This is a genomic window from Fluviicola sp. (assembly GCF_039596355.1).
Taxonomy (GTDB): Bacteria; Bacteroidota; Bacteroidia; order Flavobacteriales_D; family Crocinitomicaceae; genus Fluviicola.
Genome location: NZ_JBCNJW010000018.1, coordinates 1 through 55,186 on the forward strand (window position 1 = coordinate 1; position 55,186 = coordinate 55,186).

A 55,186-nucleotide genomic window follows, 5' to 3' on the forward strand; every position below is an offset into this window, starting at 1 on the left:
CAGTCGGAGCCCTACCAGTTTACCATCTTCGAACCCAAAGAACCTACTCCTAACTTCTACCCCGTAGCCTTCAAAAATGACGGGCAGATGTTCTCCCTTGTTCATCATAAAGTTGGATTGGTAACAGACGAAATCGGGAAACTCGATTTGAAAGTAACGCTTTCCAGCAAAGGGAAAACAGTAAAATCCTGCTACCTCAACGAGTTATTGAACAGTGAGGAAAAAACAGATCAAACCAGCGAGTATAAAGGAGTAAAACGCTTTTTCATACTCAACCTGGAGGAACTGGATTTACCGAAGGGAGCTTACAAAGTCTCCTGGACGCTCAAAACCAAAAAGCAATACACGTTTAATTTCACTATTGACTAGATAACACTGACCTTGAATCTCACGAAACTATGAACAAGAAGCAAACATCACATGGAACCAGAAGCATTTCCTGGTTTTTACTGCTCGTTTTTACCTGGTCTACCTTCCAACCGGCACTGACTTACGCCGGTGGTCCGACGCAACCCGAAGCGAGCGCTTTTACACCGATTGGTGTTTCGGATATGGTAGATCCTTTCACAGGTGATTTTACCTACAATATTCCCCTGATGGAAATCGAAGGTTATCCGATCAACATTGCCTACAATTCAGGTGTTACGATGGACCAGGAAGCATCCTGGGTTGGTTTGGGATGGAACCTGAATGCCGGGGCAATCACGAGAGCTCTAAGAGGAATTCCGGACGACTTTAATGGCGACAAGGTAGAAAAAACCCTTAGTACCAAACCGAATTTCAACATCAATATTGATGCAGGATTAACAGCTGAAATAGCCGGGTTTAACCTATCAAGTGTCGGTGGAAGCGGTGGTGGAGGCCTGAGTGTAGGTGTAGGTTTGGGCTTCAACAATTACACCGGGTACAATTCATCCGTGAGCATCGGGCCTTCTTTCGATTTCGGAAAGTTCCTGGGAGGAAACCTGACTGCCGGGTTCTCCCTTTCCGGAAGCAGTGAAAACGGCGCCTCTTTTGCCCCGAACGTGAGTTTGAGCTACAAGGAAAAAGTGAGCGAAGCACAGGATATCAAACGAACCGGAACAATCGGAACGGCATTTAACTCGCGGGCCGGTTTGCAACAAGTCAGCTACGGTTTCAGTGTTAGTAAGATCAATTACAACACCCTTGCAAAAGCCATTAAATTCAATGCTTTGGGAATGAACATCGATCTGCCTGCGGGAATGAGAACAACTCCTGCAGGGAGTACTTCTGCCAGCGCGGGAGGAGCATTCAGTTTTGGTTTGGCAGAGTACATGCCAACACCTCAACACAGCAAATTTGCAGCATCCGCAAGTTTCAAGATGAATGTTTCCGGATCTTTATTTGCGTTTGACGGACAAGGGAATATTGGTGTCTCCTTATCCCGTTCCTGGATTCCGGATGGAAACAAGGTGATGCAAGTTCCTTCTTTCGGATACATGTTCTCCGAGAGCGGACAAACATCCACCAGCAACCAGTTGGATTTTAACCGCGACAACGATCAGCCGTTCTCCAAATACAGTGTGAACCTGCCTTCTGCGTTTCAAACGTATGATATTTTCAGTGTTCAGGCTCAGGGAACCGGGGGAAGTTTCCGGGCAAGCCGCAACGATGTGGGGTATGTTTTCGACCCCGTTAGTACAACCTGGGATATTGGAGCTGACGTGGGACTGGAGTTGGGATTTGGAAACTTAACGGATATCGGTGTGGACATCGAGATTCCGATTACCAATGTAACTAACGGTCCATGGACAAGTAACAACGCTGCTACTTCCGGGCTGGCATTCAGAGGTTCGGGCTTAGGCAGAATTGTTCCCGGTTTCGGAATGATCGAAGCAAGTGAAAGTTCCGTATCACGTGACGATTTGATGACCAGCCAGTTTTACGGAGCAGAACCGGAACGACTGGTTTTGGCAGGAAGCGCAATGATGCCGCGATTGAATAATTCATTGAACCAAGCCGGGACTATTAAGGGAATTTCCCGAAATCAACGAAATGTACGGGATTATTCCAATAATCAATTGTACTTCCTGAGTCGGGGCGAAGTGGAAGCAGGAATGGGAGTCATTCCATACGACAACACGCTTCTTTACTCCGGAGCCAAACCCTATCATATCGGGGAAATCACACAATTGGGACAAGACGGAAGACGATATGTCTTTGCTCTTCCTGCATACAACCAGTTCCAGGAAGATGTCACTTTTGCAACCGGAAACGGACTCTACAATAACAGTGGGATTGATTACCTCAACGATCAAAGTGGTTTGCTGAACGGAATCAGTTCCAACGATGCATCATTAAGCAATGACCGTGGGATTGATCATTATTACAGTGCTACAAAAACTCCTGCATATGCTCACTCGTTCATGTTATCCGCCGTATTGAGTGATGATTACGTGGATTCGGATGCAACTCCGGGGCCTTCACAAAACGATTTGGGATCCTACGTGAAATTCTCCTACAAATCCGTCAAGAATTTTGAGTGGAGAAACCCCATTCAGGCAAACACGGCCTACTACAACGAAGGAATGCGATCTGATAAAACGGATGACAAAGCCAGCTTTGTATATGGGAAGAAAGACCTGCATTACGTAGAAAAAATTGAGACGAAGAACTACATCGCTATTTTCACTTTCGAAGCTCGTAAAGACGGACGAAGCGCAAACGGAAGATACGGCGGAATCAACGCTTCAGATGCGCAAAGTATGGTATTGTTGCGCAAGATCACTCTTTATTCGAAACCGGATTACAACGCCCACATTTCGAACCTGGCTCAGGCGACTCCAATCCAGGAAGTCACGCTGAACTACGACTACAGCTTGTGCCGAAAATATCCCGGAAACAATGAAAATACTTCGTCGGATCTGACCAAAGGAGGAAAACTGACATTGAAGGAAATCCAGTTTACGTACCAGAACTCCAAAAAAATGAAGTACCGCAGCTACAAATTCAGCTATGGAAATGCTGGTACGCGCTCCAACCCGGATTATCATATCAAGGGCTCTGACCGCTGGGGAACATACAAGGAACCCATCAGTTCAAGCATGTCGGAATCCTCTATGGCGACACCATTGAACAATTCGGATTATCCGTATGCAGAACAAGACCCTACCAAAGCCAATGAAAATGCCAATGCATGGAACCTGGTAAAAATCGACCTTCCGTCCGGAGGACAGATCAATGTCACTTACGAGTCAGATGATTATGGATTCGTGCAACATAAAAAAGCAGGACAGATGTTTCAGATTGTCGGAATCTACTACAGCAACGGTTCATCAACCAGTGTTATGAGCGGAACGAATGCAGCATATGGCTCCCTGGTTTCAGGAAGTGACAAAAACGGTGGACTACTATTCAATCTTGTAAACCAGACCGACGATATCTCCAAATACGGAAGAAAAGGACAGCAATTGTATTTCAGGGTGTTATCCGAATTGGATCCCAGCGGCGGAAGCTTCAAAAGCCAAACGGAATTTGTTTCGGGATATGGAATCATTCAGGAAATCACCACCGTTACCATCTCGGGAACCAAGTACGGATTGGTGCGCTTAGAGCCTGAAAAGATGAAAGATTCTGACTTCACGGAAGAATACAGCCCGATTATCAAACAGGCAGTGTTGTTCGGAAGAGCACAGCTGTCGCGAACGATTAACAACAACTTCACCCCTAGCGATGAAGCCGGAGGCAGCGAGCAAGCTGTTATGAGTTTTGTAAATGCAACGATCAATATGCTTTCCAGCTTCCAGGAATTAGTTACCGGGCCGAACATGGCAGTATATAATCAAGGAAAAGGAAAACGAATCGTGATGAACCGGTCCTGGATGCGTTTGGAGTGTCCTTCCGGAAGAAAAATGGGTGGCGGAAGCCGCGTAAAAGAAATCCGCATCAAAGACAACTGGAACCTGATGGACGGTGGTACTGCCAGCGAATACGGACAAACTTTCAAATATGTGTTGGAAGACGGCGTGACTTCTTCGGGAGTGGCTTCCTATGAACCGCAATTGGGTGGAGACGAAAGCCCGTGGCATACTGCTTACATCGTAAACAAAAAAAGGCGTTTGGCGATGGATGATAAGATGTACATCGACGACCCGATTATGGAATCGCAATTCCCTACACCTTCCGTTGGATATTCCCGCGTGGTGATCGAGGATTTGAAATATACCGGGGTTACACGTACTGCAACCGGAAAAGTAGTCAAGGAATTTTACACGGCGAAGGATTTCCCAACGATTGTCAAAAGAACCAATGTCGACATGTTGACGGATCACAGCTTACTCCCACTGCTTCCGAAATACCAGTACCTCACTGCGAATCAGGGATTCAGCATCGAGTCAAACAATATGCACGGAAAGCAAAAGAAAGAAAGTATCTATGGAGAAGGACAAACATCCCCGCTTTCCGAGGTAGAATATTTTTATAAGAGTACACCGCTGAACCTGGATGGAGTTGTTAACCAACGCCTGTCTAATACGATTCAGGTGATCAATGACCAGGGACAGCTTTCAAATGCAACGGTGGGTGTTCGTTATGATGCAGTAGCCGATTTCAGAGAAAGTTCTACCAGAACTATTGTTCCGAAAATCCACATCAATACCAACAGTTTCATTCTCGCAATGCTGGTTATTGCCATCCCTCCTGTTTACCCGGGATACGATCAGACTACTAACCGCTTCCGGAGTGCAACCATGAATAAAGCCGTTGAACGCTTCGCAATCCTGGAAAAAACCGTTGCAAACCAGGACGGAAGTATTGTAGAAACCAACAACCTTGCTTATGATGCAAATACCGGAGAAGTTTTGGTGACACAAACAACAACGAACTTTAATGATAAAGTTTATTCTTTAAACTATCCGGCTTACTGGAATTATCCTTCTTTCGGACAGGCATCCAAGAACATTTTGTATTCCTATAAGGCTGCAACTGTTACCAATAACGGGTTTGCAGCGATTCCGGGTCAGTATAATTATTTTGCGGAAGGAGATGAAGTTGCTGTTACCATCGGGTCAACCATCAAAAAAGGATGGGTTGTGGATGTCAATACAAGCGGAATTCGCATTGTAGATAAAACAGGGGCACCGTTTAGCGGAAACAACGCCACGATTAAAGTCATCCGATCCGGTTATAAAAACAAGCAGACAACTTCCATGGCGAGTATGACTTCGTTCTCTAATCCTGTCAATGGAATCGGAACGAATCAGTTCACCAATGTACTCAATGCCGGAGCTGTTGAATTCGGCCAGGACTGGAGAACCTATTGTGATTGTTTCGGTGGCACTTCCAATCCGTATGTTCAGGGAATAAAAGGAAACTGGCGACCAATCAAATCCTATACCTATCTGACAGATCGTATTCAATCCAACTACGATGGCAATACCAATATTCGCAAAGATGGAGTTTTCAGAGCCTTTGCACCATTCTACCGACTAGGAAATGGCAAATGGGAGAAAAATGGTCAGAACTGGACCTTCGTATCGGAAGTAACGGAGTTCTCTCCAAACGGAATGACACTGGAAACACGTGATGCTTTGGGGCGTTACTCTTCCAGTCAATTCGGATATAACAACACACTGACAACAGCTGTCTCTGCCAATTCCAAAGCACAGCAAATGTCGGCGGGAAGCTTTGAAGATCTGGGATATACCAATTGCATGGATCAGAACTTCTTCTCCCGGGCAAGTGTCAACGGAGGAAGTATCAGTTCCATTCCGGCATCTTCTATTTCGACAACCAATTCCCATACCGGAAAAAACAGTATTAAAGTAACCAGCACTGCACCGGTTTCCTTCCAAAACATTCTGTCCACCTGTACAACCAAACCAAGTTGTGGTTTATCACTGACATGCTCCACGAAAGCTTGTACAATTATGAATGTTTCCGGTGGTGTGGCACCATACACCATGGAATATGAAGCAGTCGGAAACGCCAGCGCAGAACAAACAGGCCCTGCTTCTTTCAGCGTATCTATCGCAACTGCAGTAAATACGAGTTTGACCATAATCGTTACCGATTCAAAAGGCTGTAAGGTCGGAATCAGAATTATCCGAGCGGAATCAGGTCTCGAATCAGAAACCATTCAATTTTAATCGAACCAGTATGAGAATTATCATTATCATCGCACTACTAGTTTGTTCCTCAAGCGTTCAGGCTCAAATTCCTGATTCACTGAGAAACACTTCTCCCAATAAAGCACTCATGATGTGCGCCGACCCTTCAAAAGCCATGTTCAATGCAGCTAGCGGGTTTGTTTGCCAGGGAGGGTTTTCAAAATTGTACTACATTCTAAAGCCAGCTTCGGACGTATCCCTGGGAACAACCAACCTGGTCAAATTCCGCGGATATGCGGATGCAGGAACAACCCTTCCTCTTTCAACCTCTTTCCGCTTGTTCGGAGGATTTAATACCAATGACGATTATCCGACCTGGGTTGAAAACAATACCGTTTCTCCTATCCTGACCGGTGCTGCTACGACAGCTCAACAAAGTCTTACGGTCAACCTAAGCGCAAACAAATGCTATTTGCTGGAAGTAACGGTTCAATCCTGTTACGGAAGAGTTGATTTTGCCTTCACCGGATATGAACTTACCTGCAGACAACAAGTTGATTGTGAAAACTGTATTCCGAAATTTCAGCCGGTATCGGGAGATTACCTGGTCACAGCTTGGGTGAAAGAAGAAAACGGGAACAATAAAATCACCTATTCGAACTGCCAATTGAGGGTAACCACGAATAGTGTACTCACCAATGTACCGGTTAGCGGACAAATCGTAGACGGCTGGCAGCGCATGGAACAAATCGTGACTACCGGACCAACCGGAGATTTTAAAATTGACCTGATCGCGTTGTCTCCTTCCATTACCTGCTACTTTGACGATATCCGGGTGATTCCCAATGACGGGAGTATGATCAGCTATGTTTATGACCCGATAACCCTCCGACTGGTAGCTGAACTCGATGAACGGAACTATGCCAAGATCTACGAATATGACGAGGAGGGCAAACTTATCCGTGTGAAGAAAGAAACCGAGAAAGGAATCTTCACCATTGAAGAACACAATTCTAACTCATCAGTACCCGGAGGATATTAAGACTATGAAAACATTATTATTTATCTGTTGTTCACTTTCCTGCCTGGTTGGAATCAGCCAGGAAAGAAAAACGCTGGATGCCAAATCCTTTAATAATGAAATGGCATTACTGGGCAAGAAAATGAATGCAGAACTGGTATCGTGCCGGTTCAAAAAAGAGATTTTTAAAGACATCCGCTCTTCGGAGATCATCGAATCCAGTTCCGGAGAAGTTATTCGTGGAAAAGGCTTCGAGTTCAAAATGAGTAGCCCGGGAATAATCAATATGCAGAAGAACAACTTGCAGGTGCTGATTGATTCATCGGAACGAATCGTTTACATCAGCAACATCGATTCTTCTATGCGCCAGATTGCCCAATTGCAGCAAATCCCGTTGGATGCCCTGAAAGATTACAAACTGGAAAAAATCAGTTTCCCGACTTATTACATTCTACGAGCTGAACCGCAAAACGCTTCGATCGGAACGATGGAATTATATGTACACAATAACACGACCGAACTGTATAAGTTAAACATCTTTTATCCTCCCGGGAACTATTTTTCGGAATCCATGGAAGATGAAAGTGTTGAATCGCCTTATCTGACGATCATCTTTGAGCCGATGAAGAAACTCAAAGGAACAGATGAACTGATTTCTTTAAAGAACATCCTGGAAATCAATGCAGCGGGAGATTATATCCTTGCTCCTGCAATGAGCGGTTTTCAATTGAAAGATACACGATACAAACCAACTAAATAAACGAGTCTATGTCACGTTTAAAATTCATACCACTACTCATCATCATTTTCCTGGTTTCATTCAGGGGAAATGCCACTTTATTGCCACACAATACGGTGGTGATAACCGGATCAACTACCTGGGGTAGTACAGCAATAACACCTCCGGGATGGTCTTTGAGCTACACTGACCTGAACCGCAAGGGAGTCATTACACTGGGAATAGACCAGCATTATCCGCTGTTTGTCAATCAATCGGTTACGGAGGTGACGGTTTACCTTGAAAAATACGCCAGTTATTCATCGGGGACGCCTACTTCCACAGAGACAAAAGTCCTGAAGGTTTCCTACTACCCGATTGATTCTGCCACCTATGTTGATAAGAACACGGTCACATTTGATAATGTGGAGAAAGTCAATATGACGATTACGCAAATCAAGGTGAATGGCGTTGTTCAAAGTACGCTTCCCGGAAACGTTTATTTACAGGGCGACGTCTTTGTAGACCGGGTATATGACTTTTTACCACAGGTCAATTTCAGTGCTTACAACTTATCGGTAGGAACTCCGGTTGATCTCGATTGTGATAATACCGATGATGAACTGGTGATTTCCTGGAACGCCGTTCCGGGAGCAGAGGAATATCAGCTCGAATGGACTTTCATCAATACGATTGACGTGACAGCAGGAAATATTCCGAATCTCCAGGTCGATTTTCACACGAATTCTACCCGCATCACAACCACCGATTTAAGCTACAAAGTCAGCCTGTTATTTGACAAGGGGGTTCTTGCGTTCAGAGTCCGGGCCGTCGGAAGATCTTATACCGACCCAAGTAAATTCTTGTTTTCCAGTTGGTCAAGTAGTGACGGATTGATCGCTCTCAGTACCATTCCGGCCGCTGCCAAGTACCAGGTAACCGTTCCTTACGATGTAAAAAAGAACTGGCAGCACAGCACTACTTACGCGGAAGAAGGAAAGAAAAAAGAAGTCGTTTCATTCTACGACGGTTCATTGCGAAACCGCCAAATGGTGACCAAAATCAATACCGATCATAATACCATTGTCGGAGAATCAATTTACGATCACCAGGGACGTCCGGTCATCCAGGTGCTACCTGTACCTGTTGCTTCTCCTGATTGCCCTTCGGAAGATGCGGAGAACTCGCTGAAATACTATAAGAGCTTCAACAAGAATAACAGCGACGCAGCCTATTCAAAATCAGATTTCGATGTTACAAACCCGGCTGACTCCTGCAACATGAGTCTTACCGGAGGTATGAATACCAATTCCGGTGCATCCAATTATTATTCAAGCAGCAACCCGAATACTGCCGGAAGCCAGGCATATATACCAAACGCGGAACAATACCCGTTCAGCCAGGTCGAATACATGCCTGACAATACAGGACGGATTCGCCGTCAGGGAGGAGTTGGTCAGGACTTTCAATTGGGAAGCAACCATGAAACCAAGTACTTCTATGCGCATCCGTTCCAGGAACAACTGGATCGTTTGTTTGGTTCTGAAGTCGGCGATGCAGCTCATTACCAGAAAAACATGGTGATTGACCCCAACGGACAAGTGAGTGTTTCCTATCTCGACCAGGAAGGAAGAGTAGTCGCAACTTCACTTGCAGGACAGGCGCCAAATAACCTGAGCGCCCTTCCTTCTGCAGATGAAATTGCTCCGTTATCCGTGGACTTGTTTGCAAAAGATGCCCAGGGGAATTCAAGCTCCAACAAGCTCAATTCGGATGGCGTTTCCAAAGTTTTCAATCAAACCATTTCACTAAGCTCCGTATCGGATGTAACCATTGCATACGATATTGCGGTTGGGCCTTACACAAATCCATGTTTGGGAAGCCTGTGTTTCAACTGTGTATACGATCTGCAGATCGAGGTGCGTGATTTATGCGGACAGTTAGTCAGCCCGATAGAATTATCAAACAAGTTATCCGGTCGTTTTACCGTAGGAGCAGATGACCAGGTCACTTTCCAGACAGATTGCGGAAATTATTCATCAAGCAGTTCTTTCATCATGGAAGACCTGCCCGTGGGAACCTACCAGATCACGAAGCGTCTGACAGTCAACCAGGCAGCATTGGATGCATACATGGCCATGTATACAGATCCGGAATCTGGCGTGAATACCTGTATCGAGGATTACCAAACCATTTTGGAACAGGTGGGTGAGAATTCCAATATCAGTGATTGTGAGGATGATTTCAGCTGTGCGGAATGTGCCGCAAACCTCGGAAGCTTACTACAATATATTCAAGCCGGGGGAACTGAAGAACAATACAACGAAGAGCTTGCTGCTTGTAATGCTCCCTGTAAAGCTGCTTCCTATTATGAAAACATGCGCAACATGTTATTAATGGATATGCGCCCTAACGGACAATACGGAGAATATTTGAATAACCTGAACCAGATAGATGAAACACTCTATCCGCTTTCTGTTCTCAATCAGGGCAACAGCCTTCCGAAATCACCGAATGCGCATTGGCGTAATCCGCGTTATGATGTAGAATCCGCGATTCAGAACTATTACTTTGATTCGGACGGTGTAACACGCTCCCGGATTACTTTGGACAATGTAACCATTGTATCGAATGTAATCACTGCGTCCACACCTGCAGTTCAATCTTCCCTTACACTGGGTAGCCAGGTTTTCCTGGATCCGGTTACCGGAAATTACTATACCTATCCGCAATACCTTGCCAATCTGAGTGATTTTGTGAATTACTACAGTGCAAATCCGTATTGGGCAAACTCATTGGTTTACTATCACCCGGAATACCCGATGTTGATGACCTACAAAAGTTTCTATGTGAAAGTAAACAACACCGATCCGTATACTTCCGAATCTTTTGATCAGAAAATGATGAGCGTGAATACCTGGGCAGATGCCGTTACTGCAGGTTTCATCAACCCAAATTATGCTTCTGTAGCAGTTAACAGCCGTTTGAATAACATCCTGACAATCAACGGAAGTTATCCGTGGGATCCTTTCTCCAACTATGTGAACACGTCCGGGATGAACGCAAAAGTGTTCAACTACACAACGATCAATAGTGTCAGCTATTCCATGATGCAGGTAGCAGCTATGATGAACCGCGGGGGAAATAACCTGATCGGTACAACACCGAGCCCCACGGATCTCGAGTGGGGAAAAGACGTTGTAGGCTATACCTCCACTCAAAACACACAATTACGCGACGATGAATGGATGACTTTCCGCGGGCTTTACCTGGCGGCTAAGCAAGGCTTGCAGCACGATCTTGCTCAGGCAGATGCGCTGGGAACCATCAATCCGGGCTATAACGGATGTATCGGAAATCAATCGTTTAACCCGTTTGAAAACAATTTCTTACAGATCACTCCATTCTCTTCTCCGTTTATCGCCGGAGGGTATATTAACCCGGCTCAGCCTTGTGCGGCCTACACTTATTCCTTGTATAAATACAAGCAAGTCCGCTTCGGAAATACTTTGGCAAACGTCAACACCGATCCGAGTCAAATTGCTTATCAGCAATACATTCTGACAGGTCAGTGTCCGATCGCAACAACCTTTGAACGCATTTTGTCTGAGGCTGCTTCAACAGGAGTTTTAGATGATAATAACTTTACAATCGCCCTGAATTCACTTTCAGGACTGATTTTATCCATGCAGGATTTCGAAACGCCGGTTTCCATTCCTACGTTAACCTGGTATCAATCCAGTATGAGCGGTTCCACATTACAGGTAGAATGGCAGGAAGGATCCAGTTACTTCGGAGAATTTACACTGGTGCAGGATCCTGGAAGCATGGCCTACAGCTGGTCAGATATCATCGGTTTCGGAAATCTTCACTTCACACATGTAAGCGGAGGTTTATACGAATTTACCGTTACGGCGCAAGTAAGCATCAGCGGTGTTTTGTATACGCAGACGCTTACCGGATCAACTTCATTCAAAATCGGGAATTGTACGTTCCCGGATGTTTGTAAACTGAATGATTTCGGAAAAGCCCTGGAAAGTATTACTAATACACTGGCTCAGATGGGAACCTTATCCAGCACGACCAATGTGAGCCTGATGGCAACCCCGTATGTGACATTCGTCAACAATGCTGTAAAGTACACGATCAATCCGGCCTATACCAGCGGTACGATCAACTGGAAATACAACAGTGCAATCCCGGGGTTTCAGCTTACAGATGGTTCGTCAACGGTTCAAATCAAAATCCTGAACCAAACTCCGTCTGCATTCAGCATCGCTTCTATCGGTTCAATCGCGGAAATCATCCCATGCCACAACAACACCCTGAAATTTGTCTGCAACAACGCTTCGGGCGCTTACCTGGGTGAACTCTACTGTGACCTCATCCGGTCTGACGATAAAATCATGACGGTCGGTGATTGCGGACTGGACAATGCAATCTTATGTACCGGAGTGGAATACGATACCTATGACGATCTGATGGCCGTTCTGGAATTCTCATTGGTAAACCAGGATGCTCCATTCAGTTTGTACAATACTCCCTTGTGGACATCCACACTGAACAGCCAGCTACCGGCTACACCGACTTCCATCCCTGGAATTGTTTCGGGAGACAAACTGACATACGACCTTCCGGGTTCTTGTGATCTGTTGCTGAGCTATAGCGGATCAAGTCCGAACTTCAATTACAACAACATTCTTTCGGTAGATGATGTCCGTCTGCTGGAATCCAATTATTATGGTTCCTACAATACGTTCCGTTTGTACATCACTTACGCTTATGGCGGAGCTACTTACCAGGATTCCATTGATGGTTCTTCCTGTTTCAACCTGAAGGTTTGTTCCGGATGTACGCAAACTCCGAATGAAGATGAAATCGGGCCGGCAAGTGCCGAACAAACGGACGGTGAAATCGACTTCGATGCACTGAATGATGAGTTCCCGACTACCATTACGAACAATTCGGAGCTTTACTGCCTGGATATGTACGAAGATTATCAGAGTGCATACAACCTGGCTATTACCCACTTGAAGGCGATCGGTTGTATCAATCCGGAGGCGACCTTGTCCATGATCTCATACGAGGAATTTGTAGCTTCCAATTTATGCTGCGCATCCGGTTTTATGGATTTGTCCAGCTTGATCGGACAATTTATTGCCATTCTTGGAACAGACGACTGCAGTTCAACTGTTTACATTCCAACTCCTGATTGCGGGGCGTTTAACAGCAGTAACGTTCCGCTATGTACGAAAGTCTATTCGGAATACACCCGTGTAGTTGGTTATTTCAACAACTGGGCTCCATGGCCGAAAGCCAACGATATTTCATTGTCTGTAGCGACCCAGACATCGTATAGCTGTGAATGTTTTGCGAACTACATTACCTATTTGTTCGAATACATCACTGCGGCTCCAACTGAAAATCTGACACATCCGTTGAGTATCGGAGATTACTGTGCACAAATGACATCCGGAGAGCAGAGTAATTGTACCTCATCTTACGATTTATATGTTCTTGCCATAAAACAGTTCAACAAGCTAAAAGGCCCCGGAGCACCGTTACCGACCATCGATTACGATGTATTTGTTGAAAACGGTTTGTGCAACTGCGTAGATGAGTATGTTTCCGAATTGAACCTTGCAGTAAACGGATACAACTCCGGCGACATGACGGATCTTTACCAATTCTGCTTATCCGGTCAGGAAGTTCCTTGTGTGATCGATACGCCGACTGTTCATTTTGAAACATTCGACGTAACCCTGACGGATCCTTGTACGGAGTTCTACCAGAGCAACAATGAGGTTAATGCCCAAATTGCTTACAACGAGCAAGTTCAATTACTCCAAACGCAGCTGGGTACGGAGTATATTGCACATTGTATGAAGGCAGTTGAAAACCTGTCTTTGACATACAATGAGATTGAACATCACTTTACGCTTTACTACTACGACCAGGCAGGAAACCTGGTGAAAACGGTTCCGCCGGAAGGAGTTGAACTGATTGATATCAGTAATACCACTACGAAAAATGCCATTAAGGCCGATCGTCAGAATAATACACACCAGGTGATCACCAATCACCGCATGGCAACCACTTATTTGTATAACTCCCTGAACCAGCTGGTGGCACAAAACATGCCGGATCAGGATGCAATGGAGGTCTTTGATTTAACACTACCGAACGGCCTTCCGATTGCCCTGAGTACAACTGCCATTCAAATGCTGGATGCAAACCAGGGATACCTGAGCGGTTACATGAACGTTACAGGCGTACCAATGCTGAGCCGCGGATACCTGTTCAAAACAACCAACGGCGGTTTGAACTGGGTGCGCGTTACAAACACACTCGGTTCAGAGTTGAAAGAAGTAAAAATGGCTTCTGCAACTGTCGGGTATGCAATCGGTACCGGAGGAATTATCCTGATCACCGCTGATGGCGGTCAAAACTGGGATCTGGTAAATACGACTTTCTCTGCTGAATTTTCAGCGATCGAAGTGGTCGGTACGGATGCCTATGTACTTGAAAGAGTAAGCGGTCGCATTCAAAAGATCACTTCTGCCGGAGTGATGACCTTATACGCAGCACCTCCGACGGGAACTTACAGCGTTGTCGAATGGAAAGATTTCACCCTGCAAGGGAATGTTTCCTCTCTGACAGGAATCCTTTACCTCGTTACTCTGACAGAATCTTCTGTGAATTATGATGCGGTAGTGATTACCAATTCAAGCTCAGGATATGTGGTTGACAAAACCCTGGTCGGAAACTTAGGTGCTATTTCATTCATTAACGGAACCGACGGAATCATTGCCGGAGACGACGGGAATCTTTCCTACCTCAACGGGGCAACATCAACGGCTTACCGCCAGCAATTGAAACTTTCGGGTACAGCAGGATTAATCGATCAGATTTACATGCTCGACGCTTCAGTTGGTATTGCGCGCATCACAGAAAATGGTGTAAAAGTTATCCGCAAGACAACAGACGGTGGATTGACCTGGGGTCCGCTTCAGCAAACTTATACGAATGCAACCCTCAGTTTGATCAGAAGAACTGCCACTACCCTGGAGGTCATGCTTACCGGAAATACGGGAGCTCCGCTGAACACCTGTTACACTAAAAACATCCTGATCAGCTCCGGAGGCACATTCGGAGAAATCGATCAAACACCATCCCTTGCCCAAACATACCAATTCAATGTTACGGCAACTTACAACGACGGAACCAACCTGACGTACTTTGCAATTGGCCTTTCGGGTGGAGATTACAAACTATTCCGTTCGAATACATTTACCGGAATGTCTGCAGATGTAACGTATACACAAATTGCATCCTTTGGGGCAACTATGCCGAAAGAAATGGTAGTCGTGAAATCGGGTACGGGAGTAGCTGTAGAAGTATTGGCTGTAAGCGGTGTCATTTATCGCTCGAAGTCTGTATCTACAATCGGAGGAACATACGATCCTTTTGCAGCAGTTACAGGAACGAATACCAACTTCGTTTCCATGGACAAGATCACGATTTCATCATTGGATTATGTACTGGCATACCGGTCATCAGACAAACAGATTTATGGCAAGGCAGGAACCTCTTCCGGACCATTCTATTTTTATTCTTCGACTTTAAATCCGGGAACATCCACCATTACAAAACTGGCTGTTCACGGCTCCAATGTGACTATTGCCGGTACGAATGGCGGCATTTTCACAACCAGTACCATCTCTGCAATTCCTACATCCAGCGGAGCGCTTTCTCTTACATTTACAGATCGCACGCAACACCGTCTGACAGGAATAACGAGCTTGCGTAAAACAGCTTCCATGATCCTGATTACAGGTCAAAACGGGCAGGTATTTACCCGTCCGGTAAGTGCAACGACCAATACGGTAAGTCTGCGTCCGATCGGTTCTGTTTCCAATATCTCTACAGCAAACGAGTATGTTTCGTCCAGCGTTCCATACTACCTGATTGCAGGAGCAGATGGCTTACTGGCTACGCTGAAATCGACCACCTGGAGTTTGGACGCAACACTCTACACAACTACAGGACTGAGCGTTTCGGAGCACAGTGCTGCAAACGACATCAACGATATCGCGGTAAATGGCCTTTCGGTCTTCCTGGTCGGAGAAAACGGTTCGTCTTACTATACCGCTAACATTACAACGGATTTCTTTACTCCGGGATCCAACCCATCCAATAAAACCTTGTATGGAGTTGATTTCATTACAGGTTCCACCGTGAAAGCAACGGCAGTAGGTTCCGGATCAGAAGTGATCCGCTTCAACAGTAACTTCGGAACACGCATCAACCGGGTATTTGGTCCGAAACTCAACGACGTGCATTTCGAAAACGGTCAGTTCGGAACCATTATCGGAGATTACTACTTTATCCGTTCCACTATTGACGGAGGGTTGAACTGGCGCATGCACGCAGCTCCAACCATTGTGGGAACTACTGGTTTAACAAAGGTTTGGACGAAGTCCGGTTCCGGAGGTCAGCATTTTGCACTCATCGGAGGAGTGAACAGCTTCCTGAAGCTGGATAACGGAACGATCAGTTACTCCGCATTAACAGGAACTGTCAATGACATTCAGTTCTCGAAAAGCAACCCCTTATTCGGTTATGTAGCTTATACCAATAGCCTGGCAAAAATTAACCTCACGGCATCGGGCGGAACTTATTCGTATGTATTGTCCACGGCAAGCTACACAGGAACAAGTGCAATCCGTGCCATTCATGTATTTGAGAACAAATCGGCCATTATGGTCGGTGATGCTGGAAAAATTCACTATTTCCGTTTCGACACCGGAACCAACTATGCACTTGCAACAGTTTCTGGAGCAACATTCAGAGACGTTTACTTCCTGGATAACAAAATTGGGTTGGCTGTCGGAAATGCCGGGATCGTTTACCGATTAAATTCTCCGAATAACGACAACGTAACACATGATATCCTGAGCTCCGGATTCACCGCAACCAATCAATCCTTCACGGATCCACTGGCAATATCTGCTGCTCTGTATAATATCAACGCAATTGCTTTCAGTTCGCAAAACACCGCAATTTATGGAGGAAACTTCCTCACAGATGCAAACGCGAATGCTAACCAGGCAATGGTTCGCAACCTGAAATTCGAAAGCGGCTTGTATACCATGCGTTTCTTCTACGACCGCCTCGGACGCATTGTTGCCAGCCAGAATTCCCGTCAGTTCGGAACCGCATCTAAAAGCGACGATAAATACTCGTATACCTTGTATGATGCATTGGGACGTGTGTATGAAGCCGGCGAGAAAAGTGAGAATGCTTCAGGAGTTCAGTTTGCTTCTATTTTCGGAACGAATGTGGGAGGTATCACTGTTCCGAATGTGATTGATGACACCAAACGGGATAACTGGTTAAACCTGAATGCTGCTACGACCAGAAAAGAAGTCACAAAAATCCATTATGACAAAACCAATACGGTGATCAGCACCGAGGTGACTTCTTTGACCAGCTTAAATACTGCCACGCAACGCAAGCGCATTGTACACATGACCTATTCCGCAGTTTATTCAGCAAATGCCAACGAATACGACCACGCAACACACTACGATTACGACATTCACGGAAATGTGAAGACTTTGTACCAGGATAACCGCCTGATCAAGGACATGGCAGGAATCGGCGATCACCGTTTGAAACGACTGGACTACATTTATGACCTCATCTCTGGAAACGTAAACCGCGTAGATTACCAAACCGGAAACGCCGATCAGTGGCATCATACCTACAATTACGATGCAGACAACCGTATCACGGACGTATATACTACAACAGAAACTCCATTAACCGGAACCAATTCATCCATTGCTTCCATCCAAAACGAACCGGAATTGAATACCATGTGGGAACGTGACACTCGTTACGAATATTATGCACACGGGCCGTTAGCGCGAATCGTATTGGGTGACCACGAAGTACAGGGAGTCGATTATGTGTATACCCTTCAGGGATGGATTAAATCCGTCAACTCCAACACCCTTGATCCGAACCGGGATCCAGGGATGGACGGAGCCGGTTTGAGTAACAATCATGCAGTGGCACAAGATGTTTACGGATATAGTTTACATCATTTTGATGGCGATTATCCAGGTGCAATTGGTGGTAACAATACCTTCGTTGCAGCCCAAACCGGAAGCGACGTACTGAGTTATTCGAGAGACTTGTACAATGGAAATATTGGTCGCATGATTACAGTGATTACCAAACCGGACGATCGCACCATTTTACCGTTGGGAAATGCATACCGATACGACCAGTTGAACCGATTGACCGAAAGTTACAGTTTTGATAACATCAATTTTGGAACGAATAGCTGGGAGTCGGGAAGCAGTCACGACAAAATGTACCGGAACCTCTTCTCCTATGATGCGAACGGAAACATTCTGACACAATCGCGCATTGATGAGAATGAAGACGATATTGATAACCTGACGTATCATTATCCGGCAAACAGCTTCGGAAAAACGCGAAACCGTCTCTTATATGTGGACGACAATGTGAATTCAACTTATTATACGGATGACATTGATGACCAGTCTGCCGGGAACTATACCTACGATGCCGAAGGACGTTTAGTCGGTGATGTCCAGGAGCAAATAGCAAGCATTACCTGGCGCGTAGATGGAAAAGTGAAGAAGATCACCCGGAATTCCGGTTCCGGAAAAGAAAACACTTCCTTTGATTACGATGCCATGGGCCGTCGTATTGCGAAACATGTCTATACAGATGCAGATTTGTTAAAGAACTCGACTTATTACATTCTGGATGGTGCAGGAAACGTAATGAGTGTTTATGAGCGTGAGATCAATGTAAGCGGATCAAGTGTTACCTATGCGCAAACCGAAAAACACTTGTATGGTTCTGCGCGTTTGGGAATGCACACAGAACGCATTCCATTACTAGGCACTCAAAACGACGTGTACTCCATGGGTACCATTCAGCATCACATCGGTGATAAACGCTACGAATTATCCAATCACCTGGGGAACGTGTTAACGGTAATCTCTGATAAAATTGTTCCGGAAGAAGTTCCGGGTGCGGGAACAGTCACGGCATTTGATGATCAGTTTACGGCTAGCGGAAACCTTTTGGGATGGGAACCGGATGATGACGCGATTGTAAGCAGTGACCCACTCAGCGCAGGATTCACATTAACTGCCAGTGGTGGAACCCTGAACATGAATTGTGGAACAAGCTCAAGCTTGAATGGGAAAATGTATAAAGCCTATAACTTTATTGCAGGCGCAACTTATACACTCACATTCAACTATACGAGTTCTACCAGTTCATCTGCTATGATAGGTGCATTTAGCGCAAGTTCCAATATGACCATTGCGCTTGTTAACTCCGGTTCAAACACCGTCACATTTACAGGGAACGGGGAATCAGGTTATATCGGGTTCATTGTACAAGCCCAGGGACTGGCTACATTTGACAATATCAAACTGACTTATGTTGATCCGGGCTCTACGATCTACCTGGCAGATATTCGCCAGTCGACCGATTACAGTCCGTTTGGGGTCATCCTGAAAGGACGTGATTTCAAGCCTGCTCCGCAGACAGAAACCATTCCTGCTCCACAGGTGATTTACAGCTCGAATTTTGAAAGCTCGACAGTAGTTGTTTCAGGTACAACTACCACAGTTGACGGCTGGTACAACTTCAGCGGCTCTACCCTGTCTTTGGATAACACCAGTACGCAGCGTGTAAAGGTAGTCAGTACCAACGCCACTCACGGAGCGAACCAGTTCTTTGCTGTAACACCTGGGGCAAATCATACTTTCAGCGTGAAAATCGACAAAGGCACCACTTCCACTGTGAATATTGTGATTTTCTACAATTGTCCGAGTATGACGAGCAATTCCGGTTCTCCGACTACGATCGTTGCAGCAAGCAGTAATGGTACCTATACGGCGAACTTTACGAGTACGACTGGTTATGTCTTTATCCAGATACGTCAATCCGGAACGTACTACTTTGATGATGTGTCGATTACAAATAACGATGCTGTTACTACAATTACTCGTACATTAGTGCACCGCTATGGATTCCAGGGTCAGGAAATGGATGACGAGGTCAAAGGGTCTGGAAACAGTTATAACTACGAGCACCGTCTGTATGATCCTAGATTAGGAAGATGGTTTTCAAGAGATTTATTGGCAGACTATTATCCAAATATTAGTACTTACGCTTTTTGTGCCAATAACCCCAATTCAATTACAGATATTGATGGTAGAGTATTAAGGGATAAAAATGGAAATATTTTGTATACAAAAGTCCCAAATTCAAAACCTTTTCAAACTAAATGGCCAACGAATTCGGATATTGCAGTTACGGTACAAGAAGTATATATTTACAATGATTGTGGAGAAAAAACCAAGGTGCAACTTATTACAGCCGCGAAAGATACAAAAACAGGAAAATCTATCGATGTATCTGCATACGGTCAGTTTTATAATTGTCATGGTCAAAGCTCACTGGATAAACAGTTCATTGTCGATTCAGACAAGGAAGTATCTAATAACATAATCCTGGATAAGCAAGGCAAATCACATGGAAAAAATATGAAAAGTGGACTAAAATCAGACTTTTCAAAAATCAAAAAAGGAGATATCATTGTTTATTATGATAAAAATGGTGTTGCCATTCATAGCGCCGTTTGGACTGGAAAAAATGCTTCAGAAGATAAAGTTGAATCGAAGAACGGTTATGAGAATTTAGCCACGTATAAAGAAGGTGATGTTTATAATACATACAAAAAACTCGGAGCAGTAGGTCACGGTTTTTTCACTCCAGAACCTGATGACAAAGTAGATATTCAAGGTACGGTGAACTCGAAAAGAAAATTACGAGAAGTAACGGAAGCAGATGTTAAAGCAGCAATTAGAAAGAAAAATGGGACAACTAATTAAATCAATATTTGCAGGTAGTAATTTATTTATTCTACTTGCTACCTCTTTAAGTTTTGGGGGATGCGGAAATAGTCATAAAGAATCTATTCCTATCAATCAAGAGGATGTGTACTTAATGCACATTACCCCAGAGGAATTTATTCAGTTTCTTAAAGCGAAACCGGATGGACTTTATCAATTTGCATTAGATCCTGAAAAGATATCAAGAAAATGGGTCAGAGAAGATCAGGTAAAAGGTCTAAAAAATTACTTATCTGATTCAAATTCTTGTACGGAAGTAGTAAACATAAATCTTTCTAAAAATCTGGCAAACAAGTATAATTCCTCCGTAAGAATTGAAGCCGAGAAATTATTAAAAATATACTCTGAAGGCACATATTTAGATCAAAAAGTAGCTCATTAAGATCAATAAATGGTAACAGTATCAGGATTCATAAGAACGACAACATCCAGGAACAGATGTTGACGAAGACGATGAACCCGAATATATTTATCGAGGAGGATCCAATACAGATAAGACGTATACGATGCGTCCATCAGATCTTGAATCTAAAAAATACCCTATTCCAGGTCTATCTGCTGCTACGACACCAGAACAAGCGGCTGGTGAAGGTGGAGGTAAAGTCCAAAAATTAAGCGTTAAGGATCTTAGAAGAGAAGGTATGACAGTAGTTTTTGATGGAGGCGGGCATGTCACTATTACCACACTAAATACTGAAAACAGAAAAAGATGGGCTGCTTCAAGAGAGAAACTAAAGGATGGTTTATTGAATCAGGAAGGAGTACATTATTTAACTAAAAAAGTTTCAAGGTCCAGAAGAGGAGAAATTAAAGTTCCGGTTCCGGGAAAAAAACCATAATATGAGAGTACCAATTGACAAATTTGATATAGAAGCGTTTGAAAATATCGATAGATCATTTATTATTAATAACCAAAAAAACATACTTATTTGGCTACAGGATATAAACTGGCCTGTAGCTAAAGAAGTAAGTAGGGCTGTGAGACCTTATGTAAACGAATTGGAGAAGGCTTTACTAGAAATTTTGCAAGGCAATGATTATGAATGGAGATTTAATGTTGTAGCAAGTGTACTCTATTTCTGCGATTCGATACCCGATACATTATCTAATCAGCTGATAAAGATATATCATGATCCAAACGAGCTTGAAGATTTGAAAGAAAAATGCTTGGAGGTCTTGGAAGAATTCAACATCAATTTTTAGTTTTGTTTGATGGATTTCACAGTGCATCTGAAAGCAGATTGCTGTAACTAAAAACCTTATCCGGGGAGTGGAGACTACTCTCCGGACATTTAAAACCAAACAATCATGAAATGCTGCGAGTCGATCAGCTACCGGTGGATTTGAAGTATCTGTATGACAAAGAATCAACATTTTCCGTATCTTCCCTTCCATGAAACGATCCATCACCTTAATCGCTTTCCTGGTTATTTTCTTCCAGCTGCATGCGCAAAGCATAGAGAACCAAAACGGATTGCTCATCCTGGGCGGCTACAATGCTTATTTTCTCAGACTTGATCCAACGAATACAATTGTTAATCCGCAAGACCTTGCTCTTCGGATTCAACACGACACCACGTTTGTGATCAGTCAAATTCCCATCCGCCTGCTTGATTCGATCCGGGAAAAATCCTACACCCTGATCGGAGATTGCAAAGACCCGCGCAGAAGCATGTTGTTTTTTCCTTGCACGGTAGAACTTCTCCATTACTCCGTAAGCCGATCCGTAGATACCAATTGTGTGATCCGGATTTGCTCCAAAGACATTTGCGGTCCATTCAAACAGCTTTACCCCATTGAAGAATTTGAAGCAAAACCCTGGTCTTTAAACTTCAACCCCACTTATTTTGTCATTGACCCGGCAATCAATGAAAGCAGGCTCACAAGCTGGACTCCCGGGATGTTTCGCTTCGAAAAAGAGTAATTTCGGCTTCAAATCGTTTGTTACATGAAAAAATCGTTGATCTATTCCGGCTGGTACCTGCTGATTCCGGGAATTACAACGCTCCTGTTGTTTTATTCCCAAAAAGGGAAATCCGGAGGAGATATGGTGTTTCTGCTCTTTGCAATTGCCGGGAGTTTGCTGTATCACGCAATATTGATCGTTACGCTCCGGTTGGAAAAGCGCGTTGTATGTTCCATTTTATCCTTTTCAGCAACCGGGATCAGTTCCTGGTTAATGGCCAATTCCTGAGGAAGAATCGTTTATCAAAACCCCATAAAATACAAACCCCCGGTGAATTTCTCCATCGGGGGGTGTAGCTACCACACGTACTTCACTATCAACCTGTACATGTATACCTCTAAATTAAACCTAAACTGAAACCTAAACTAACCTAATTGTTACCTAACTTATAGCGTTATGATTGATAGCACACTCTTATAATTTTTCTTCGTAATCTCTTTTATCTTTCGCAACAGGTGCCTTAGGAATGTTGTAATTCAAACCCACTATACCATCATTCCTAAGTCTACACTATTGCAAAAATCGTTGGTCGTATCACTTGGCTTGCGTGTGCAGCCGGATCCCGGTTTCGAGACCCTGTGCCGCAACATCAAACGGAAATACTTCCTATTTTTATAACTCAGCTTTTCTTTAACCTTGCTTCACTATCTCTGAAATCGTTTTTTCAAAAGTGATTTTCTGTTTGATCTATTCTAAAGAATGTGCCAAAGCGCCTGAAAAAGAAAAAACCGTTGATTTTCAACGGTTTCAGAAACGGCACGCATTCCATTTATTTTCATTTTGAAAAAAATATTTTCATTTTGAAAAAATCTAATCCTCTTCTTCCTCTTTCAGCATGCGGTAAATGGTCGTTTGACCGATGTCCAGTTTCTCCGCAACCAATTTGGTGTTGTTACTATACTTGTCCAAAAACAACTGTACAATCTTCCGGTTGTACGCTCTCAAACTCATTTCTTCCGCAATAATCCCGGAAAGAATATCGGCACTTGCCACCACAATGTCGTCCGCTTCGATCACATCGTGCATCGACATCACAGCTGCCAGTTCCATCACAGATTTCAATTCGCGGATATTCCCCGGCCAGGGATAAGCCAGCAGTTTGTTTTGTGCAGCAGGACTAATCTTCTTCACTTCCATCCCGTTTTCCTTACAAAAACGCTCTACGAAGCTTTTACTGAGCAATAAGGTATCTTTTTCACGCTCACGCAATGGTGGCAATTCAATCGGAAGACCGAACAAACGATAATACAAGTCTTCGCGGAAATTTCCCGCCTTCACTTCCTGCAACAAGTTTTTGTGTGTTGCAACAATAATCCGGCAATTGAACTTGTAGACTTTGTTTCCTCCTACCCGCGTAATTTCACGTTCCTGCAGGGCACGCAGCAACTTTGCCTGGAACACCGGATCCAACTCCGCGATTTCGTCCAGGAACAATGTTCCGCCGTCCGCTTCTTCAAATTTCCCGATCCGTGTTTGATTTGCACCCGTAAAAGATCCCTTTTCGTGTCCAAACAATTCACTTTCGAACAATTCTTTCGGGATTGCCGCTACGTTGATCGCAACAAAGGGCTTGTCTTTATAGATGGAATTGTAGTGAATTGCTTTCGCGATGACCTCTTTCCCGGTTCCGGTTTCACCCGTGATGGAAACGGTGATGTTGTTTGAAACCGCTTTCTGAAGCAGCATGAAAATGTGCTGCATTTTGCTGCTTTGACCGATGATCGTATCGCTGAAATTGTATTTCGTTTGAACTTCCTGCTCCAGTTTCTCGATTTTCTTCAGGAGTTTCGTCTGGTTCTGTGCATTGGAAAGGGTATTCAGCAAACGGTTGCGGATATCGTTTCCTTTGACGATGTAATCATAAGCTCCCAGTTTCAATAAGCTCACTGCCGTTTCGATTTCTTCCTGCTCCGAAATGACGATCACCTGCGTTCCCGGCGGACTCACGGATTTGATCTTTTCCAGCAGTTCTTCGCCTGAAATATCCGGCAGGCGGTAATCCATCGTAATCAAATCCGGGATTTCGCTGTTCAGACGTGCAAGCAGGTCTTTCCCGGTTGAAAACGCTTCTACTTCGTAATCGGGGTTCAATGAAACCGTGTGTACCAGCAATTTCTGGTACCAATCGTTGTCTTCAACGATGAAAATGCGCTGTGTGATGCCGCTTTCCATATCAATTTTCTGCGTTTAGTTTTTCTTTCACCTGTACAATGATGTGGTTGGCCTGCTCTTCGAACACTTCGATCAATTCTTTGATGGAAGAAGCATCCATGTTGGATTCTTTTCCCATGCGTTCAATCTCCTTAAGCGTCGTGTAGCAGTTGTTTGCTCCGAAGTGTTTGAACGGTGCCGCCAGCTGGTGGGCCAGTTCAGACGTTTCACTCCAGTTTTCCGACTGAATCAAATCCCGGATTTTCAACAAACCGTTTTCGGTAGAACTAACAAAGGTCTGCAACAATTCCTTGTAGAAACTATCGTTGTTATTGGTCAGCTTTTGCAGGCTCTTAAAGTCTGCCTCATCTAATTCAGTTCCCATACTGTGGTCTTTATATATTTGAAATAATATGCGGCGTAATTCTTCCGGGTTCACCGGCTTGGTAAGCACTTCCGTCCAGCCGGAATCGAGCATGTGTTGTCGTTTCCCTTCGTCCAGCGTGGCAGTCAGCCCCACCACCGGAATCCGGTTCAGGGTTTCCATTTCCGCCATTTTCTGACGCAGTTCGTGGCCGTTCATTTCCGGCATACGGACATCCAGCAACACAAAATCGATATCATTATTTTTGAGCGATTCCAATGCTTCCAGACCGTTTACTGCTTCCAGCAATTTCACGTTTACGCCGTGAAACATACTTCGTAAGAGCGTACGATTAAAGGGTTCATCGTCCACGATCAGCACGCATTTGTCTTTCAGGAAAGAAAAATCAGTGCGGGAAGGCGCACGCGGCGCATCGATTTTCTCGTCGGTTATTTCGAACGGAATTTCAATGTAGAAAGTCGTTCCGATTCCTTCTTCACTATTCAGCCGGATGGAGCCATTCTGCTTGTCGATGATTTGTTTCGTAATACTCAAACCCAAACCGGTTCCGCCGTATTTTCGCGTCACGGTGAGGTCTGCCTGCTCAAACGGTTCAAAAATGCGTTCTTTCTGTGCTGCGGACATCCCGATTCCCTGATCCTGCACTTCGATGAGGCAGCGGATGTTTCCGGGAGTCGTTTCTTTGAATTTCAAATCGACCGTGATGAGTCCGTCTTTGGTAAATTTATTCGCGTTGCTGATCAGGTTAATAATGACCTGACGAAAACGCAGCGGATCCCCGAGCACATTCGGGAAGGGTTTTTCATCCAATTCCACCACCAGGCGGTTGTTTCGCTCGCTCACCTGCAGTTCATACTGTTCGCGGAGCATCATGATCTCATTTGCCGGGTTGAATGCTGTTTTCTCCAGTTGAATGTGGTCTTTTTCCAGCTTCGACAAATCAAGAATCTCATTCGTGATCTGGGAAAGGTGTTTGACGGAATTGCGGATAATCTTCACTTTTTTCGCCGCACTCTGATTCAGCGGTTCAAAGAAAAGCTGTTCGGTGAACCCGGAAATGGCATTGAGCGGGGTCCGGATTTCGTGGCTCATCGTTGCCAGGAACCGAGATTTTGCTTCTGTAAGCTGGTCACTTTTATCTTTTGCCAGCTTCAGCTGATAATTCGTTTGCTTCGCTTTGTTGAACAAGGTAATGATCAACACCACGATCATGGCAATGAGCAGGATGGAGATGATACTAAACAGGAAAATAATCTGGTTGGTTTCTGCCGCAACCCGCTTGGCATGACGCGTTTCCTTCAACAATTCTTTTTTATCGGAAAGTTCAATGGCCTGGAAAATCTGCCCGATCTCCTTACTCAACAAATTGTTTTCCTGCTCGAGGCTCAGTTTATAGAGGTTCATCCGGGATTCTTTGGAAACCGCCGCTGTTTTTACCGATTTGATTTTCTGTGCAATCTCATTGGTACTTGCCACTGCAATATCCGAAGCTTTGATCCGGACTCCCGGAGCGGGCTGATGCACCACCGGCTGTGGCTGAGATGGTGTTTGCGGTTGAGACTGTGTTTCTGCTTTTTTCTTCTTCTGGAACCATTTCTTTTTACTCTCTTCCTGAGCAGGCGTGGTCGCTTGAGCCGGAGGAGTTGCTACAGGCTGTTGCTGCGGCGTTTGAAGCGCATTGACCTGGTCCCGGATTTCCATTTTGATTTTCGCCATTTCACTGGCATTTTCCACCTCGTTTTCAACGATTGCCATCGTTTCATTGACCCGGTTCTCGTTTTTGATACTCATGAGTGTATCGAGGTTGAAAAACCGCGCCTGGATGAGTCCGTTCAACGTCCGGATTTGCGCCTGGTAAGTCGAATCGGCTGGTTTGTAGGATTGCAGCAGGGCAATTTTCCGCCTGGTCTGTGATTCCAGGATTTCGAAATCGAGCGGTGCATTCACGTTGTTTTGGTAGAGATAGGAATACGTGAGGTTATCTGCCTTGAGCATGTTGTTGTTCAAATCCCGCACAATGAAGCGGCGATTTTCTTTCAAATCGGTTGGCAAAGGGCTCTCTGAAACCTGCGAAAGCCGGTCGTAGACCCAGTACCCGGTCGTACAAACAAAGATCAGCAGCAGACCGATGACAGCAAAGAGAATGCGTTCAAAAAGAAGATTGTTCCATCTTTTTTTCATATCGACACGAATTTTCAAATTGAAAAATACACTATTTTTTCTATAAAATGCTTTTCAAATTGAATTTTTATGGTGTCCGGATTTCGTGGAACGGGGAATTAGCTGAGTGGAATGGGCATCCGAAAGAACATTTTTCGACTTTAAAACTGTACTCACCATTGATCATATGTAGCAACAAACAGCCAGCTAAACCATGTAAAAATAAAGTATGAAAACGCGTAAATCCCTGATTTTACCTTATCATATTCTGTTCCCAGATTCTTTGCCTGCTTATATAGCAAGATATTATTTAAAATCAACAGTATACAAAAAAACAACACGATCGATAAATTGTAACTTTTAAAAAAAGTCACTACTACCTCCGGCAAAATTTTAATGAAGAACGATTTATTTAAAATAATCAAATTAGACACTGTTATTACGTTCAGTATGTTATGAAAACTAAGCATAAAAACGGAAGCAACTCCATACATTTCAGGAAGTTTTGAATCATGTTTCGTCATTAATATTAAATGAGAAAAATATTTTAGATAAGCTTTTTTCAATGTATCAGACTATAACTAATGACTCTTGTGTTGTCTGTTTGATTCGTTAAACTCTGTATCTGGCGTAAAGGTAACACGAACAAATCTAGCTTTAATCCGAGATGGATTATAAGCAAAAGTGCCCAAACGATCGAAATAACAATTGTATACATGGCGGTATTTTATTGCTTTAGATCATTCGCTTGCAGCTACTCTTCTCTCAGATATTTGTATTTCTTCATATAATACTTGTCAACCACCTTAGCTACAGAATAGTCTTTTAGAGCATACCTGATTAATACGGTATCACCTAATTCCATAAAAGAAAAGCTGCCATCTTCATCAAAAACATACTTTTTATGCTTAATGGTATAGGCTATTTTTGCTGAAGGAGATCCGTGAACGGGTGGAGGATCAATCGATACTATCACTCCAAAAGTTTCATTTCCAATCTTCAACATTTCATTGCGATGATATTCTTCCCAAAAATGATATAAACTCATTATCACTACAAATCCAAGCAAAAAAAGCATTGTCTTTATTTTTTGATTCATCCTTCAGTTATTCATGAGTTGATTCATGGCATCAAAATTAACTGTTAATTACTTAGCCTAAACCGGAATGAAAGTCATAATTATTTCAGTGAGGCTCGATCGATACAATTCCTCTCCTCAAAGACAACTGCTCATTTTACCGGACAACTGCTCCATTGCCTTCTCTGCGCGGTAAGTATCGGCAGGTGTAAACTCTTTCGCACCAACCCATTCTTTTTTAGTTCGGTTGTAATAAGCCCGAATACTTATATGTGATTCCGTGGGGCTATCCGAATCGATCGTGATCATGTAGAGTCTTTTTTGAAGATTCAGGCAGCGATAGGTCAAAAAATCATACCCTCCTTCCTGCCACCAATTAACCGCTGCAGTGTCCTTCGCTTGAATTTGGTACGGAGTTATCTCTGATAAAACATCCAGGCGTTGTTGCACATCATTACCGGAACAATTTAAGTGCGTATCTCCTGCAGAACCAAGTGTCCCGGAGCCAGAATCACAACCCGTGATCCAAAACAGGCTGATTGAAAAAAAAGCAAAAACCCATATTTTCATAATCAATTCCTTTCACTTGTTGAAAATACAAAAACCATTCAACTATTTCACACTACTGAGCATTAATTACAAAAACCAATCTTGTGTTTTCAGATTGGGTTTAAGAATTTATCGGTTTAAATATAACTCAGGCGTGAGTTCAGGTAAACGCTATTGGGCTTGGACAACATCAATCACTCACCACAATAACGAGGACTACCAAAAATTCGGTGCCTGCTTATCTTTGTACAAGCTAATTTTTTGAAGGTAAATGAACTTTTTTGACCTGTTTTGAAAATTTCCAATTGATCATTATTGATTTTATATTGACAAGTATCAAAATCAAAAAAATCAAGGAATACACTATACAAACCGGTTGTTTTAATATTTTCTGAAAAAGACATTCCCCTGGGATCAAAAGATTCCATTACAATTGCATGCTCACGAATAAAACGATAGTTCATATTTCTTGTAGAACCAAATGCCTTGTTATGTTTATTCAAGATCAACGCTTCTACCCTGTTGTTATTAAACTCAAGCAAAAAGCGGATTGAATCTTCTTTCACCGAAGCTGAACTACAGCTTACATACTCATAACCCCCTGTGAGATCATCTCTTTTCTTTGACTGGATGGATGATAATAAAACCAATAATCCGGTACATACTAGTATTAACTTTCTTAATTCCATTTAAAATCAAATGACTAACTCTTAGAAACAGGCTTATCAACACTATTGAAACACTAGCTACACGACCCTATTTCCTAACTAAAAAATCAAAAGTAAATCCATAAAATTGAAAATGATTTATTCTCACTGATACCTCAGAGTAATTATCATTTCCGGTAATTAATGTTACATCACCTAAAGATTCGTTAAACTCATAATTTTTTGATTTTATGGATTCATCTAAAAGCATCCATATTTCTTTATTCAATTTTAAATTTTCACATACTATTTCTAACTCAGAAAATAACATTTTTAAATAAACCTCATCTGATGTCTCAGGGTTCCAACAGTCATGACTTAGGTTCAAAGATGTAAACACCAACTTAAATGATTCTGACTCCGGGTCAAATAATTTCATTGAAAAGATACAATTTCGCTTTTTGAAGTAGCCTTTTACTATTTTATTAGAGGGCTCGGATATAATTATATCAGAATTAGCCGATATTTCGGACAAATTGATTATATCTGATTGAGCTAACAGATTTGAAACAGATAAACCGAAAATAAATAGAATAATAATCTTCATACATTAAAAATTAATTTGTTGGTAACGTTCTTATTGGCTGTTCGAATTGTATTAGCTTGGTCGACCCTTGTTTTCGGGATTCTCATAGTCGAAAGAGTGGGTTCTATGGTCAATTCATCTTTTAAAGATAGGTAAATCAACTATTCGCTTCTCACTTTTGAGCAATTAACTCCAAAAAAATGATAAGTATATTCATGTTGAAAGACGTGCTGACACATATTACAGAAATACCTCTGAATTCTCTTTCTGCTTTTACCATATTTTATCACTTGTTCTGGATGACAATTTTTAAAATTCATTTGAACAACTTTTTGTATACATCACATACCCATTTACGCGATTTTAAGTATTTCTAAGAACGAAAAAAGGTGTTCACAATGGAACACCTTCATTCATTTTTGATTGTTCTTGTATTACAAAGCCAATAATCTACTGAAAAACAACTTGTTGTTGTTTTCATTTTCAAATACCAACTCTTTGAAGACACTACCTATATAACTACTTATTGGTATTACAATAAACTAAAATCAATTTCCATTCACCTCCAGCGGTCTTTCGGAAAACAAAGTCTTTAATTTCTTGTTCATCTTTACAATTTCGATATTCATTTAAGGATTCTTTACCTTGAAAAAAATCCTTATAACTAACAGATAGATCTTTATTATCATCATAAAATCCTCCCGTATTATATATATCAAGCACCTTCATTATTCTGTCTTTTTTTGTTAGATCGAATCTCGGATCACGATCTTCTCTTCCATAAAAAAGCACTGTGTCATCTAAAAGATTATTAAGAGCAATTGTATCACTATTCTCGAGCGACCGGGCAAAAGAAGTCCAAAACTTCTGGAAAGGGGCTTTACACGAATTCGAAACAGAATCTTCTACTTTCTCTTTAACAATTATCTCTTTCACTTCACTATTTGAAGATGAGCAAGAAAACAGTAAAAAGGATAAACTAAACAGACAAACTTTCATAATTGAATTATAATTTAGGAAAACGATACTCTTGTATTTTTTCTGGATATATCGGGTCGTATACACCACTAGATATTTTCACTTTATTAGACCAATTTCCGTGAAGAATTTTTAATGTCCCATCAGCATTAGTCCCCATGTAAAATCCGACGTGTCCACTCTTGAAAACTGCTATTGCCCCATACTTGGGAGTTTCTAATTTAATACCCCAAGTAAGATAATTACGTCCACCCGCTCCTGCTCCTTCAATGCCATTTTGTTTCAAACACCAGTGAACAAAAGAGGCACACCACTCATTTGGAGACGAAGCATTTGCTGATGCAAGATATACATCCACCTTTGGACCAGAATTTGAACCTAATGGTACTTCTTCAACCTTAGCATCTTTTTCTTCAAGAGCAGTTTTCATCCAAGGTGTTCCAACTTTCTCAGGCTTTGCTTTCTTTTGTGCTAGTGCAGCAGCCTTTCCAAGTTTAGAAGCTCCTTCAGACAACGTTTTCTTGGTCATTGAATTCCTAACGATTCTTGGTGCATCAGATGTTTGCAACCACTGAGCAGATCCATTGGATGATTTATGAGCAACCCACTTATAATACCTTGTGACATTTGGATCATTTTCAGATTTATTTGTTGCTTCATACTTTTTCCCTGGTGTAGCTTTATTAGCATCCATACTAGGTTCAAGTCCTTCTATCTCCTTACTCAAAATTACTTGATTACCACCAAATTGGTATGGGGAATAATATGGATAGTCTGAAGTTAATGGGTCAATAGCAAAGAACCTTCCCAATCTCGGATCATGCATACGGTATTCAAAATTCAAGCTATTCCCAGTCTCTTTAATCTCATCATCCGTTTCCTGCCCCTGGAACCCATAACGATAAGGCACATTTCCTGTTCCACTTGTCAAACTCAAATCACGCTTATGCAACGTTACTCCAAATGGGGAGTAATTCCCGACACTTACAGGTCGGGACAGGCACTGTGCATAGCGGATCCCGAATCGTTCCTTTCGGGATGCCAGGTAGATTGAAGAAGTCGGAGCATTGAAAGTTGCTTTCACGTGCTGAAAATACGAAAACCATTCACTTGTTTCACACTAATGAGAATTAATTGCAAAAAACCAATCTGAAAAAACATGTTGAATGCATTTGTAAACTTCCCTAAAAATGTAGCCTTTCCCGTTTTGTATCTGAGACACATTGCCAACGGAGATCAATTAAAAAAAGAATTTCAAAACTGGATGAACGAATACAACTTTGAAAAACCTCATTATGGACTTGGGATTTACACTCCTGCCGAAGTATTGGAGGGTGCTGATTTATTAATTTCTCATAGAGTTTCCTTTCTGGAAGCTGCGAAAAAACGTCGTGAAATCAATAAAAACACCCATTGTACCTTAAAATGTAATTGAAAAGAGAACTTAAACAGGTTGAAGAGTCTAAAACTCGCTATTCATTTACTTACACACAGTATTCAAAAAAACAAAAAACGAGCACTTGCTAAGCACTCGTTTTTAAATCGTTTGTTTTTTAATGAATTACGAAATTTCGTAACGGTTTTCTAAGAATTACTTAGACGTAGCCAAGGTGAGCTTCAAGACTACTTTATTAGAAAAGTGAGTCAGGGAAAGAACAAAATGCTTGTAATTAATGCCATTAGAAACAAATTAATACTCAGAATTTTTGCAGTCGTTAAAAAAGATCAAGCTTATCAAAAAGATTTTTCCTTTTCATTTGGTTAATCCATAGAAATCGGGATGAGACAGCACTACATTACCTAATTTTTGAAATGGTACCGATATACTCCTTTAATGATTTTTTTTCATAGTCCTGCATCAGAGATAAATTCCAGTGAAAAGTATTACTCTTTAAAAAATAATAATTGGAATTATTCACTAGCAATATCTTCGGTTTTTCACTCTTTTCAATATACTCCCACTTTTGCAAATTAATCCTTTGAGGGTCATGACAGATAATGCATGAATTAGAAAATTTTGTTTCACCATACCCAAACATATAATCAGATTCATTTAACCTAGGCAAGTATTTCATTTTATCTGGATAAATTTCCAAGTATTCATCCACTTTAAAAAGTGTTCCCAATTCTTTTTTCTTTCGAAATAAAAAGAGTCTATTGTCATCTGTGTATTTTCTAATCAATAAAGAATCATTAAATCGAACAGTGTCAATCATATGATTTTTCTCAATTTCCGCCATTGCGGTTTCCAAATCTTTTGCGGGGAGCTCGTCAGAACATCCACACAACAAGAATATCATTAATAATAAAAATAATCTAGCCTCCAAATTCAACTTTCATGTCTTTAAGTTTCTCTCCATTAGTACCCTTAAGATCAGGATCAATGCTGATCTTACCAAAAGGGATTTTTTTCGAATTTACCATTTTTTGATACCACTCAGGGTTAATAGGAGAAGTATATCCCGCTACACTCCTTTCTCCCATCAAAATATCATGTCCCGCTCTGGCTCGGATAAGTAATTGAACAGCCAATTGTCTCCTCGTTGCTTCACATAAATTAAAAACATTACCAGCCTTCCCCATTATACCACACCCATTATATGGGCCATCATAGGTATCACCTGCCCCATCTTCATGACCAAGTTCATGTGAAGGAACATTAGATGCTTTTAACTCTTCTCCACTGGATAAAGTTCTATTCGAAGGGGAAATATACTCTTTTTGTACCAATATAGCATCCTTACTTAAGGATAAACCCACTTCTCCCGATCCATGTGATATCTGATCAACAATTCCGATTAAAAGTTCAGACGAATTAATATTAGAAGGATCTTGAGTAGCTTGATATGCTACATTTCCTGCAATAAAATCGACATTAACTTTAAACTCTAGCTTATAATCTTTAGGTATGTGTCCATATTGCTTTCTAATTAAGAAATCTAACATTTCTGTTACTGCAGTTTTTGAATCTATTAAAAACGTAAAATCCGAAGCCGCCCACTTACTTGCAATATCTTGTGCAATTTGTAAGCCCTCTGCATTTGTTAAATTCAATGAACTCATATTCACAAGTAAAAAATCTCTAGAAACAGTTAAATCATACTCAATTGTATAAGTCTTTGTTTCGTCATTTCTTGACATACTTTTAACATGCCAACCTATTATTGGACCTTCTCCATTCTCATCAATAAAAACAATTGGACTATTAGCGGCATAACAATAAGATGAAATAAATGGAAAAGCCGATGATTTAGGGTCAATACTTAAAAATCTTCCTAATCTTGAATCATACATCCTTGCCCCAAAATCATAACTATTCCCCTCACCTTTGAGTTCATCGTCTTTCTCCATTCCATTGAACCCGTATCGATAAGGCACATTTCCGGATCCACTCGTCAAACTCAAATCACGCTTATGCAACGTTACTCCAAATGGGGAGTAGTCTTGTGCGTGGCGGATATCTGCCAGGTAAACCTGAGCCGCAGACGAAGAATAAGTTAGGTTGATATTATCAAATGTAGCCAATCCCTGAGCCTGTACAATGAAGCCAACATAACCTGATTGACCATCTCCTGTAAATGTAACTGTGTTTGAACCGAAATTGACAGGCGCTATAGCCATACTTGAGCTTGAGCTAAATACCCCAACTAATGCATACGAATTGGTAGTACTGGTATAATCAAATGTCAATGTATAGTTAACACCTGCTGTGAAAGTGTATGCTTTATACATTTTTCCGTTCAGGTTTGCGTCCGTTCCACAATTCATATTGAGTGTTCCACCACTTGCAGTTAATGTAAAACCAGCACCGAGTGCATCACTACTTACAATCGCATCATCATCCGGTTCCCAACCCAGGAGATTCCCACTAGCTGTAAACTCATCATTGAACAAGGTAACCGTTCCACCACCTGCGTCCTCCTGCGGAATCACCTTATCTGAAATCACGCTCAATACGTTCCCCAGGTGGTTGCTCAACTCGTAGGTGCGTTCCCCGATGTGGTGCGTCACACTGCGCATAGAGTACGTGCTGTTCTGAGAACCGTACATCGGTACTTTTTCCGTGTGCATTCCCAGACGGCTGCTTCCGTAGAGGTGTTTTTCCGTTTGGGCGAACGTAATGGTTTGCTTTTCCACGTCTAACACATGCTCGTAGGTAGCCATCGTATTGCCCTGTGCATCCAATACGTAATAGGTGGATTTCAACCACGTATCTTCTGAGTTGTATAAGTGCTTCGCGATTCTGTGTCCCATGGCATCGTAGTCGAAAGATACGTTTTTCTTCGCAGAACCGGAGCTTCGAACAATTTTTTTAACTTTTCCGTCTACCCGCCAGATGATCTGCGCAATCTCCTCCTGCTCGTCTTTGATCAGGCGACCTTCCCCGTCATATGCATAGTTGCTTACACTCATTCCCGGGTTGATATCGTTATCGTCGTAATCGACTTTGTCGCGCACAAAATACAAACGGTTGCGCTTCACTTTCATGGATGGATTCGCGGATTGACTATCCAAAACTCCATTCATGCCTTCGTAGAAATACGTCATATCATCGATATCCGCATCATTTTCATCGCGGCGTAGCTGGTGTGTGATGTTTCCATTCGCATCGTACTGGAAGGCATTGTAATACATCTGGGTTCCTCCATTCATCCAGCTGTTGGATTCCTTATCCAGGAAGTTATAGCTACGCGCTTCTTTCAGGCGATTGAGCTGGTCATAACGGTAGGCATTCCCCAACGGCAATACCGTACGGTCATTCGGATCGGTGATCGTGGTCACCATTCGCGCAATGTTCCCGTTATAGAGGTCAAAACTGTTATCGGTCAAATCAGAGGAAGCCTGTTGTGCCACAAAGGAATTATTCCCCCCGATCGCACCGGCGTAGTCATGCTCAAAATAGTGCAAACTATACCCGAAGACGTCTCGTGCCACGTTGTGGTTCGGAGACAGGCCTTTCCCGTCTTCTCCCGGATCGCGGTTCACATCCAGCGTATTGCTGTTCACACTCTTGATCCAGCCCTGGAGCGTGTACACATAATCCAGTCCCTGTACTTCTTCGTCAGACAATACGGTTCGCGCCAACGGCCCATGCGCATAGTAGGAATAATCGGCTTCCTTGTACCACAGGGCATTGATTTCCGGCTCGTTCTGCAAGCTCGCAATCGAACTGTTCACGGTCGTAACCGGAGTTTCGGTAGAGGTATACACGTCCGTAATGCGGTTGTCCGCATCGTAGTTGTATGCATGGTGCCACTGATCAGCTTTCCCGGTTTCGTAATCCACCCGGTGTACGTTTCCGGAAATCAGGTCGTAAACATAGTCTACCCGCTTGAAGCGGTGCTGTGCAATGTTGGTGATGTCTTTCAGCAAACGGTTGTCCTGCAAGACGGTTTTCACGTTTCCGTGAATGTCGTAATCGTAGTGCGTAGCATGATCGTAGGTTTCATCCTTCGCATCGTAAACCGCTTCATAAGTTACGTGTACAATGCGCTTGCGCTGAGTTGTTTCGTCCAGCGTGATTGGCAATCCTAAGGCTGCAATAGCAGGGTTCGTCACATCGTAATAGCTTTTCGTCACTTCCTTGCGGGTTTCGGTTGATTCCTTGTCCAGCCAGTCCTTCAGTTTGGCATCATCGATCACAGACGGAACAAACGATCCGCCCACATAGGTTCCGAAAATAGATGCAAAGGGAGCTGCGTACGTGTTTTCATGCTTCTCGCCTGCTTCGTATACACGTCCCAGCGCATCATACAAGGTATAGGAGTACTTGTTATCTGCCAGCTGGCGGCTGTTTTGACTCACCACAATGCGTCCCAGACGGTCGTAGAAGAAACGGGCCGTGTAGAGGTTGTTTTCCTGTTTCAGGCTGCGCACAAAGGCTTTTTTACTCGTTATATCGGAAGGATTGGTGTATTCTCCACCGTAGACCGCTTTGTTCAGCGTGCTGAAAGCCAATGCACGGATAGTGTAGCCGGTGTTGTTATTCAGGATCGGATCCAAAGTCAGCTCGGGATCGTAAGCAACCGTACCATTCAATTCATGCGTCACCGGATCGTTGTCGCCTGAAGTGAGGTAGTAAAAAGCCCCGGCATCTCCAACTACAAATCCGTTCTTATTATCCTTGAAATAGATTTCGTTGAAGTTCACTCCCGACACGCTTGCAAGAAGGAAAGAAGAACCGTCACTGAATTTCCGGTAAGCAATCATCCCGTTTTCTCCCGCCATTGCTACCGAATGGTTTTCGAAGATGTGAATCGCGCGGATATTCTGCGGAGCATTGTATACTTGTGAATACGAGATCCCAAACGTTGAAGCAGATAATGATGACGGAGTCAACTCAATCGACCACAATTCCTGATCAGCTGCAACATAACCCAACAGCGGGCTTGTTTTGTTGAACTGGATATCGGAAAGCATGGATGATCCGAAGATTGCTGCATCCACCAGTGTATTCCCCTGCATCAGGCGAATAGCATTGTCTACTCCGATCAGGAAATTCGGTGTTCCGTCAGCAGCAATTTTGGTCACGATCTTTCGAACACTGAACGCATTGGAAGAAACGAGGCTGAGTGGTTCTGGGGCAATGACGCTCCAGGATGTTGCACCTGTTGCCGTTGTCCGCCCAAAATAGTTATCTCCGACAACTGTTCCATATTGATTATTCTCAAAATGAACGTCTTTCAGTTTGGATGGATAAATCCCGGTAATGCGCGTTCCCAAATGGGCATTATACAAAATCAGTTCGTTTTGGTTTCCTGCCACCAGGGCTTTTGCCCCTGCATAACCCGGAATAAATACCGCACTGTTCAGGGTATGGGCCGTCAACGGATTCACCGTCGTCAAAAACGCCGTATTGATGTTCGCCGAATAGAAGACCATTCCCTGCTCTCCGGCAAGGAGCACGCTTTGTCCGTCGTAGGCAACGCTGCGCAGGTCTTTTCCGTTGGCAAACGTGGAAACCGGAACTCCGGAAGCTGTGTAGAAAGCCGGCTGCTGGGTCCAGGAACCGCTCACTACTTGTTGCTCCGTGAAATATCCGTTTGATCCGACCAACCCGATAAAGGTATTCGACCCGTTTACACGGTAGCCGGATTCATAGATGTCTTCAGTGGTTCCCACCGGACGCACATAACTGGTTGCTGCGGCCGTACTTTTCGCGCGGGAGGCTACCAATCCGTTTTTACCTGTGATGATCACATCGTTTCCATTGGTACGAATACTGGTCAGATCGGTATATGCGTGATTCTTACGGTCTGTAAAGGTAATCGGAGCTCCGACTGTCACAATGCCCGAAGTGCTGGTAAACAAGCCTCCGTTTGTTCCGACCAGGGAAACTTTCGTTCCGTGAACCACCAGGTTTTCGATGACAGAAGTTCCCGGGCTGATCGTCGTACTGAAAGCAACAAAGGTTGTATTTGCTGCAGCTTTTCCATACAGTGTATTTCCTGCATAAGCCAGGGTGTATTCTCCTCCGGATGTACTCAATTTATCAATCGCCGCAATGGAGCTTGCTCCGCTCACAGCAGTGAATCCGGAATACCCACCGGTCAGGGAAGTGCTTGCCGAACGGTATACATTTCCGTCGGAAGCCAGTACTTCAATGGAGATGCCACTTCCGTCTTTCAAAGCCAGGATCTTTTTCGCTGACAAGGTTCCCGAAAGTGCTACACCGGAAACCGGCGTGTAAACCACGTTGTCTGCACCGGATGTAAACGTATTGGTACGATACAGTTTTTGATCCGCACCGATTCCGAAATAAGTAACATTCGTTCCGTCTACGTAAGCCGTTACGTTCTTTATTTCAATTCCTTGCGGAATGTTTGGCGTTTGATCTACTTCTGAGACATTTCCGTTCGAAAACAGAATCACGGATTTTGTGTATGATTGAGACGTTAATGTATTGTACCCCTGAACCAGGATTTCCTTCGAAGAAGTTCCTTGTTTGATCAGGGCAAGTGAAGCATTAGCATAGTCATTTTGCAAAGCATCCCAGCTGATTCCTCCATTGGTGGTTTTACGAATGACTTTGGTTCCGTTTTCTTCGATCCGTGCAAGCCCGATTTGGCTTGTCAGCATAAACAATTGGTCGATCGTTCCAGCCGTTCCGGATTGTCCTAATTTTTGCGTGAAATTAGCTGGTCCCGTACCGGAAAGAGCAGATAAGTTCCCATCTACTCCGGCAGCCAGTCCATTGTCATTGGAGTAGAATCCGATGGTTTTCAAATCTGCTACCTGGGAATTTTCAATGGTTGTTGTTGCTCCTACCCGTCTCAAAACAGCATCATAGGTCAAACCGTTGTTCGTAATATTCGCAATCAAAAGGGTGGTTCCCGATACCGGAGAAACTCCCTGCAAAGTGAAGTCTTTCACTTCATTGACTGTCAAACCGGAAGGTAATGTCAAATCATACACCGTCGCAACTGAAGAACCGCTCAGCTCCAGGATTCGCCCGGATTTTGAAAGTGCAAATGCTTTCGGAGCAGCGACATCCAATCCTGCAAAGTCTTCAAAGACTCCGGCAGAATAGGTGTCCATTAAATCCCAGTTGAATCCTCCGTCAGAAGTCATCAACAACATGCCGTCATTGGCAACAGCATAGCCGGTAGATGCATCCACCATCGCAATTTCTTTGAAGTTTGCCCCCAGCACATGACTCATCCGTATCCAGTTGGATCCGCCGTTGGTTGTTTTGTACAAATAACCGCGGTTGTGGAACGGAAGCGAAGGATATTCAATATACCCTGTCAGGTAACCGATATTGGCATCCACCATCTGAATGGCAGTTGTATTCAACCCGGTTGGCAGTCCGTTTGGTGCCACTGCTTCGAAAATCTTCATCGCATCCTGATCCGGCATGTTCTGTGCCACCAGCTGGTTCAGAGAATTGTACAGATAGGTTGTCGCCATGCGGTGATTGGTGATCACCTGGTGCGTATTATTCTGGCGATCCTGTTTGATTCTCGTTTTTAAAGATGCATCCGAAATATCGAGCATTTCAACTCCTTCAGGCGGGATTGTACGAATCAGGTTTCCTGCCTGGTCGTAGTAATACAAGGTAAAATGATGTTCGATTTCGTTGTATTCCAGGGTCATATTTTCCATCGCAGCCATACAATGTTTGATGTATTGCTCTGCCAGGGTGGTCTGGAAATTCTGAACCTGTTCGTTGTAAGCGATCAATGCATTGACCTCATTGTTGCTTTGGTAGAACTCGGTACACGGATCGTCAAATTCCATTTCAAATGTTTCATAAGCAATGGTATCTCCTGCACGAACACACGGTTCTTCCCGGTTGTCTTTACAGAACGTATACAAGTCCGGCATGCGCTCAAAATGCTTCAATCCGTCCAGGACCATATTCAGTTCCGAACAGTATTGATCCACACAGAAACACAGGTCGTTTTGATAAAACGCTTCCATTTTCACGAGGGTCACTACATATTCTTTTCCGCCCTCTACTGCCTTATCGTTGTACAACGCTACACAATGCAGGTACTCTTCGTATTCATTCTGACACGGAGTATTTCCATAATCCAGTTCGGTCTGACCACAGAACTGATCAATAGTCTGAGGCAGTGGAAGTGGTGTTTCCGGCTCTGTCTCCGTACTTTGTTTGATGTATGTTTGAAGGTAATTATTGTAGTCTGACACACAATCACAATACCCCATTTGCATAAAGGTCTTAAATGTCGGGTACAACACAGCCAGTTCGGAATGATTGGCAATGGCCCAATCCGAATGATTATAGGTATCAATGTACTTGAGATACAAGGACCAGTTTTCACGGCATTTTCCGGCATCTACTTCCTCCGGAGACGTACAGTCATCCACCACAGGCAGCGGCCCCGGACACGCAGTCGAATCGGCGAATGAATTCGTGTAATTCTGCACCAGCTGAATTCCATAGGAAGAACAGCACAGGTTGTTATCGATAAATGCCTGGTATGGAACCAGAGGCATCGTAATATGGTAATTCAAACATGTTTCATTGGACTGCTGCTGCTGTTCAAACACTTGATACGCATTCAGGTATTTCACATACAATGCTTTACACTGGCCTTCATCAATCTTTGCATCCTGTGCATTCGGGTAGTTATCTACCGGCAAAACAGAAGCCGTCTGATTCATCTCCGTTTTGAGGTAATTGACATAATCACTGCAATCATCGGAATAAATCGTTTGCGCAAAGGTAAAAAGACCAACCGTAGCGATCGTAAGCAGGTTATTTGCAGTTCTGTTATCGTTGTACTTATTCACTGCTTCCGTATAGCGCTCATAGGACGCTGTCAGGTTCTTACCGCTCCCGTATTTATCCACATAGTTGAACGGATTTTCAAGCAGGTAATACCCGTCCATTCCTTCCACATAACCGGTTGCGAATTGAATGTATCCTCCGATAGAATAAGCCAATCCTTTATTAAAGTAATCCTGGTAGCTGATGGCTCTCAAGTAATACGGATCACCTTCATTCCAGTTCAGACGCTGATTGGTTCCATCTACGACCGATTTATAATCCACATAGGAAATAATGGTATTGTCTTCTTCCAGAACTCCGGAAATCATCAGGTTGTTTGTGATGGTTTCCAGTTCTTGCGGTGTATAATCACGCGCTTCACCCTTCTCACAATCCGAACATTCATTCAGTTTGAAACACGATGTTCCGAATAACGTATCATTCACGGTAGTTGAACCGTTTGTGTAAGTCACTTTCAGATAGAAATCATAATTCGCCCCGCCGGAATTGGTTGCCGGTAACAAGTGCATGGCACTAACAGCAGTAATGTTATTGAAATTCACCGACGTGTTTTTGCTCGACAACACCAGGTTACAGGAACCCGGCATCGTGAAGGTCAACCGTTTTCTTCCGCCGGAAGTAGATTCCACACTGTGAAGCGTTGCCGGACTTGACGGCAATTGCCCGATCAGGTTGTTCGACCATTGCTGGCTGAATACCAAATCAAACGGTGCATTTTGGTTCACCAATACATCTTTAAACAAGGCTTCCAGGTCGTTAAATGTTTTGTATTCTGTTCCCTGGCACAGGATCGGATCTGCCAGGCCGCATGTTCCCATCGGAATTCCAGTAAAGCCGCTTCCTGTAGCACGGATTGCATCGCAACTCAGGGTCACCAGGTGATTTCCGCTTGCGTCCAGACAAACCAGTTTGAAGGTATTGTTTGGCCCCGGAATCATTTCAGAAATACTCGCGATCAGGTTCATGGATGACATGCTGAACGTTGTCGGTTCAACAGCGTTGATTCCAAGTGTCAAAGTGGTCGTTCCGTCCAGGAATTCAAATCCCGGAAGGGAAGGAACATACCGGAACTTCGCAACTCCTGTAGTCGTTGGGCTGACTGTATACTGGAACTGCTGCGTATACAGGAAATTGTAAGGTGCAGAAGAAACGGTTACGTAAGATGTGCTGGTAAGTTGTGAACCTGAAGCCAGTAATTTCATCATCTTTTCAACTGCTTTCCCCTGGTCGTTCAATAAACACTGATCCGGGAAAGAACAGTTTCCGATTTTCAAAGTCGTGTTTCCGGTCAACTGACGGGTAAAAATAGTTCCGCCCTGGTTCACCTTCACATCGACGGTAAATGAATACAATCCGCTGCTGACAGTGGTAAACTGCAGGTTATTGAAGGCAATGATCTCATTCCAGGCAAAAGTTGGCGTGATCGATGTATTTTGAACCAAACGGAATGTGGCGTATGGAGCAGAAGTAGCTGTTTCTTCCCAAAGTACTTCCAGTACACCCGTACTGTTCGTGATCTGGTGCCAGGTCAAAGCCGGAAGCGGACCGGAAACTTCATAGTTTTGGGCAGACATCAATACAGCACTGGTTGCTGTGAGTGTATTCATATTGATTGGGTCGCTTTCCAGCAAATGCTGTTGTGCCACCTGGTTCAGTAATAACTGGAAAGACGACCCTACCGGGCATTGTCCTGTCTGCAGATAAATCTGGTAAGCGGCCTGCTGCGGATCGGTGTCTACATAATCCACCGGATTTCCGAAACGTTTCTGCTTGTTGATGTATTTCAGGTGATTCCAGATGTTACAAGGCTGTATCGTGTTCCAGAATCCTCCGTTTACAGTAAACGGTAACCCTGAAGCAATGGTGATGAATCCATTCTCAAATGGGTTGAAGTTATCATTTCCGATACACTCATTGTACCCGTAATAAGAAGGATTGGTCAATGATTGTGTTTTTGCATATTCCAGCTGAAGGGCTTGCTTCGCAGAATAATACAATCCTCTGAAAGCCATCCATTCCGCATCACGAATTTCTGTATTATGAACCGGGTCGGTTCCGATATTGGTTCCGAACTGGGTACAAGATGCGGAAGGCATATACCCTACCAGTTCGTTCGGACAACGCGTGATCATCGCTGCAACCTCCATCATGGAGAACCAAACTCCGTTGATCTGGGTATAGTTGGTGATCTTGCTTTGCAGTGCCGCTGAATTGTAAACGGAATACGGATCCCACGGAAGTGTGGAACTCGCAATGTTAAAGGCATTCACCATATTGGTAGAACCGTCGATAAATCCGTTCGTAACAGCATCCTGGAAGGTATTGATGGTCATCATTTCCTGGTCAAAACTCTCGGAAGAGTATTGATCAGCTGGATTGTTTTTCTCTGTAAATGATTTGAAGATGCTCAAAATCGGGTATTCCGGGTGATAAATTACCAGGGAATTTGCCCAAGAGCTGTTTACCAGGTAGTACTCGATAAAATCCTCTACATCTGCCAGGTATTGAGGGTACGTATAGTATTCGTTCGTTTGCGGGTCGAGGAACACCTTTGTGTTGATCGGTGCAAATCCATCCACCGCAGGGTTTGAAGAAGTCACCTGGTTTAAATTATTGATCACTACGCCGGTCAACGGAATGCGGGATTTCGTCACACCGTCTTCTTCAAAGTAGAAATTCTGGATGCTTGCTTCTATATCGTATTTCGGATATTTCCAGAAAGCCTGATTCGCTGGAGTTGCACTTGCTTTCGGCAAAGTATTCGACGGGTTCAAAACAGATAACGGAAAATTCCCCACTTGTTCATTCCCCTGGTTGTTCAGGTATTCACCATACTGTCCGCCCGGCATGACATCTGCCAGCAATACCAAACGCATGGTTTCGTAATATGAAATCGGTTTACAAGGAGCATTACACTCATCCAATGCCTGCTGGTATTCTGCTTCTGTTCCTCCAGCTTCCAGGAAAGCCAGTAAAGGCCCTAAATCAGCCACACACTGAGCACACGAGAAATCCTGGTTACAATTATCAATATTGGAAGCCGCAGCCACCTGATTCAGGTACTCATTGTAAGTCGTGAAACACGTATTCAGATCCAGTGAATCCGTTACATACATGTCAATATATTCTTCAATCGCTTCTTCGTTTACAGTCAGAATCTTCGAAATCTGATACGTTCCTGGCTCCAGCCCCTCAATAATAAACGTATCATCTTCCGTATACGCATTACAAGTTGTCTGGAAAATCAATTCATTATTTGTACCTGTTGTAAACTGACCGATTTTCTTGTTGGAAATGTATTCCGGAGAAACCAATGACCCGCACAGGTTTCGTACCTGGATTTTCAAGTCGTAAATACAATTAAAACAAACGTTCTCCGGTAAACAGGTATTCTCAAACGGAGCGATATTCATATCGTAGTGAATGGTCACATCCGATTTGGAACTCAGTGCAATGGTCTGGTTAAAGACTTTCGATTTACCATCCGGAGAAGTAACGTTCGAAGCGGAATTTCCAGTTGCATCTTTCGCCAACAAATCCACGTTCAACGGACCTGCTTCTGCAGCAGATGGAAGCGGTTGCAGGTTATCCGGAACCTTTCCGGCAAGAGATGTTGCGATGACTCTTCCTTCCTGATCCAGGTAAGAAATGCTCACTTGTCCGTTCGGATCAATGACCATATTCTTTTGATAGTGTGTCGCATCTCCTACTTCCGAGCCAAACAAACGATCCAGTTGTTCCTGGAACGGGTGAGCGTAGAAGTACTTGGTTTCGTGATCGCTTCCCAATTGGAAATCACGGCCCACTCCACCCTGACGGTACACTCTACCGGTATTATCAGGAGCATATTCTACCTGGCTGAACGGAAAACCTTCCGCATTCGGAACATACCCCGGGTTTCCAACCAGGTTCGGGTTCTGGGAAGAATAGTACCTGGAAGCACCATCTCCGGTTCCCATTTCGTTAGCCGCCATCGGATTACATTCACTCGGCGGATTCAATTGCTCGAAATCATTCGCCGCATAGGGATTTCCAATCGAATTCTGATTGAAATTCTCATAATAACGCAATGCCGTTTCTGCACCCTGGTTACTACACATCAAGGTTGTAACCGGGCTTGGGAGCACCTGAACAACCGGTCTTCCCAGGTGATCATAAATCGTTTCTCCGACAATGGTATTTTTATCCGAATTGATTTTAGTGACCATCTGGCGGTTGCGCAATGAACCGTCAAAGAAGGAAATCACTTCTTTTTTCTTCCCTTCTTCGGCAAAAGTTGCGCTGTATTGCCAGTTCTTGGATGGATCAAACGGAGTCGTGATGTGATAATTCGGTGTGACTGTATTTGCAGCAAGGGAACCGTCATTGGTAGACCAGGCAGTAAATAAAAAGCGGTAAGGCGCAACATGTGAACGCCCCACAGCACGTACACGGAAACAAATGTATCCCTTGTCAAAAATCATAGACAAATCGTAAGACGTTTTCGTGGTGGTAATTCGCGTAGAATTATTCCGGAAATCAACATTCGGAGCTGTAGTGGTGAAACCGTAATCGTTTACGTACACCCATTCCAGCTGGTATTCTTCAGCATCTTCTATCGCGTTCCAGGATACCGTGAGTTTTTCCCTGTAACCATCACAATCGAGGTCTTCCAGGTTCTGAATGGTTAACCCGAGTTGAGATGGAGTAACAGTCGTTGTTTTTGTTTCAAATTCGTAAATACGATCCACAAAAACGTCTCCCTGAAGGTATAGGTTCGCCGGAAGAATATCCACATTACTTCCATTGATTTTAATCTCCTTAATCACAAACTTAAATGCCTCCACATTCCCGAATGTAACGGTGTGTTTGTCCTGGAACGTAAGCGAATCCGGGTTATTCGGCTGATACGTAACATCCATAATGACGGTTGTATCTGCCAAAGCACTTCCGCCAGCGGTCGGGTATCGTTTCACAACCACCGTGATTTCAGCAGTATATGCTGTAAAAGGTGTCGGGTAATGGTGATCCACACCAAAACTCAACATTCCTTTTCTACTCAGGTCAACGAAGTTCGTATTTCCCGAGGTCGGTGTAATGGTTGTAAATGCTGTTGCAGTCAACGTGTTTCTTTCAACCTGCGGACTTCCTGAAACCGGTGTTTTGACAATACCGCTGGTAAAAGGCAGTACGGTAGCAAAGCCGGAAAAGCTTGTCAGAAACAAAAATAGGACTGCTGTTTTTCTAAATAGGGCGTTCATTGAATTCTTATTTGATCGGGTGGTATCTTGCATCATAAAGTTCATAATTGATCAGCTTATCGCTTAAAACGTATTTTCCGTCTCCGCTGGCAACAACGTATGGAGCGAGGTCAAAAAGCTTTGCGGGATTCTTGATTTTCTCCATCGGTTCGTAAGTGACTACCGCGTAGGGTTCTTCCACGGTTTCATCATCAATTGTTTCGGAAAAATAATTTGCCGGCGGGTAGGAAACCTTGAACCGGTAAATCAAGCCAGACTTATTGTCCACCTGGTATTCGATCGTTCCTTCCGAAAGGTTGTCGGGAATAACCTTATACGTAGTATACGCTGTGGTTTTGTAATAGCTCAGTTTAAATTTGGACAACGCTTCCAGGTTGAAGTTCCCCACTGCCATGGCGGGACTAAAGTTTTTATCCGGTTCGGTTAGTTGAACCAGGCTTTCCAGCGAGTCGATAATGACATAAATATCTCCTGTCTGAATGATGGTAACTCCTTCATTTTCCATCCGGAATGTGTTCCCGGAACCGTAATAAACAACGCCTGTACTAGTAGAAATCAGTTCATTCGTACGAAGATCCTTGTAGATTTCTTTCTTAAACTTCAACTTGCAGTTGCTCTGGTTCATTTTCTCAATCACCGGTTTCATTTCCTTCAGGAAGTCCTGCGAAGAAATTTCTGTGAGTTGTTGTGCCCCCACATTGCCTATCCAGGTGACGGCTATGAGAATTGCTAAATATCCTTTCATCTTAAAATCCGGTTGAAGTATTTTCAAGGTTTTGCTGAATGGTCATGATCCCTTTTTCGGTTTCTTTCTTCACGCGAACGAGCTTTCCTTCTTCGTCATACTCATAGATTTTGGCGTAGTTGCGTTCATCCAGTTCGGCGACCAATCTCAGTGTTTTCGGATCGTAGACATACGTGACCATCGAACCATCAAAAGGAAAAACCCGGATGTCATCGAAGAAAACATCTCCGGCATTCGAAAGCAGTTCAATCTTCAGGTTTCCTGCATTGTCCGTATGCACAATTCCTTCGATGCGCTGCCATCCGTCGATAATCTGGCCGGAGCCGTAGAATGATACCGGAGCGGCGGTTCCGGAAGTAACACGCAAATATCCATTCGTATAGGTCGTTGCCTTCGGATTCTTATCTTCCTTAATCCAGGCAGATACCACATAGCGGTCATCTACCGGTTGAAACTTCGGAAGACAATTTTCACAATCAAACAACTCGCTGCAGATGAAGTCAGCTCCATGCGTATAGAAACTCAGTGTTCCGCTACACCCCGGAACCGTAATGGCCAGAATGTATTTCTTATTCGCAATGGTGTTGACCTGATCAACCGGCTTCCAGTATCCGGTCGGGGTGCTCATCGGATCATCAATAATTACCGAAGCCGTTCCATTTGCGATGGCAGCTCCGAAATCCTCTCCCGATTCAAACGGACCATATACTTTATACGAACTGGCGTGAGACGCTCCCGTTGTTGCCCGGAACTGCAAAACGATCGGTGTTCCCCACGTAAAAGCAGCGTTGGTTGTAAAGGAATAGTACAGCGTAGAACTTCCTCCCAGACAAACAAACCCGTTGTTTGAATTGAAAACCGTATCATGCACATTGTAGCACAAGTTGTAAGCTCTGTCTGCAGAATAATTACTTAAGTAATTCTGAGCCCAACTGCTGTTCGTCCAGACAGTCAGGAATAAGATCAAATAGATTGCTTGTTTCATCTTTAAAATTGAATTAACTCGTACTGAAGTTTCTTGTCTTTTACCGTAAATAAGATTCCCATTTTACAGCCTTTTGAATCCGTTACCGTGATCATCAGACTGGAAGCATTATTTCCTTCATCCATATTGAATCCAATGGTGTTATTGGTGCTTAGTTGTGCAAATGCATTTCCGTCTGCTTCAAATTCCATGGTGTATGGACCGGTTCCTCCTTCAATCTTCACATCGCGTTTCTGATTCCAGCTCAGTTTCAGATCACAATCCGGTTTGTATTCACAGCTTGAAATGATATTTTGGAAGGTCACTCCCGCTCCCGGTGATACTTTGATACTGGTAGCTCCGGTATGCGAGTGAGCGGTAGTAATCGCCGAACCCGGAATAGCTATCGGATTACCGCTTCCATCCATCACTTTTCCGAAATATCCCTGCTCATTACAACTGTTGTAACCTACGTCTTCAAAAGAACCGGTTGCAATCTGCTGCATCTTGGCATTGGCTGCAACTGCTGTGGTCAATGTACTGTTAAAGCCAAATAAGCTGGAAGAATAACGACCCAAAGCATCACGTGTTTCCATCGTCATTCCGTTTGGTGAAAATTGCGTTACTTCTGATACGAAGGTCCAGTTCAATCCGTCTTTCTCCCATTTCTTTCCGCTTCCCAATTTGTAGAAAGGACTGTATGCTGTAAACACTCCATCTTTCCGGACATTGGTATTTCCGTCGTAGTTGGTTTGCGTACGTCCGCTCAGGTACGTGTATGAACGGATTGGTCTCCAATTTCCTTTTGTACCCAAAATATACGGGTTGGTGGTACGGATCGATGTTCCGCTGCTTGGATCAAAACAGTCACAGTATGTTTTCCAATCCTGCCCGAACTCTACAGCTCCGGCATTCAACACATGGGAAAACTGGTTGGAACCGAAAGATGTCAGCGGGTTGCTCAGGGAAGTCATGCTTGCCATGGAAGTACTCTGCTTGTTCTTGTAACCGGATCTCAACACTTTGATCAGCACATTGCTTCCACTGATCGGATTTCCGCTCATATCTACGATCCGGATTCCGTTTGCGTTTTTCTCCAAAACCCAACCCTTCATCGTGGTATAAGACAATTTCACGGAAACTTCATCCCCCTCTGTAAAATAATTGAGGTTTGCAGGAATGGCAGTAAATCCGGTATTGCTGATCGAAGCCGCCTGGTAGGAATACATGATATTCTTCGATGCCTGACCAAAAGATTCGTATTTCCAGTAAGCCGGGTAGTTCAATGAGTACACTTTATCGTTGAAGTTGGTCGTTGTCTGTGTCACCAAAACCTGCCCCGTCTGAGAATCATACGCCAGGTTATTAGTCTCCACAATACTTCCGTCCTGGTTTGCAACGGTTTTCTCAAGGATTCCGAATTTCTGGATCGTTTTGTTCATCGTTGCACTCCGGAAGCGATTCGTACTGCGGTCATACCCTGGATAAATCGTTGGAATAATCAACGGGATAAAAATGTAGAATGTATTCGTGTTAATCGAGAATTTTGGTACCTGTGAAACGGTTCTGCTTTCTCTGAAATCGGCTACTTCATCGTATCTCACGCCAACCGTTTCCTGGGAAATTGTTCCATCCGGGTGAATGACCGTAATTTGATTTTTCAACCGTTTGTTCTCCTGTCCTCCCAATGCCAATTCTTCGGATTGGTAGTGGTACTCAATAGTAGACAATGGCTGTAATTGTCCCTGACCGTATACGCTTTCTTTCTTCGGTTTCCCGTGCATATCGTTCAACTCAATGGAGAACCCCTGGTTTGCGGTCAGGTACTGGTATTTCGGAAGGAACGGTAAGAATGAGTTCTTCGGCAAAACATCCACATTGGTCGCTTTCACGATCGTCGGGAAATCCTTCGCAGTATAAAACTCTTTCACCACTTTTCCTGTTCCGCGGGATCCCAACTCCGAACTGTTCAAGTCTTCGATCACCACGCGGGAATAACCGATAGATGGTGAAGGGAATTGCGATTCCATGATCGGGTCTTCGATGTACATCTTATCATCCATCGCCAAACGCTTTTTGTTGTTTACGATGTATGCAGTATGCCACGGGTTTTCGTCTCCACCCAACTGCGGTTCATAGGAAGCCACACCGGATGATGTCCCATCTTCCAGTTCATAGGTAAATCGCTGTCCGTATTCGGAAGAAGAGCTTCCTCCCATCTGACTCCAGTTGTCTTTGATGCGGATTTCTTTCACACGGCTTCCGCCACCCATTTTATGTCCGGAAACACAATTCAGACGCATCCATGATTTCAATGGCACAAAGCGCTTGCATTTACCCATTTCAAAAATACGCTGGTTTGGTCCGGTTACCAATTCCTGGAATGAACCCATCTGCTCCACCATGGCACTTGCCAAATCGACAATTGCTTCCACTCCTGCAGGAGCATCTCCCGGAGCAGAATTCATAGAGCTTGGTTTGGTAAAGGTTCGCGACAATTGAGCACGTCCGAACAAGATTCCTTGTTTGATAATCGGTGAATAAATCTCCGGATCAGCATCTTTTAGCTTTTCTCCTCTTAAAGTGATTGCTCCATAAACAGTTCCATCTACGGTTTCCGTACCGACATGATCCACAATTCCATATCCCGAAATGAATTCTGTTTTCTCCTTGTAGGTTGCTCCGGCAGGATTTAGCTCGGTCAAGGCTCTGAAATAAAGCTGCTGTCCCTTGTAGGCATAATGTTTCGGATCAGGATCACTCGGATCCAGTGCAAACAACAATTTCGGATTGGCATTTCCAGGTTTTACCAAATCCAGGAAATCATACCCTGTTTGTGTACGGGAATTAAATGCGTATTTGTGACTATTATCAAAATGTACTCCAACAATCTGGAACATTTGAGTTGCTTTCTTGTGCTGCACAAACTGGTAATCATCCGATTCATACGTCACATTGATCTCTCCGCCCGACGGAAGTTTGATTTTCGTCAGCGCCCATGCCGAAGCATTGTTATCTGCTTCTGTTTTATCCTGAACCGAATACGGATATTCGGAATTATTCAACGGAGCGCTGATATCCTGTTCAACCGCAGTAGTGGAGTAAACAGGATTCTTATAGGTTCCCCATCTGTCACTCCCTTTCAGGTTGTAATCCGGATTCCTTGATGAATAATCGAAGGTATAATTTCGATTCAGCATCTTTTGCGAATTCTGATATGTAAAACTGATTTTCGTTAAGGTCAGTTTTCCTTCTGCTGTATTCGGGTTGTTCGGGTAACCTTTACACAAGTGGTAGTCGTAATCAAACTCCACTTTTTGAATCGGGTTGGCCTGAGACAAGTCAGAAGCATGCGCATAGTAGTCTTTTCTTAAGTACAATGTAATACTTCGTAAGAGCTTACTATCATTGGCCGTACCGGTAGCAAAACCTCCATCTCTGTCCTTAGCACTTTTCCCATCGTGTCTGGCTTCTGTTTTGAAGATTGCCACATAGTTTTTCGTCTCTACCTTATACAGGTAATACAAGTCTTTCTTCCCATATACAAAACTTGCCTTGTCATCCGTAGGATCGGAACGCATTCCTTCATTGTGGAAACCGGACGAAACAGCCGCAGGAGACCTCCATTGATTCCCCGTTACTTTCTCGTAATCAAATTTTACATATGATCCAAGGTCATCTATCGAAGGCCCTTGTACTTGATCTGCATCTACATAATCGTCACTCAATACACCCGAAAGCAGGTAGGAGTGTGCATATGCCGGAGTTGTGATACTGCTGTAATAATGATCGATTCCCCGTGTATTATCCAAGGTAGGATCCGAAGAGGAATAGGTAATTATCCCCGAATTGTCATTCGCGTAGTTGATTCCGTCATCGCTGTACATTCCATCACCGATGGCAAAAGTCACATCTTCCTGGAAGTAATTGTATGCCGGCAAACTGAAAACGTATCGTCTTCCGTCCTGCCCCAATTGGGTAATTTCATAAATGTGTCCTGCATTTCCCTGCGTAACCAACGGGTTCAATGGGAACACTCCCATTCCGGCAGCAACTTCTTCCCGTGTAAGGAAATACAACTGATTATTCGTCAGTTCCCGTGCCGTTTTCTTATTTCTACTGATCGATTTGATCGTTCCCTGCTGGTTCAAACTTCCGGATAGTCTCGGGAATAATTCCGAACCGGTCAATTCCAGTTTCTCAGGCTTATCACCATAAAATTGAGAAGTCATCAGGTTATCTTGCTGTACAGAAGATTCATTGGCCTCAATAAACTGGTAAAACGGTGCAACATCTCCCGAAGCTCTGGATCTTCCCAACCTGGTCATCGCATTATTGGAATTTGACCAGATCCCCTGTGAAACGCTGGTAATTGGAATTTGAATATCGATTCCTGCATCCAACAATGCTCCGGCTCCCAATTCAAATCCACCGTTCACACCCACATCGAAGGTGTTGACCATCTTATCAAAAACATAAGTCACATCGTTTCGCATCGGGCGGAAACTTCCTCCTGTTCCCTGTGCCTGAACGCTGAAAATATCATACGTTTGAAATGCAGAAGGCAGGTTCACACTGTATTTGGAGAACGGCTGATCGTTGTCGCGGTTAAAATCCAGCTGCGCATAGTTATTGTTCAATCCTTTTTCGTGATGGAAATAACCGAAAGCATTCGTGTAAGTCTTCTTTTGATCATTTGGAATCCAGGTTCTCGCTACCGATACACCGATATTTCCCTGTGCATCTACTCCAAAAATACTTCCTGATAACCGGGCATTGATTGCCAGTGATCCGCCTACCGTAGAGTTTCCGGGAGTTGGGGAATATTGATTGACGCCCATGTTAAAGGATCCGCTGGCATCAAGCGAACCACTTCCCTTTTTATTTCCTCTAACCTCAAAATCCTCTCCATCAAAAGTTACTTTGCGTGTGTCATACCTAGTTTTTTCCATCGAGAATCCATAAGACACGCTCTGCAATCCCGCTCTGGAATTAAATGCTGTACCGATAGAAGCTGTTTTTGAGACGTCATATTGTGCGTTTTTGTAGCCTCCATAACTCAAAGACATACTTGGCGAAAAAGAAGCTCCGTTTTCACTGCTTCCGGATAGGGAAAATCCAGCCATTGCAGAACCTCCCATTGCTTTTCCCAGGTTGAACGACAAACTGATTCCCTGAGAAGCACCAAATCCGGTGTAGCTGTTGTAGCTCAAACTCGCGTTATATGACAGGGAACCTACAGAATTACTTTCCAGGTTGAACCCGAAAATCTCCGGCTTCAACTGCAAGTCTACGCTGATATCCGTAACAGGCTTCGTATTCGTTTCCTTGACAATCTGATCACCGTTGAAATCATCCGGAATCCCGCGCATGTTCCGAATAATGGCACCGGCATTCAGGTTCCAGCCCAAACCAACCCAGGATGCTTCCTGGTCCATCGTAACACCTGAATTGTAGGCAATGTTGATCGGGTAACCCTCAATATCCATTAAGGGAATATTGTAGGTGAAATCCCCGGTGAAAGGATCCACCATGTCCGAAACACCAATCGGTGTAAAAGCACTTGCTTCCGGCTGTGCAGGGCCACCTGCAAATGAAACGGCCGGCTGAAAGACACTCCAGCTGAATGTCAGTAAGAGAAACCAGGCTAAACTTCTGCTTTCTTTACGGATTTGGATCGTATTCTTGTTATTCATATTTCTTAAGATTCAAGGTTGGTATGTTGGAATTGGATGAAACCGGCATCTTCAGGCTGATGCGTGACCCGCTGATGACCCTGTCAGAATAGATCACCTCTCTAATCACGTATTGTTTCGGATTATCGATATCGATGACCAATTTAGCCTGACCTTTGATAGTCGGTTCATACATCACGGATACACAATTCAGTGTATCGCCATGCGCAGAGAGTCCTTTCAAATCTTCTTTGATTCCACTGGTGAGGTACATCACCCGGTCGTTTTTACTGATTCCGCTTACTCCCGCGATGGAGAAAAAGTCTTTCTGAGTATTTACTCCTCTGATTTCAAACAGGAAACTCGTAATCATCGTACGCTCTTCCAAAGAAGCCACCAGGACGTCTTTAGGTTCACACTGTTTCATCGCACATAAAGCGATATTGACTTCTTTCGGAAAAAGCCTTAGGTTGTAGACCAATTCTCCTACGGTATCGGAAGCCGTATGTACATTCTCAGCAGAGCCATACCACTTGAGGTAATTTTCCGGCTCCAGTTTGATGCGTTTCTTACTGATTCCGCATCCGGTAAACACCATTATCAAGGCAGTAAAGACTACTGCCGGCTTTACAAACCCCATTAGTTTTTTCTAAAATTGAAGGTGAATGATTTAGTATTGCGCGGTGTCCATACAACGGTATAGTACCCGGATTGCAGATCCAGCGCACCGATATTCAAAATGAAAAAGCGCTTGCCGTTGCCAGATTTGCTGACTTCCGGTTGCTGCGTTCCTTCTTCCTCTTCTTCTCCCTGCGTGTATTCTTTCAGAAGTGCTTTCTTTACCAACTGACCGTTTTTGTAAACCTGGATCGTCAGTTTCAACTCCCCGATTTCATCCGAAACAAGCCCGATCTGATCATTGACCACAGAATAAGTCTGCCCGTCATTTTTGAAGGCTACGGGGTAGAAGTTAGGAGTAGGGTCTTTGGGTTCGAAGATGGTAAACTGGTAGGGCTCCGACTG

26 protein-coding genes are annotated in these 55,186 nt (G+C 43.7%); 11 read left to right on the forward strand and 15 right to left on the reverse strand.

The window, feature by feature from the left end; translation table 11 throughout:
• The 10 genes from ABDV94_RS19805 to ABDV94_RS19850 all read left to right on the forward strand — a co-directional run.
• Positions 1–369, forward strand: a 369-nt coding sequence (locus ABDV94_RS19805; protein ID WP_343748961.1) for a hypothetical protein, incomplete at its 5' end; no start/stop codon positions are given.
• Between the two features lie 29 nt (positions 370–398).
• Complete coding sequence (locus ABDV94_RS19810) at positions 399–6,107, forward strand: hypothetical protein (protein ID WP_343748962.1); 5,709 nt, start codon at positions 399–401, stop codon at positions 6,105–6,107.
• 10 nt (positions 6,108–6,117) lie between these two features.
• Positions 6,118–7,110 (forward strand): hypothetical protein, encoded by a 993-nt coding sequence (locus ABDV94_RS19815; RefSeq protein ID WP_343748963.1) that lies wholly within the window; start codon positions 6,118–6,120, stop codon positions 7,108–7,110.
• Between the two features lie 4 nt (positions 7,111–7,114).
• Positions 7,115–7,849, forward strand: coding sequence for a hypothetical protein (locus ABDV94_RS19820; protein ID WP_343748964.1), 735 nt, complete (start codon positions 7,115–7,117; stop codon positions 7,847–7,849).
• 8 nt (positions 7,850–7,857) lie between these two features.
• The gene (locus tag ABDV94_RS19825) at positions 7,858–20,760 is read left to right on the forward strand and encodes an RHS repeat-associated core domain-containing protein (RefSeq protein ID WP_343748965.1); all 12,903 of its coding nucleotides are present in this window, start codon (positions 7,858–7,860) and stop codon (positions 20,758–20,760) included.
• Positions 20,717–21,163 (forward strand): hypothetical protein, encoded by a 447-nt coding sequence (locus ABDV94_RS19830; protein WP_343748966.1) that lies wholly within the window; start codon positions 20,717–20,719, stop codon positions 21,161–21,163. Before ABDV94_RS19825 ends, ABDV94_RS19830 begins: the two co-directional genes overlap by 44 nt.
• Before the next feature lie 124 nt (positions 21,164–21,287).
• On the forward strand, positions 21,288–21,620 hold the full coding sequence (locus tag ABDV94_RS19835; RefSeq protein WP_343748967.1) for a hypothetical protein: 333 nt from the start codon (positions 21,288–21,290) through the stop codon (positions 21,618–21,620).
• A gap of 1 nt (position 21,621) precedes the next feature.
• A complete protein-coding gene (locus tag ABDV94_RS19840) occupies positions 21,622–21,984 on the forward strand; it encodes a DUF5071 domain-containing protein (protein ID WP_343748968.1) in 363 nt (120 codons plus the stop codon).
• 190 nt (positions 21,985–22,174) lie between these two features.
• Positions 22,175–22,705 carry a hypothetical protein gene (locus tag ABDV94_RS19845; RefSeq protein WP_343748969.1) on the forward strand — a complete coding sequence of 177 codons (531 nt, stop codon included), beginning with the start codon at positions 22,175–22,177 and terminating at the stop codon, positions 22,703–22,705.
• Positions 22,706–22,729: 24 nt separating this feature from the next.
• Positions 22,730–22,975: a hypothetical protein gene (locus ABDV94_RS19850; protein WP_343748970.1), complete on the forward strand. Its 246-nt coding sequence runs from the start codon at positions 22,730–22,732 to the stop codon at positions 22,973–22,975.
• A gap of 582 nt (positions 22,976–23,557) precedes the next feature.
• Here the strand turns inward: ABDV94_RS19850 and ABDV94_RS19855 are convergent.
• The 8 genes from ABDV94_RS19855 to ABDV94_RS19890 form a co-directional block, all read right to left on the reverse strand.
• Positions 23,558–24,919: a sigma-54 dependent transcriptional regulator gene (locus tag ABDV94_RS19855; protein WP_343748971.1), complete on the reverse strand. Its 1,362-nt coding sequence runs from the start codon at positions 24,917–24,919 to the stop codon at positions 23,558–23,560.
• 1 nt (position 24,920) lies between these two features.
• Positions 24,921–27,464: an ATP-binding protein gene (locus ABDV94_RS19860; protein WP_343748972.1), complete on the reverse strand. Its 2,544-nt coding sequence runs from the start codon at positions 27,462–27,464 to the stop codon at positions 24,921–24,923.
• A 733-nt stretch (positions 27,465–28,197) separates the two neighbouring features.
• Positions 28,198–28,542 carry a hypothetical protein gene (locus tag ABDV94_RS19865; RefSeq protein WP_343748973.1) on the reverse strand — a complete coding sequence of 115 codons (345 nt, stop codon included), beginning with the start codon at positions 28,540–28,542 and terminating at the stop codon, positions 28,198–28,200.
• Positions 28,543–28,659: 117 nt separating this feature from the next.
• Positions 28,660–29,091: a hypothetical protein gene (locus ABDV94_RS19870; protein WP_343748974.1), complete on the reverse strand. Its 432-nt coding sequence runs from the start codon at positions 29,089–29,091 to the stop codon at positions 28,660–28,662.
• Between the two features lie 173 nt (positions 29,092–29,264).
• Positions 29,265–29,759, reverse strand: a complete 495-nt coding sequence (locus tag ABDV94_RS19875; RefSeq protein ID WP_343748975.1) for a hypothetical protein — start codon at positions 29,757–29,759, stop codon at positions 29,265–29,267.
• 67 nt (positions 29,760–29,826) lie between these two features.
• Complete coding sequence (locus tag ABDV94_RS19880) at positions 29,827–30,324, reverse strand: hypothetical protein (RefSeq protein WP_343748976.1); 498 nt, start codon at positions 30,322–30,324, stop codon at positions 29,827–29,829.
• Positions 30,325–30,822: 498 nt separating this feature from the next.
• The gene (locus tag ABDV94_RS19885) at positions 30,823–31,302 is read right to left on the reverse strand and encodes a hypothetical protein (protein WP_343748977.1); all 480 of its coding nucleotides are present in this window, start codon (positions 31,300–31,302) and stop codon (positions 30,823–30,825) included.
• Positions 31,303–31,309: 7 nt separating this feature from the next.
• On the reverse strand, positions 31,310–32,365 hold the full coding sequence (locus ABDV94_RS19890) for an RHS repeat-associated core domain-containing protein (RefSeq protein WP_343748978.1): 1,056 nt from the start codon (positions 32,363–32,365) through the stop codon (positions 31,310–31,312).
• Between the two features lie 75 nt (positions 32,366–32,440).
• Between ABDV94_RS19890 and ABDV94_RS19895 the strand changes: the two genes are divergently transcribed.
• Positions 32,441–32,716 (forward strand): hypothetical protein, encoded by a 276-nt coding sequence (locus tag ABDV94_RS19895; RefSeq protein WP_343748979.1) that lies wholly within the window; start codon positions 32,441–32,443, stop codon positions 32,714–32,716.
• Positions 32,717–33,077: 361 nt separating this feature from the next.
• On the opposite strand, the gene ABDV94_RS19900 is transcribed toward ABDV94_RS19895, so the two are convergent.
• From ABDV94_RS19900 to ABDV94_RS19930, 7 genes are all read right to left on the reverse strand, one after another.
• Positions 33,078–33,614 (reverse strand): hypothetical protein, encoded by a 537-nt coding sequence (locus ABDV94_RS19900; RefSeq protein ID WP_343748980.1) that lies wholly within the window; start codon positions 33,612–33,614, stop codon positions 33,078–33,080.
• Positions 33,598–46,779 carry an RHS repeat-associated core domain-containing protein gene (locus ABDV94_RS19905; protein ID WP_343748981.1) on the reverse strand — a complete coding sequence of 4,394 codons (13,182 nt, stop codon included), beginning with the start codon at positions 46,777–46,779 and terminating at the stop codon, positions 33,598–33,600. Before ABDV94_RS19905 ends, ABDV94_RS19900 begins: the two co-directional genes overlap by 17 nt.
• Positions 46,780–46,786: 7 nt before the next feature.
• Positions 46,787–47,524 (reverse strand): hypothetical protein, encoded by a 738-nt coding sequence (locus ABDV94_RS19910; protein ID WP_343748982.1) that lies wholly within the window; start codon positions 47,522–47,524, stop codon positions 46,787–46,789.
• 1 nt (position 47,525) lies between these two features.
• The gene (locus ABDV94_RS19915) at positions 47,526–48,509 is read right to left on the reverse strand and encodes a hypothetical protein (protein ID WP_343748983.1); all 984 of its coding nucleotides are present in this window, start codon (positions 48,507–48,509) and stop codon (positions 47,526–47,528) included.
• A gap of 2 nt (positions 48,510–48,511) precedes the next feature.
• The gene (locus tag ABDV94_RS19920) at positions 48,512–54,184 is read right to left on the reverse strand and encodes a hypothetical protein (protein ID WP_343748984.1); all 5,673 of its coding nucleotides are present in this window, start codon (positions 54,182–54,184) and stop codon (positions 48,512–48,514) included.
• Positions 54,177–54,803 (reverse strand): hypothetical protein, encoded by a 627-nt coding sequence (locus ABDV94_RS19925; protein ID WP_343748985.1) that lies wholly within the window; start codon positions 54,801–54,803, stop codon positions 54,177–54,179. Before ABDV94_RS19925 ends, ABDV94_RS19920 begins: the two co-directional genes overlap by 8 nt.
• On the reverse strand, positions 54,803–55,186 hold a 384-nt coding region (locus ABDV94_RS19930; protein ID WP_343748986.1), incomplete at its 5' end, for a hypothetical protein. The genes ABDV94_RS19930 and ABDV94_RS19925, both read right to left, overlap by 1 nt.

Excerpts from the sequence above, each read along its gene's own strand:
- ABDV94_RS19910 (WP_343748982.1), bottom strand. The coding sequence starts at position 47,524 with ATGAAAGGATATTTAGCAATTCTCATAGCCGTCACCTGGATAGGCAAT.
- ABDV94_RS19835 (WP_343748967.1), top strand. The coding sequence starts at position 21,288 with ATGCGTCCATCAGATCTTGAATCTAAAAAATACCCTATTCCAGGTCTA.
- ABDV94_RS19825 (WP_343748965.1), top strand. The coding sequence starts at position 7,858 with ATGTCACGTTTAAAATTCATACCACTACTCATCATCATTTTCCTGGTT.
- ABDV94_RS19915 (WP_343748983.1), bottom strand. The coding sequence starts at position 48,509 with ATGAAACAAGCAATCTATTTGATCTTATTCCTGACTGTCTGGACGAAC.
- ABDV94_RS19920 (WP_343748984.1), bottom strand. The coding sequence starts at position 54,184 with ATGAATAACAAGAATACGATCCAAATCCGTAAAGAAAGCAGAAGTTTA.
- ABDV94_RS19810 (WP_343748962.1), top strand. The coding sequence starts at position 399 with ATGAACAAGAAGCAAACATCACATGGAACCAGAAGCATTTCCTGGTTT.
- ABDV94_RS19905 (WP_343748981.1), bottom strand. The coding sequence starts at position 46,779 with ATGAACGCCCTATTTAGAAAAACAGCAGTCCTATTTTTGTTTCTGACA.
- ABDV94_RS19860 (WP_343748972.1), bottom strand. The coding sequence starts at position 27,464 with ATGAAAAAAAGATGGAACAATCTTCTTTTTGAACGCATTCTCTTTGCT.
- ABDV94_RS19875 (WP_343748975.1), bottom strand. The coding sequence starts at position 29,759 with ATGGAATTAAGAAAGTTAATACTAGTATGTACCGGATTATTGGTTTTA.
- ABDV94_RS19840 (WP_343748968.1), top strand. The coding sequence starts at position 21,622 with ATGAGAGTACCAATTGACAAATTTGATATAGAAGCGTTTGAAAATATC.
- ABDV94_RS19895 (WP_343748979.1), top strand. The coding sequence starts at position 32,441 with ATGTTGAATGCATTTGTAAACTTCCCTAAAAATGTAGCCTTTCCCGTT.
- ABDV94_RS19925 (WP_343748985.1), bottom strand. The coding sequence starts at position 54,803 with ATGGGGTTTGTAAAGCCGGCAGTAGTCTTTACTGCCTTGATAATGGTG.
- ABDV94_RS19830 (WP_343748966.1), top strand. The coding sequence starts at position 20,717 with ATGTTAAAGCAGCAATTAGAAAGAAAAATGGGACAACTAATTAAATCA.
- ABDV94_RS19880 (WP_343748976.1), bottom strand. The coding sequence starts at position 30,324 with ATGAAGATTATTATTCTATTTATTTTCGGTTTATCTGTTTCAAATCTG.
- ABDV94_RS19850 (WP_343748970.1), top strand. The coding sequence starts at position 22,730 with ATGAAAAAATCGTTGATCTATTCCGGCTGGTACCTGCTGATTCCGGGA.
- ABDV94_RS19815 (WP_343748963.1), top strand. The coding sequence starts at position 6,118 with ATGAGAATTATCATTATCATCGCACTACTAGTTTGTTCCTCAAGCGTT.
- ABDV94_RS19855 (WP_343748971.1), bottom strand. The coding sequence starts at position 24,919 with ATGGAAAGCGGCATCACACAGCGCATTTTCATCGTTGAAGACAACGAT.
- ABDV94_RS19885 (WP_343748977.1), bottom strand. The coding sequence starts at position 31,302 with ATGAAAGTTTGTCTGTTTAGTTTATCCTTTTTACTGTTTTCTTGCTCA.
- ABDV94_RS19870 (WP_343748974.1), bottom strand. The coding sequence starts at position 29,091 with ATGAAAATATGGGTTTTTGCTTTTTTTTCAATCAGCCTGTTTTGGATC.
- ABDV94_RS19820 (WP_343748964.1), top strand. The coding sequence starts at position 7,115 with ATGAAAACATTATTATTTATCTGTTGTTCACTTTCCTGCCTGGTTGGA.
- ABDV94_RS19845 (WP_343748969.1), top strand. The coding sequence starts at position 22,175 with ATGAAACGATCCATCACCTTAATCGCTTTCCTGGTTATTTTCTTCCAG.
- ABDV94_RS19865 (WP_343748973.1), bottom strand. The coding sequence starts at position 28,542 with ATGAATCAAAAAATAAAGACAATGCTTTTTTTGCTTGGATTTGTAGTG.